The organism is Bacillus sp. AFS002410 (genome assembly GCF_002556365.1).
In the GTDB taxonomy this organism is placed as follows: domain Bacteria; phylum Bacillota; class Bacilli; order Bacillales; family Bacillaceae_G; genus Gottfriedia.
The window spans coordinates 115,344-157,489 of sequence record NZ_NUEU01000019.1; the positions used below are offsets into that span (position 1 = coordinate 115,344).

40 protein-coding genes and 2 riboswitches (1 of these 42 only partly in view) are annotated in these 42,146 nt (G+C 33.5%); of the genes, 22 read left to right on the forward strand and 18 right to left on the reverse strand.

The features are described from left to right. The 5 genes from CN692_RS12780 to CN692_RS12800 form a co-directional block, all read left to right on the forward strand. Positions 1-569: the 3' portion of a TIGR01212 family radical SAM protein gene (locus tag CN692_RS12780; RefSeq protein ID WP_098119547.1), read on the forward strand. It extends 394 nt beyond the left edge of the window; 569 of the gene's 963 nt are visible here — the last part of the coding sequence; its start codon lies beyond the left edge, outside the window; it ends in the stop codon at positions 567-569. Further along, entirely contained in the window at positions 566-1,141 is a 576-nt protein-coding gene (locus CN692_RS12785) for a class I SAM-dependent methyltransferase (protein ID WP_098119548.1), read from the forward strand. The genes CN692_RS12780 and CN692_RS12785 overlap by 4 nt, the downstream gene beginning before the upstream one ends. 673 nt (positions 1,142-1,814) lie before the next feature. Continuing rightward, a complete protein-coding gene (locus CN692_RS12790) occupies positions 1,815-2,294 on the forward strand; it encodes a hypothetical protein (RefSeq protein WP_098119549.1) in 480 nt (159 codons plus the stop codon). Between the two features lie 857 nt (positions 2,295-3,151). After that, entirely contained in the window at positions 3,152-4,297 is a 1,146-nt protein-coding gene (locus CN692_RS12795; RefSeq protein WP_098119550.1) for a cation:proton antiporter, read from the forward strand. Positions 4,298-4,489: 192 nt separating this feature from the next. Then, positions 4,490-6,055, forward strand: a complete 1,566-nt coding sequence (locus tag CN692_RS12800; protein ID WP_098119551.1) for an MDR family MFS transporter — start codon at positions 4,490-4,492, stop codon at positions 6,053-6,055. Positions 6,056-6,160: 105 nt separating this feature from the next. Here CN692_RS12800 and CN692_RS12805 read toward each other — a convergent pair whose 3' ends face one another. Continuing rightward, positions 6,161-7,255: a tetraprenyl-beta-curcumene synthase family protein gene (locus tag CN692_RS12805; RefSeq protein ID WP_098119552.1), complete on the reverse strand. Its 1,095-nt coding sequence runs from the start codon at positions 7,253-7,255 to the stop codon at positions 6,161-6,163. A gap of 144 nt (positions 7,256-7,399) precedes the next feature. On the opposite strand from CN692_RS12805, the gene CN692_RS12810 reads away from it, so the two are divergent. The 5 genes from CN692_RS12810 (at position 7,400) to speE (ending at position 13,220) form a co-directional block, all read left to right on the forward strand. Beyond that, positions 7,400-7,927, forward strand: coding sequence for a gamma carbonic anhydrase (locus CN692_RS12810; RefSeq protein ID WP_098119553.1), 528 nt, complete (start codon positions 7,400-7,402; stop codon positions 7,925-7,927). A 220-nt stretch (positions 7,928-8,147) separates the two neighbouring features. Then, positions 8,148-8,681 (forward strand): phosphatase PAP2 family protein, encoded by a 534-nt coding sequence (locus CN692_RS12815; RefSeq protein WP_098119554.1) that lies wholly within the window; start codon positions 8,148-8,150, stop codon positions 8,679-8,681. Positions 8,682-8,692: 11 nt separating this feature from the next. Continuing rightward, on the forward strand, positions 8,693-9,844 hold the full coding sequence (locus CN692_RS12820; RefSeq protein ID WP_098119555.1) for a glycosyltransferase family 4 protein: 1,152 nt from the start codon (positions 8,693-8,695) through the stop codon (positions 9,842-9,844). A 212-nt stretch (positions 9,845-10,056) separates the two neighbouring features. Continuing rightward, on the forward strand, positions 10,057-10,893 hold the full coding sequence (gene speD, locus CN692_RS12825; protein ID WP_098119556.1) for an adenosylmethionine decarboxylase: 837 nt from the start codon (positions 10,057-10,059) through the stop codon (positions 10,891-10,893). Further along, a complete protein-coding gene (gene speE, locus CN692_RS26470) occupies positions 10,893-13,220 on the forward strand; it encodes a polyamine aminopropyltransferase (RefSeq protein ID WP_218923549.1) in 2,328 nt (775 codons plus the stop codon). Before speD ends, speE begins: the two co-directional genes overlap by 1 nt. Before the next feature lie 604 nt (positions 13,221-13,824). On the opposite strand, the gene CN692_RS12840 is transcribed toward speE, so the two are convergent. The 4 genes from CN692_RS12840 to CN692_RS12855 all read right to left on the reverse strand — a co-directional run bounded on the left by CN692_RS12840 (position 13,825) and on the right by CN692_RS12855 (position 16,695). After that, positions 13,825-14,250, reverse strand: coding sequence for an OsmC family protein (locus CN692_RS12840; protein WP_098119557.1), 426 nt, complete (start codon positions 14,248-14,250; stop codon positions 13,825-13,827). Between the two features lie 41 nt (positions 14,251-14,291). Continuing rightward, entirely contained in the window at positions 14,292-14,987 is a 696-nt protein-coding gene (locus CN692_RS12845; RefSeq protein ID WP_098119558.1) for a pirin family protein, read from the reverse strand. Positions 14,988-15,213: 226 nt separating this feature from the next. After that, entirely contained in the window at positions 15,214-15,636 is a 423-nt protein-coding gene (fosM, locus tag CN692_RS12850; RefSeq protein ID WP_098119559.1) for a FosM family fosfomycin resistance protein, read from the reverse strand. Positions 15,637-15,660: 24 nt separating this feature from the next. Beyond that, complete coding sequence (locus CN692_RS12855) at positions 15,661-16,695, reverse strand: DUF2332 domain-containing protein (RefSeq protein ID WP_373605035.1); 1,035 nt, start codon at positions 16,693-16,695, stop codon at positions 15,661-15,663. 109 nt (positions 16,696-16,804) lie between these two features. On the opposite strand from CN692_RS12855, the gene CN692_RS12860 reads away from it, so the two are divergent. Further along, positions 16,805-17,314: a DinB family protein gene (locus CN692_RS12860; protein ID WP_257144025.1), complete on the forward strand. Its 510-nt coding sequence runs from the start codon at positions 16,805-16,807 to the stop codon at positions 17,312-17,314. 46 nt (positions 17,315-17,360) lie between these two features. On the opposite strand, the gene CN692_RS12865 is transcribed toward CN692_RS12860, so the two are convergent. From CN692_RS12865 to CN692_RS12875, 3 genes are all read right to left on the reverse strand, one after another. Beyond that, positions 17,361-18,686 carry an amidohydrolase family protein gene (locus CN692_RS12865; RefSeq protein ID WP_179874434.1) on the reverse strand — a complete coding sequence of 442 codons (1,326 nt, stop codon included), beginning with the start codon at positions 18,684-18,686 and terminating at the stop codon, positions 17,361-17,363. Positions 18,687-18,729: 43 nt separating this feature from the next. Next, positions 18,730-18,829: riboswitch (purine riboswitch) on the reverse strand. 87 nt (positions 18,830-18,916) lie between these two features. Further along, positions 18,917-20,119, reverse strand: a complete 1,203-nt coding sequence (locus CN692_RS12870) for a hypothetical protein (protein WP_098119563.1) — start codon at positions 20,117-20,119, stop codon at positions 18,917-18,919. A gap of 213 nt (positions 20,120-20,332) precedes the next feature. Then, a complete protein-coding gene (locus CN692_RS12875; protein ID WP_098119564.1) occupies positions 20,333-20,791 on the reverse strand; it encodes a MarR family winged helix-turn-helix transcriptional regulator in 459 nt (152 codons plus the stop codon). A gap of 158 nt (positions 20,792-20,949) precedes the next feature. Between CN692_RS12875 and CN692_RS12880 the strand changes: the two genes are divergently transcribed. Together CN692_RS12880 and CN692_RS26165 are read left to right on the forward strand one after the other, a co-directional pair. Further along, positions 20,950-21,924 carry a hypothetical protein gene (locus CN692_RS12880; protein ID WP_098119565.1) on the forward strand — a complete coding sequence of 325 codons (975 nt, stop codon included), beginning with the start codon at positions 20,950-20,952 and terminating at the stop codon, positions 21,922-21,924. Between the two features lie 99 nt (positions 21,925-22,023). Then, entirely contained in the window at positions 22,024-22,188 is a 165-nt protein-coding gene (locus CN692_RS26165; protein WP_179865669.1) for a hypothetical protein, read from the forward strand. 62 nt (positions 22,189-22,250) lie between these two features. On the opposite strand, the gene CN692_RS12885 is transcribed toward CN692_RS26165, so the two are convergent. Continuing rightward, on the reverse strand, positions 22,251-23,240 hold the full coding sequence (locus CN692_RS12885) for an NAD(P)-dependent alcohol dehydrogenase (protein ID WP_098119566.1): 990 nt from the start codon (positions 23,238-23,240) through the stop codon (positions 22,251-22,253). A gap of 157 nt (positions 23,241-23,397) precedes the next feature. Beyond that, on the reverse strand, positions 23,398-24,594 hold the full coding sequence (metK, locus tag CN692_RS12890; protein ID WP_098119567.1) for a methionine adenosyltransferase: 1,197 nt from the start codon (positions 24,592-24,594) through the stop codon (positions 23,398-23,400). Positions 24,595-24,803: 209 nt separating this feature from the next. Next, positions 24,804-24,918: riboswitch (SAM riboswitch) on the reverse strand. A gap of 300 nt (positions 24,919-25,218) precedes the next feature. Here metK and pckA point away from each other — a divergent pair. Next, the gene (gene pckA, locus CN692_RS12895) at positions 25,219-26,805 is read left to right on the forward strand and encodes a phosphoenolpyruvate carboxykinase (ATP) (RefSeq protein ID WP_098119568.1); all 1,587 of its coding nucleotides are present in this window, start codon (positions 25,219-25,221) and stop codon (positions 26,803-26,805) included. Positions 26,806-26,977: 172 nt separating this feature from the next. Here the strand turns inward: pckA and CN692_RS12900 are convergent, their stop codons facing one another. Further along, positions 26,978-27,421, reverse strand: coding sequence for a carboxymuconolactone decarboxylase family protein (locus CN692_RS12900; RefSeq protein ID WP_098119569.1), 444 nt, complete (start codon positions 27,419-27,421; stop codon positions 26,978-26,980). 224 nt (positions 27,422-27,645) lie between these two features. Between CN692_RS12900 and CN692_RS12905 the strand changes: the two genes are divergently transcribed. The 4 genes from CN692_RS12905 (at position 27,646) to CN692_RS12920 (ending at position 30,872) form a co-directional block, all read left to right on the forward strand. Continuing rightward, the gene (locus CN692_RS12905; protein ID WP_098119570.1) at positions 27,646-28,137 is read left to right on the forward strand and encodes an RrF2 family transcriptional regulator; all 492 of its coding nucleotides are present in this window, start codon (positions 27,646-27,648) and stop codon (positions 28,135-28,137) included. A 166-nt stretch (positions 28,138-28,303) separates the two neighbouring features. Then, positions 28,304-29,296, forward strand: coding sequence for an ABC transporter substrate-binding protein (locus CN692_RS12910; RefSeq protein ID WP_373605001.1), 993 nt, complete (start codon positions 28,304-28,306; stop codon positions 29,294-29,296). Between the two features lie 12 nt (positions 29,297-29,308). After that, positions 29,309-30,073, forward strand: coding sequence for an ABC transporter ATP-binding protein (locus tag CN692_RS12915; RefSeq protein ID WP_098119572.1), 765 nt, complete (start codon positions 29,309-29,311; stop codon positions 30,071-30,073). Then, positions 30,066-30,872: an ABC transporter permease gene (locus CN692_RS12920; RefSeq protein WP_172447118.1), complete on the forward strand. Its 807-nt coding sequence runs from the start codon at positions 30,066-30,068 to the stop codon at positions 30,870-30,872. Before CN692_RS12915 ends, CN692_RS12920 begins: the two co-directional genes overlap by 8 nt. Positions 30,873-31,393: 521 nt before the next feature. Here the strand turns inward: CN692_RS12920 and ytkD are convergent. Beyond that, positions 31,394-31,873, reverse strand: a complete 480-nt coding sequence (ytkD, locus tag CN692_RS12925; protein ID WP_098119574.1) for an RNA deprotection pyrophosphohydrolase — start codon at positions 31,871-31,873, stop codon at positions 31,394-31,396. A 167-nt stretch (positions 31,874-32,040) separates the two neighbouring features. Between ytkD and ytzI the strand changes: the two genes are divergently transcribed. Both ytzI and yidD read left to right on the forward strand, forming a co-directional pair. Beyond that, positions 32,041-32,187, forward strand: a complete 147-nt coding sequence (gene ytzI / locus CN692_RS12930; protein WP_098119575.1) for a YtzI protein — start codon at positions 32,041-32,043, stop codon at positions 32,185-32,187. Between the two features lie 24 nt (positions 32,188-32,211). Beyond that, on the forward strand, positions 32,212-32,466 hold the full coding sequence (gene yidD / locus CN692_RS12935) for a membrane protein insertion efficiency factor YidD (RefSeq protein ID WP_098119576.1): 255 nt from the start codon (positions 32,212-32,214) through the stop codon (positions 32,464-32,466). Positions 32,467-32,511: 45 nt separating this feature from the next. Here yidD and menC read toward each other — a convergent pair whose 3' ends face one another. The 6 genes from menC to CN692_RS12965 form a co-directional block, all read right to left on the reverse strand. Further along, positions 32,512-33,615, reverse strand: coding sequence for an o-succinylbenzoate synthase (gene menC / locus CN692_RS12940; RefSeq protein WP_098119577.1), 1,104 nt, complete (start codon positions 33,613-33,615; stop codon positions 32,512-32,514). Between the two features lie 12 nt (positions 33,616-33,627). Then, entirely contained in the window at positions 33,628-35,070 is a 1,443-nt protein-coding gene (locus tag CN692_RS12945; RefSeq protein ID WP_098119578.1) for an o-succinylbenzoate--CoA ligase, read from the reverse strand. A 270-nt stretch (positions 35,071-35,340) separates the two neighbouring features. After that, complete coding sequence (menB, locus tag CN692_RS12950; protein WP_098119579.1) at positions 35,341-36,159, reverse strand: 1,4-dihydroxy-2-naphthoyl-CoA synthase; 819 nt, start codon at positions 36,157-36,159, stop codon at positions 35,341-35,343. After that, the gene (gene menH / locus CN692_RS12955) at positions 36,156-36,983 is read right to left on the reverse strand and encodes a 2-succinyl-6-hydroxy-2,4-cyclohexadiene-1-carboxylate synthase (protein WP_098119580.1); all 828 of its coding nucleotides are present in this window, start codon (positions 36,981-36,983) and stop codon (positions 36,156-36,158) included. The genes menB and menH overlap by 4 nt, the downstream gene beginning before the upstream one ends. A gap of 18 nt (positions 36,984-37,001) precedes the next feature. Continuing rightward, positions 37,002-38,738: a 2-succinyl-5-enolpyruvyl-6-hydroxy-3-cyclohexene-1-carboxylic-acid synthase gene (gene menD, locus CN692_RS12960; RefSeq protein ID WP_098119581.1), complete on the reverse strand. Its 1,737-nt coding sequence runs from the start codon at positions 38,736-38,738 to the stop codon at positions 37,002-37,004. Next, positions 38,728-40,134 (reverse strand): isochorismate synthase, encoded by a 1,407-nt coding sequence (locus tag CN692_RS12965; RefSeq protein ID WP_098119582.1) that lies wholly within the window; start codon positions 40,132-40,134, stop codon positions 38,728-38,730. Before CN692_RS12965 ends, menD begins: the two co-directional genes overlap by 11 nt. 155 nt (positions 40,135-40,289) lie before the next feature. Between CN692_RS12965 and CN692_RS12970 the strand changes: the two genes are divergently transcribed. Next, entirely contained in the window at positions 40,290-41,213 is a 924-nt protein-coding gene (locus CN692_RS12970; RefSeq protein ID WP_142317432.1) for a 1,4-dihydroxy-2-naphthoate polyprenyltransferase, read from the forward strand. Between the two features lie 99 nt (positions 41,214-41,312). Beyond that, a complete protein-coding gene (locus tag CN692_RS12975; RefSeq protein WP_098119584.1) occupies positions 41,313-42,062 on the forward strand; it encodes a TraR/DksA C4-type zinc finger protein in 750 nt (249 codons plus the stop codon). Positions 42,063-42,146 lie beyond the last annotated feature (84 nt).

Below are 42,146 nucleotides of genomic sequence, written 5' to 3' on the forward strand. Positions count from 1 at the left end.
CAGATTGCTTACCGGATGATGTTGTAGAATATCTTGCGGATTTAAATAAACGAACTTACTTATGGGTTGAATTAGGATTACAGACTGTTCATGAGAAAACTGCAAATATTATTAATCGTGCACACGATTATAAAACATATGTAGAAGGCGTTGAAAAGCTAAGAAAGCACAATATTCGTATTTGTTCACATATAATTAACGGGTTACCTCTTGAAACACCGGAAATGATGATGGAAACTGCAATGGAAGTTGCTAAACTTGATATTCAAGGAATTAAAATTCATTTACTCCACCTTCTAAAAGGTACTGCTATGATGAAGCAGTATGAAAAAGGACTTGTTGAATTCATGGATTTTGATGCTTATATTAACTTAGTAGTCGATCAGCTTGAAATCATTCCAAATGATGTAATTGTTCATCGTATAACAGGTGACGGTCCACCAGACTTACTAATTGGACCTATGTGGAGCCTAAAAAAATGGGAAGTATTGAATGCAATTGATCGAGAGTTCGAACGTAGAAATAGCTGGCAAGGTAAATTTGCAAAAAATCGAGTACAATTAACATGATTCTAGAGCGTATTTTACCGTATGCTAGAAAACTCCTACAGTCAGCCGTAAAAGAAGGCGATATTACCGTTGATGCTACAGTTGGTAATGGACATGATACCGTTTTTTTAGCAAAAATAGTTGGCGAAAATGGACATGTATATGGATTCGATATTCAAGATGAAGCAATCCAAAAGACAACTGAAAGAATAGCCAATGAAAATGTAAGCAAACAAGTTACACTTGTACAAAGAAGTCACGCGGATATAAAAGATGTAATTCCAGTTTCATTACACGGCAAGTTAAAAGGTGCAATTTTTAATCTTGGCTACTTACCGGGCAGTGATAAACAGATCGTAACAGTACCCGCGTCAACAATTTCAGCAATTGAACAATTGATTGAAATAATGGCACCTGAAGGAATTGTTGTAGTTGTCATTTATCACGGTCATGAAGGTGGAGATATTGAAAAAGATGCATTGATGAATTTTGCTCAAAACATCCCACAAGACCTTGCACATGTATTAACTTATCGGTTTATAAACCAAGCAAATAATCCCCCTTTCATATTAGCAATCGAGAAAAGGGGTTAAAAAGCCTGTCTAACATTAGACAGGTTTTTTAGATTGTTGAAATATAAAATAATTAAAAGTTAAAATGCTTCTAAGCGATATATTTGTTGGTTTCTTATTAATATGTTATTTATTTGTTCTAATAGATAATTTGTTTATGAAATACCAACTAACTTTAGTAATGGCACTTTTTCAGAATATAAATTATCGAGATGCTAATTGTTTAGAAAGCACCAATTCACTTATTAGTTTATAAGTAGAGGAATTACGGATATTAGCAAAATAAAAGAAGATTTAATTTCTTTTTTAATAGGGAATTAGTAAGATTCTTTATTGCTTGCTTTTTTATTTAGAAGAAGTTGATTGGAACGGAAGGATTTTCGACTCCTATGGGATAAGCGGGAAGGCTGAGACCCCGCAGGCAAGCCGAGGAGGCTCAGGTCTCGCCCCATGGAAAGCGAGAATCCTGCAGTGGAAATCAACAACATACAGCTTCCTTTACATGAAAAAAAAATTATTGATTAATTTACAAGTTCTTTATTAACGCAAATTACTAACCACAGTAAAAACAGTTCATACTCCATGCAAGCAACATTAAAATTTGATTAAGATTTCAATAAATTTTCATTAATGGTAAATTTTTCTTGAATAATTGGTAACCATAAAAAAATCAAAAAGAAAAGGAGTTTTGAAAATGAAAAAAGCTATTTTTACAGGTGCAGTAGTTAGTGTTTTCGCACTTAGTACACTTTCTGTAAATGCCCAAAAAATTGAGGCAGCAAATTATTATGTTCATCCACAACATGACCATGATGCTACAACAAATGATGGTGAACACCATAGACACCACCATCACCACAATAAAAAAGCAAATAAAATGTTAGAAAACCACAAAAAAGAGGTTGTTAAATATGTTTCTAACTATATAAAACAACCTGAAGCTAATATTAATAAAGCAGTTGAGCAACATAAACTAGAAATGAAAAAATTAATTTTTATAGCAGTTGTAGCAAAACTTTCAAATAAACCATTGGAAAATATCATCGCTCAAAAAGATAAAACTAATTCGTTTAAGGATATATTAGATAATAATAATATTAAACGTGAGCAATTCTTTGAAGAAATGAAGAGAGTTCATCAAGATTTATTTTCTCAAATTAAACCAGCTAACTAATTAAAATTTATATCAGGGTGCCATTTAAGTCTATTTACTTATATGGCACCCTTTTAACTGCACTTTTATGCTCTATTCCCTCCTCGAAACCTTCTCTTTACTAAAAGATTCAATATTTGTTTCATCAAGTTTTTTATTCTAAAACATAAAATTTATGACGAATCTAAGCTTTATTAACAAAAAATTATTAATAATTATCTATTTACGGCTTATTAAAGACAACAACTGAATATTATGTAAAGAAAAAATGTGTTAAGCCAGACCACAAAGTAGTTGAAAGATATCATCCAACTCAGGGGCGTGAGGAGTTGACTACAAATCTAAACAATTTAAATAAAATATTTCGGAATACATTTCAATTCATTGTTCGAAATTCGAATTTGGTATTATTATTAATAGGATTAATCGCTATAATCAATTACTGGTCAGTTTTTTATCTAATTTCATTATTTAGAGGATTTCATACGGAATCTTCACAAGTAAATCAGATGACGTTATGGGTAATATATGGCTATTTTTATGGTTTTTTTGGGAGTATGATCTTAATTTTTCTACATAATTTCATTTTAAAATATATGTTATGCTTACGAAAAATTAAAAGTGCAATTTCATTTATACTCCTACACTTTGCTTATTTTTTCTCGCTTATTTTATTGATTCTATTAAACTAAGTTTCTACTTAAATTGTTACCATTTACTTACTTTAGCTTGTTTTCGTATTTAATTTCGGTTTATACTTATAGTAATTAAATGCATCGTTCGGAGGAGCCTGTCACTATAGGGATTAGTATGTACTTTATTTACATACCCTATAGTGGCAGGTTCTTTTTTTATGCGATCAGATAGGAGATGGAGATATGCTTTATGTGCAACTGGCGATAATTTTGATTGCCTCTAAAATTTTTGGGGATTTAAGTACTAAACTTGGTCAACCTGCAGTACTAGGTAAGCTGTTAATAGGGATCATCCTTGGTCCAGCTGTTCTTGGTATTATTACAGAAACGGAAACATTGCATGAAATGAGTGAAATTGGCGTTATTCTACTCATGTTCATTGCTGGTTTAGAAACTGATATTAATGAATTTAAAAGAACTGGTAAAGCCTCTTCTTTAGTAGGATTTTTAGGCATAATTTTCCCGTTATTTTCAGGTTATCTTTATGGAATTGCTATTAATTTAAGCCAATTTGAAGCTATTTTTTTAGGTCTGATTCTTTCTGCAACTAGTGTAAGTATTTCAGTTGCCACACTAAAAGAAATAGGAAAACTAAAGACTAAAGAAGGAGCAACAATTTTAGGTGCCGCCGTAATCGACGATATTGTTGTCATTATTGCATTAGCGTTTGTAATGAGTTTCAGCGGGAGTGCAGTTAGCCTACCAATTCTTCTATTTAAAAAGTTTATATTTTTTACATTTGCCATCTTAATTGGTTGGAAGATTGTACCATGGTTCCTAAAAAAATTTATTAAACTAAATGTTTCAGAAACATTAATCTCTGCTGCTTTAATCATTTGTTTTCTATTCTCAGCCTTCGCAGACAAAACTGGTATTGCTGCAATAATTGGTGCTTATATCGCGGGGATTTCGATTTCCGTTACTAAGTTTAAGCAAGAAGTTTTTGAAAAGGTCGAAACAATTGCATACTCTATATTTGTACCTGTCTTTTTCACATTAATTGGTGTATCAGTTCAATTTACAGGGTTAAGTCATTCAATTCCAACTATTATTATTCTAAGTATGATTGCCCTTTTAACTAAACTAATTGGTGGAGCATTGGGAGCAAAACTTGCTGGATTTCCAACTAAAAATTCATTAGGAATCGGTTCAGCTATGGTATCGCGAGGGGAAGTCGCACTTATCATGGCATCAACAGGTTTAGCAAATAATCTGTTAACTAAAGAAATGTTTGCGATTCTTGTTATAGTTGTGCTCATCACAACCATTGTAACCCCACCACTTATGAAGTTATTTTTTACAGAAAATAATAAAGTTTCAACATCCTGAGCCACAAGATCGTAAAGAAAAAAGAAAAAAGAAATGAAAGCAGTTTGTATAGTTCCGATACAATTGCTTTATTTTTTTTGGCGTGATTCATTAGAAAGAAGACTTTTAAAAATTTCCATTTCAAAATTCATATTTTGTTCATAATCAGTTTATATAATTCGCTTATCAAATGTTGAAAGGATTTAGATAGAGATGGAAAGCATTTCAAAATATAAAGAACCAGTTTTAGCTAATAAGAGCAGAAAAATACTGGTGATGATGGGTTTAATAATTGGACTGATTTTTTCCGAGCTGGATGAAACAGTTGTTAATACAGCAATGCCGACAATTATCCGTGATTTAGGCGGACTAGCCATGTATGGTTGGGTCGGTGGTGTGTATATGTTAACCATGTCTGCATTCATGCCAATATTGGGGAAATTAGCAGATTTAATGGGGCGCAAAAAAATATATTTAATAAGTATGGCCTTTTTCATAGGTGGCTCGATTGTCTGTGGGTTTTCACATTCAATGACACTTCTCCTTATTGGACGCGGAATTCAAGGCTTAGGTGCGGGAGGCTTAATGCCGCTTGCTATGACCATTTCAAGTGATTTATTTCCAGTTGAGCAGCGTGCCAAAGTCCAAGGATTTATGGGACCAATCATGTTTATTCCTATGTTATTAGGACCATTAATGGGCGGATATTTCGTAGATCAAGTAAATTGGCATTGGATTTTCTTTGTTAATATCCCTGTTGGTATTATAGCTGCACTTCTTCTTGCAAGTGGATTACGTGAAACAACAATGAAGAAACAAGTCGTTATTGATTGGGGCGGGGCATTTTTATTAGTTGCTACAATTGTCTCATTGTTAATCACACCAGTTCTTGTTGAAAATAATGGTTACACTTGGGGGTCCCCATTAATTGTTGGTCTTCTTTGTTTAGGAGCCGTTTTAATTGGCGTTTTTATTTGGGTCGAGTCGAAAGTAAAAGAACCAATTGTTCCACTGCATTTGTTTAAAAACCGTAACATACTTGTATTATCTTTAATTGTCTTTACAGTTGGAATCGGCTTAATGGGATCATTTTCTTCCTTCCCATATTTTGCACAAAACGTGCTAGGACTTACTCCAACGCAGGCCGGCTACTTGACATTACCAATGATGGTAGGAGCAGTTGGGTCAGCTATGATCAGTGGATTTCTACTAACAAAAGTGCGCTACCGTGAACTATTTGGTATTGCATTTATTATGCCGATCATCGGATTCTACCTGTTTTCTCATATGAGTATTCATACAACTATTATTCAAATAATTATCTTCTTTTTCATAACAGGTCTTGGGTTAGGAGTATTATTTGGTGGAGATAACCTCATTGTTCAAGAGTCTGTTGAAAAAGAAAATAAAGGAATTGCTCTTTCGACTGTTCCATTATTCCAAACGATCGGTGCTACAGTCGGAGTAAGTCTTTTTGGTAATTTACTATCATCGACACTTATAACCAAATTACAAAGCTTAGGAGATAAACTTCCTGAAAGCATGGCTTCAAATATGAAAGGTTTAGCTGGTGCTGGTGTTCCTCAAGGGTTACCAACTGAACTATTAACACAAATTAAAACATTATTCATTGAATCATTCCAGCATATTTACATGTTCTCATTTATCATCGCGATCATTGCCTTTGTCTTAACTTGGTTTTTGAAAAAAGAAGTTTTATCTACAAAATCAGATGAAGAAGAAATACTAGAAGAAAACATTGTTAAAGAACAGATATAAATAACAGGTAATAACATCAAAAAAAGCCTTTGCTCTCGAAAATGAAGCTAAGGCTTTTTTTGTATATTTAGCATTACTTTTTATTAACTAATGAAACATTATCATTTAAACTGATGCCTTTACTCTTTTGCTACCCGCTTTTAATTCTTTTAATTTAAAATATAACTTAGCATTTCCGTAGAAAAAGAATGACGTTAAACCACCGTTCTTAACAATCCCTCGTCTAATCCTTTTCATTTCATCTGGTCCTGCCATTTTTTTATCAGCCAAGTAAATTCCGAGTAATCCTTGACAAATCATTCTATGAAAACGATAGTCTTTTAAATCCTTTAATGCTTGATTACTTTTAGTTGAAAAATACTCAATTCGCTTTAACATAACCTCTTTAGATGGATAATAACTGCAAAAATTTAAGTCTCCGCCTTCTTCGTCTTCCTTTTGATCAATTACATAATCTAGTAATATATGAAGGCCCTGAACATATGGAAAATAGCTCTTATAAACTTGTTCAAATAAATTCTTGGAGATTGGTTCATTAAACGAATAGGACACTAAACAAAAGATGCCTAAAGTTGAACCTGCACAAGCAGAGAATTCATACCATTCTAAATCAGAAAGCTCTGGCTGGTATTTTTCAAACCAATTCGTTAATCTAGGAACTCGCTCTTCTAGTTTGACGTGCTTATGTATTTGTAATTTACAATAGTAATCAGCAAGTTGAACTAAATAATCTTTAATTCCATCGTAATGCTTAGATTGCTTTAAACTACTATGACATTTTGCAACTAGTGCTTTAAGATAGCCACCATCATCTTGCTCTTCTCTATAGCGATAATATAATTGATCAGATTTTTGACATTTCACAGCATCAATCATCGACTCATGCAATGCTTCAAAATCAACAGGATCCAGTGAAGTACTACGGTCACATAGATTGTCTAAGTAATCACTAATTGTTTGGTACGCAACGATAAACTCAATGACTGGTTTTAGATTTTTTTCAGAAAGTAATGCTAAAATTGCACCACCTTCACAATGAAATGTTTTTGTATCGATACTCATTAACGCTTGTTTTCTTAGTTCGGGATCTGGGATATTCGTTGCAAAATCTCTCCAGTAGTCTAATTCTTGGTGCACAAGAGGAAAGACTGATTTATAAACTTTTGGCATTAATTGAATCGGATTTTTAGGTAGTGACATTTTTTCACTCCTCCCTATTTTCTTTAATTACATATCGTTAAAATAAGTTATACTCATATTGAAGTATATATTATGGAGGTGAACTTCGTTGCTGAGGAAGTTTTATATACAAAATGATTTTTATATGCTTGGCAACGGTATAGTATGATATTACCATACAAAGGGATTCAACCCAAAATCGAACCATCAGCTTTTATCGCTTCAACTGCAACTGTTACCGGTTCTGTCACAATTGGAGCAAATAGTAGTGTATTTTTTGGAGCAGTAATTCGTGGCGACGTAAATGATACAATTATCGGGAATGATGTAAACGTTCAAGACTTATCTGTTCTTCACCAAAGTCCAAAATGCCCTCTAATACTTGAAGATGGCGTAACTATCGGACATAGTGTTATATTACATAGCTGTACAGTTAAAAAAAATGCATTGATTGGTATGGGCTCAATCGTTTTAGACGGTGCTGAAATTGGCGAAGGCGCAATGATTGGTGCAGGTAGCTTAGTTCCAGGTGGAAAAGTAATACCTCCTAATACTTTAGCTTTTGGTAGACCTGCAAAAGTAGTTCGTGAATTAACAGAAGAAGACATTGTCGACATGGATCGTATTCGCAGAGAATACATTGAAAAAGGTCAATACTATAAAAAAGTAGAAGAAGAAAATCTTTCAAAATAATCACGAAAAGGAGAAGAATCTTATTTCTTCTCTTTTTTCTATTTATTGGATATTTTCACCAATTCACCAGACTTAGGTCCATGCACGCCCCCCTCCCCTTACTCCAATCCATTTATTAAAAATTTACATATCTAAATTATTCATTTACAAAAGCTTCTAATTAAATCCATAAACACTTTTTATAATGAAGTTACAACAATCACTAAATGGAGGATGAAAAATGAACGCATTTCTTCAAATGATTCACACATATGAATGCCTTTTATTTTATCGCGTTAATTCATTGTTCCATAAGCGTTACTTGAACTTTTTCTTTAGTAATATTACACATCTAGGTGGAGCTATTTTTACGATCGCATCAGCATTTATTTTAATCCTTTATTCAAAAGGCGCATTACACGAAGCTGCCATTCTATGTTGTTGCACCCTTACTATTAGCCACATTCCTGTACATTTTCTTAAACGCTTTTACCCTCGTAAAAGACCATATTTAAAACTAGAAGGTACTTTTGTTCCAAAAAATCCTTTAAAGGATCATTCCTTTCCTTCTGGTCATACAACGGCAATCATTTCTATTGCGTTACCAATTATGATTTATTTACCGATTACAGCCATTATTTTAATCCCTTTAGTATTGTGTGTTGCTTTCTCTCGAATTTATCTTGGCTTACATTATCCTTCAGATGTGTTTTTCGGTATATTACTCGGAACAATTACTACATTTATTACACAATTTTTTATCTATCATATATGAGGAGGAACATTATGAGAGTAGCTATATTTTCAGACACCTATATCCCTCAAGTTAATGGTGTTGCAAAAACCTTAAATCGTTTTACTAATTATTTAAAAGAAAATGGGCATTCTTACCATGTATTTTCCCCTCAAGTTTTCGATTTACCGTCTACTGAGGATGTGACAAGACTAAAATCAGTACCGCTTAAAATTTATCCTGAATGCAAGATTTCATTTCCTAATCTTTCTAAAATAAAAAAAACGCTTAAGGAATTTAAACCTGATATTATTCATATAGCTACACCATTTACAATAGGATTAAGTGGCCTATATATTGCAAAAAAAATGAAACTTCCTTTAGTTGCTTCATATCATACAAATTTTGATCATTATCTCCAATATTATAATTTAACGTTTTTAGAGAATATTCTATGGAAGTATTTAGATTGGTTTCATAAACCATCACAAAAAATATTTGTTCCTTCAAAAGATACTCTAACCCATCTAGTTACAAAAGGGTTTAATAATCTCTCACTTTGGACTCATGGTGTGGATTGTTCCATATTTCGCCCGAATACTAATCAGAATGAAATTAAACAAAAATATAATATTACTTCAAAATATACGATTTGTTTTGTTGGAAGAATTGCACCTGAAAAAGATTTAGAAACTTTATCTAAAATCATTAGTTATACGAAACAACGATTTGGACATAATTTGACATGGTTAATCGTAGGAGACGGCCCAAAAAAAGAAGAAATGATAAAAAAAACGGGTACCGAGCACATCATTTACACTGGCTATCTTCAAAAAAGTGAATTAGTTGAAATATACGGCATGTGTGATTTAATGGTCTTTCCATCTGATACAGAAACCTTTGGAAATGTAGTGCTCGAAGCAATGGCATGCGGTACCCCAGTAATTGGAGCTAATGCAGGTGGAGTAAAAAATATAATTCGAGATTATTCAACTGGTATTCTTTGTGAACCTCAAAATTTATCGTCTTTTTGCAATGCAATTGAGGGTTGCTTACAAGGCACTGAACTGTTAAAGCATATGTCAAAAAAGGCAAGGGATTATGCGCTAACACAAGACTGGAATAGTATTTTCAATAAATTAGTAATGGAGTTTGAAATGATTATTTCACCACAGCCCCCAATTCTATTATCAAAGAAAGCCTGATAAATTTTTAGGCTTTCTTTTTTCTGAATATTTAAAATTAAACGAAAAGTGGTTTAATCTTCAAGTATATCTTTAATCAACAACTTTGAGTGAATAATGAATAATTCAAAAACAAACAATACATATTGACTAGTTACAAAAGCGATTACCTGCAAGGTCGTTTTTACTTTTCGTACGTATATTTTTACTTTGTAAAACTAGGAGGAAAATAGATGAATATTTCATCGTCAAATAATTTTCAACTATACGGTTTTAATAACTTAACGAAATCATTAAGTTTTAATATGTATGATATTTGCTTTACAAAAACTAAAGAAGAACGAGAAGCATATATTCAGTATATCGATGATCAATATAACGCTGACCGTTTAACAAAAATACTAACTGAAGTTACGCATATTATTGGCGCGCACATCTTAAATATTGCAAAACAAGATTATGACCCTCAAGGCGCAAGTGTTACGATTCTTGTTTCAGAAGGTCCAGTTGATAACCCATCCTCTGAAACGTTTTCCGAATCACCTGGTCCATTACCAGAATTAGTAGTTGCCGCTTTAGATAAAAGTCATATTACCGTTCATACTTATCCTGAATATCATCCAGATGATGGAATTAGTACGTTTAGAGCTGATATCGATGTCTCTACTTGTGGAGAAATCTCTCCTTTAAAAGCTTTAAACTATTTAATCCACCAATTTGATGCTGATATTATGACAATTGATTATCGAGTTCGAGGCTTTACTCGCGATGTGAGCGGTTATAAATTATTTATTGATCATGATATTAACTCAATTCAAAACTACTTTCCTCAAAAAATTAAGGATATGTATCAAATGATCGATGTGAATGTGTTTCAAGAAAATATTTTTCATACGAAATGTAAGTTGAAACAATTTAATTTAGATAACTATCTTTTTGGCTACACAAAAGATAAATTAGACGAAAATGAGATTAAAGAAATTGAAGAAAAAGTGAAATATGAAATGGATGAGATTTTTTACGGAAAAAACCTTTGGAATGGTCCTGATGTGGAGGATATAGATGGATGATGGATCACAGTAAAACACCGCTTTTAACGGAATTAGTCCGTTATGCAAAGGAGGACATTACAAGCTTCGATGTTCCCGGGCATAAAAGGGGAAATTCACTGGAGGAATTAAGAGAACTTTGGAGTGAAATGGCTCTTAAAATGGATGTTAACTCTTCAAAGCGTGTTGATAACTTATCGCATCCAACAGGTGTAATTCAAGAAGCGGAAACTTTACTAGCAGATGCTTTTCATTCCGATCATGCTTATATGTTGGTAAATGGTTCGACTTCTGGTGTTCAATATATGATTATGAGTGCCCTTGAACATGGAGATAAAATTCTCTTACCGAGGAATGTACATAAATCTGCAATAAATGCTTTAATTTTGGCAGGAGCCAAACCAGTATTTATTGAGCCAGAAATTGATTATGAATATGGAATTGTAAATGGTGTTTCAGTAAAATCTGTTCTCCATGCTTTAGATTTAAATTCAGATGTTAAAGCAATCCTGATCATTAATCCAACTTATTTTGGAGCAACGTCGGATTTAAAACAAATTATCGACATAGGTCATTCTCGAGGGATACCTGTTTTAGTAGACCAAGCCCACGGTGCTCACTTTTCGTTTCACCCTGATTTACCAAGTAATGCTGCCCTACTTGGTGCTGACCTAGTTACCCTTAGTTTGCATAAGACTGGCGGTGCTTTAACACAAGCGTCAGTTTTATTGCATAATGATGGGTTAATTACGAAAAATAGAGTCCGCTCTACAATTAATTTATTTCAAACAACATCTGCTTCATATCTACTCATGTGTTCAATTGATGTTGCAAGAAAGAAATTAGTTTTAGAAGGTCAGGAACGCTTTGAAAAATTACTGAATTTAACGAAGAAAGCTAAAGAAGAAATTAACACCATTAAAGGATTAAAATGTATAACTCAAGATTCATATCGGAATGGTGTTGGTGTTTTCGATTACGATGAGCTAAAGCTTGTTGTTAAAGTATCTGATCTTGGACTGTCTGGTTTTAAAGTATACGACATGCTTGCCGAAGAATATAAAATTCAAATCGAACTTGCAGAACCTAATGTCATCTTAGCAATTATTTCATTAGGTGATAATGAAGATACGATTCGGACATTAATTAATGCGTTAAGAGATATTAGTGACCGCCATTACGGAAAACTGCCAAAGCTTGAGACTGATATAAGTGTTGCACTAAAAAATCCTAAAATGGTTATGACACCAAGGGAAGCATACTATCATCCAAAGCGAATTATCTCAATTCACGATGCTAGCGGCTTAATTAGTGGTGAATCCATTATGATTTACCCTCCTGGTATCCCTCTTTGCATACCGGGCGAACTAATTTCAACCGAATTGATTCAGCATTATCTTTATTTAAAAGAAGAAGGAACAATCACAATTAATGATGATGATGATCCTTATGTAATCAAAGTCGTCGATCGAAGTTTGGAGGAAAATTTAATGGATTTATGGTACACAGAGAACCATCAAGAAGATACGAAATTCTCCATCAAAGTTCAGGAACATATCCATTCTGAAAAAAGTGAATTTCAACAAATCGATTTCTTTAGAAGTGAAACATTTGGAACATTCTTTACGCTCGATGGCTATATGATGGTTACTGAAAAAGATGAATTTATCTACCATGACATGATTACGCATGTATCAATGGCTGTTAACCCACAAATTAAAAAAGTATTAATTATCGGTGGCGGCGACGGCGGTACCGCTCGAGAAGTATTACGTTACAAAAATGTAGAAGTTGTAGATATGGTCGAAATTGATGAACGAGTTGTAAGACTGTGCCAACAATACCTACCATTAACAGCTTCAAAATTAGATCAAGATGACCGCTTAACCTTATATTTCGAAGACGGCCTAAAATTCGTCCAAGAAGCTGAAGAAGGATATTACGATCTAATTTTAGTAGACTCAACTGATCCAATTGGGCCAGGAGAAGGACTATTTACAGTAGCCTTCTACAACAACTGCAAACGTGTATTAAGTGAAGAAGGCATCCTAATTAATCAACATGAAAGTCCATACTACGCTAGTTACGCGCACGAAATGAAACGAGCTCATTCAAAAATAAAGGAAACATTCCCTATTTCAAAAGTATACCAATTCCATATGCCAACCTACCCATCCGGACACTGGCTCTTCGGGTTTGCATCAAAAAAATACGACCCTATTAAAGACGTTAAAGCCGATGAATGGAATAAGCTAGGTCTCGAAACAAAGTATTATAATACTGACTTACATGTTGGATGCTTTATGCTCCCTACTTATGTAAAGAAACAGTTGGATCATGATGAGTAATTGAAGAAGACCAGCAAAGTTGTTTTTGCTGGTTTTTTTGTTGTTTTATAAAAGTTTGCCTGTTTTATTAACGCTTCTATCTAAAAGGCGAGTCGTGGCGAAAATTAAGCCACCTATAAAAATTGAATAGTGGAGTTTAGCAATATATCAACGAAAATAGGGCATTTATCAACGGGAATAAGCAATATATCAAAGAGAATAGGCATTTATTAACGAGAATAGGCATTTATCAAAGGAAATAAGCAATTTATCAACGGGAATAAGGCATTTATCAACGAGAACAACCAATATATCAACGAGAATAAGGCATTTATCAACGAGAATACCCAATATATCAACGAAGTTCACAACTTTATCAACAAAGTTCATATAGTGTTCGTATTTTCAGTTTTAACTTTCGTTGTATTTTACTTGCAGAGCCTTCAATAAATGACAGAAAACAGCTTATGCACAAAATTCATTACCTTATGAACAAAAAACTACGCTTTATGCACAAAACCCTCTATTTTATGAACCGAGTTCAAAGCTTTATGAACAAAGTACACAAAATGTTCGCATTACCTAACAAAAAAAGCTGCCTCAAAGGAGACAGCTACGATCAATATTACAGAATTTCTTCATCCTTCGTTCCATTCATCGTAAAGCTGGCTGTTATATTAGCGTTCAATGAATGAGCAACCGAACAATATTTATCTTTTGATAATTTGATTGCTTTTCGAACTTTTTCTGTATCCAATTCTCCGCCTAATATATAGTGCAAATGGATGTCAGTAAATCGTTTAGGATGCTCTTCTGCTCGATCACCATTTACTTCAACTTCGAATGAAGTCAATTTTAATCTCATTTTTTCAAGGATTAATACAATATCAATCGCTGTACATCCTGCGACAGCATTAATTAATAATTCAACTGGAGTAGGTGCGCTATTCTCCCCACCTAAAGACTCAGCAGTATCCATTTTGATTTCGTGGCCAGACGGTGCAGTTCCTGAAAAGGCTAATTTTCCGTCCCATTTAATACTTGTTTTCATCAGATACTTCCCCTTTCAAAACTTAAATCACTACATCTATTTTATTTTTTCATTTCTACTACTAAATAATGTGAAAAATCTTTTGATTTAATTTTGATATTTTCTTCAATGATTTTCGCAGCATCACTAGCTTCTAGTAGTTCTCCATTTACAACTGCATTTCCTTCTAATAAGACTAAATACGCTTGACGACCATTATTTATCTCAAAAGAAATTTCTTCATTTTCATTTAATGCAAGTGAGTAAATATTTGCATCTTGGTGAATTTTAATTGGGGCATTTCCATCAACTGGAGATACCATATGATACCATTTTCCAACTCTATCTTCCCAATCTGAAACTAAGTCACCGTAATTTGGAGTATGACCTGCTTTGTCAGGAATAATCCATAATTGAATTAATCGTAGTGGATCCTTACCTAAATTGTGTTCACTGTGATACACACCTGTTCCTGCACTCATGTATTGAACATCACCACGTCCAATTTCATGTTTATTTCCCATACTGTCAGCGTGAGTTAATTTCCCGTTTATGACATAAGTTATAATTTCCATATCATTATGTGGATGAGTACCAAAGCCTCTGTGAGCTTTAATTAAATCATCATTTAATACTCTTAGTACACCAAAATTCATATTGTTAGGATCATAATAATTTGCAAATGAAAAATGATGAATTGTATTTAACCAACCGTGATCTGCGTGACCTAATTGTTTACTATTGATTTTTTCGAACATGTTTATCGCTCCTTTAATTTTAATAATAAATTCCACACTCAACATTATCTTTAATTCGAGATATTAAACCAAAAAAATCTATGTGCTTATTTGATTACCGTCTACAATTAACTTCGTTTTTACTATATATAATTTATTAAGTTAGTCTAACTCTTACTTATATTGTATCAAATTTTATCTTTAATTCAAGATATTTTTTTAAGAAAGTTTATCAAAACTTTCTCTTTCAAATATAAAAATCCATATGGGGTTTTGTTTGCTTATAATAATTAATTCGATCTTGCAAAGTCCCTGTATGAAATTCAAACTTATGTCCATCTGGATCTGTAAAATAAATTGATTGTTTATCTCTTTGATCTCTTTCGCGACCATTCAATATATTTACATTAAGTTCTAGCAATTTATCGTACATTTTTTCAAAGTCTTCTTCATCAATTGTAAAAGCCATATGTGTGTAAGATTGATGAATTTCATTTCTAGATATATTCTTTTCTTCATTTAAAGCAAGCCAAATACCATTTAAATCAAAATATGCAGTTGTTCTACCCTTCACTAATAAAGTTGCATTAAATACATTCTTATAGAAATCGATCGCTTTTTCTAGATTTGATACAGAAAATAACAAATGATTGATTCCTTTAATCTCCATCATACTCCCTCATTTCATAGCGTTTTAAATGCTCCATTCAAACCATTTCCCATGACCTTCAGTTTCCCCTACTACTTTCTCATACTTAATCCCATCAATGTAGTAGTCCATATGTAGTTTTCGATCCCAAATATTATTATATAGATGAAATACATCTCGTTTTTTACTAATATCTTCTACAGTTTGTAGTAAACTTTGTTTTCCTTCAACTGGTATTTGATTTGCCACATGTGTGTGAAAAATACATAGAATGGAATCATTTGATAGTTGTTTAACTACCTCTGGAATGATTTTAACTCCATCTGCTTCTATTAAATTGATTTCATTTTCCTTCATACAGTTAACGGCTTTTTCAAATAATTCTCTTCGTTCAATATGCTCTGGCCAAATTAAGGCTTTTAGCCATAAATAGTCTTCTTCGTTTGATAGATTATTAATATGTAGGTCTATTCCATATCGATCAACAACTGGAGGCGCCGTATCTAATAATGAGAGCATAGCTGGTGTTTTATCTTTTACTTCTGATTGAATTAGAACTTTGGATGTTAATTTCCCATAAAGTTCTTCACTTAAATTATAAGAATACTTGTATTGATCCCATAATAGCTGAAGTCCAGCACTTGTTCCTATTTCGATTAATGATATCGGTTTATTGACCTTTTTATAAATATAAGAGAAGCATGGATAAAGATAAGCACAACGTCTAACTTCATTCGTTTGGACCATTTTCGTTTGGATCAAATGAATAATTTCATTTCTAAACTTTTTACAAAAATCCTGGAAATATAGATAGGAGTCTTTAAATCCTTTTGGAGCATCTACTAAACTTGGATAGAATTCCTTTAACGGATGAGGTTTACCAGACATTAATAAATAATGAACCGAACCAAATAATAAATTAGGAACAGGCTGACCGTCTTGAGCATAAGAACACAGATCAAGTACTTCTTCGTCTTCTGCAATTTTTAATGATAAATATTCATATAAGCTACTAGAATTTTCACATTCATATTTTGCGAATTGTTTAAAACGTTGCTTCAGCTGATTATTCATCTCAATCATCCTTAATATTTTAATTTTTCAAACTTCTATATACATAATAAGGTATAATTTGCTTATTGTACTACGAGTGTTGATTTTAAATAAAAACTTTGAGGTGATTAATTTGATGTCCAGACCAGAATCAAACGAATATAACCCACACTTTAAAGGTTATATTGGCCTAGTTCCTGAAGGTCACTTACGGGATATTTTACGAAAGCAATTAGAGGAATCCATTAGCTTTTTTAAGGCAATCTCTAAAGAAAAATCTGAGTATCGTTACGCAGAAGATAAATGGAGTATTAAAGAAGTCCTTGGACATTTAGTAGATTGCGAACGAATCATGTGCTATCGTCTATTGGCAATTGCAAGAGGAGACCAATCTCCTTTACCATCTTTTGATGAAAATGCTTATAATGAAAATGCAAAATTTAATCGTCTCGAGTTAGAGCAAATTATTAATGAATATGAAACTGTACGTCTAGCTACTTTATCTTTGTTAGCAAATTTATCTGATGAAACATTAGAACTTGAGGGTACAGTATTAAATCACCCAACAACACCAAGAGCTATTGCTTATATTATTGCAGGTCATGAATTACATCACTTAAAAATCATCAACGAACGTTATCTTTAAATGAAAAGAAGAGCAGGAAACTTGTCCTGCTCTTTCCCTTTTAATTTTATGAAAAACGACTTTGTAAACGATTTGCTTCAGCGATTACTTTTTCCTCATCGATTGTTAAAGAAATTCGATCTTTTACGATTGCTTTTCCATCAATAAAAACATCACATACATCGCTTCCACGTGCAGCGTATAGTAAGTGTGAATACGCATTACTTAATGGTTGTAAATGTTCTTTATCAAATGGATAAATTGTAATAAAGTCTGCTTTCTTATTTGCTTCAAGGGAGCCAGTATGACCCATTCCAATCACTTCTGCGCCACCGCGAGTAGCCAAGGTTAATGCCGTTTGTGCCGAGAATTTCGTAGCATCTTTATACATCCCTTTTTGTAGCAATGCAGCAGTTCTTACTTCTTCAAACATATCAAGATTGTTATTTGATGCTGTGCTATCAGTTGCGATACCGACTTTTACTCCTGCTCCTAGTAGACTAATAACATCCGCTACGCCAGAACCTAATTTCAAATTACTAATTGGATTATGAGCAACACGTACATCGTATTCCTTTAAGATTGCTCTTTCTTCATCATTTAGTACTACACCGTGAGCCATGACTGTCGGTTGATTAAATACACCTAATTTTCGAAGATGTTCGACAGGACGATTCGAATAACGAGTTTGGATATCTTGAATTTCATAATCTGTTTCAGATACATGAATGTGCATCATTAAGTCATTTTCTTTTGCGATACGCGCACTCTCAATTAAAGCTTCAGGAGTACAAGCATATGGACTATGAGGTGCAACCATCGTTGTCAAACGGCCATTAGCAAAGTTTTTATAATCAATTGAAAACTGCTCAGCACCTTTTAGATTCATTCTTTGCTCTTCTTCTGTTCCAAAGCTAAATATTGAATATGAAAATGCCCCGCGAATTCCAGTTTCACCAATTGTCTCCATTACAACATTTGGATCGATACCATTAGGGTTAAACATATCAGAGAACGTAGTAGTTCCTGACTTTACCATTTCCAAAATACCTAGTTGTGCACTTACTGAAGCAATCTCAGTCGTATATTGTCTTTCAATCGGCCATATTTTTGTTTCTAGCCAAGGCTTTAATAACATGTCATCCCCAATCCCACGTAAAAGTGTCATGAGTATATGAGAATGCGTATTTACAAGACCTGGCATCACCCATTTCCCCTGAAGATTAACTACTTGATCAGCATCCTTCATTAACTCTTCAGAATGGTTTCCAACATAAGTAATTAATTGATCTTCTACAATCATCATACCGTTATCAAAAATTTGATTTTCCTTATCCATTGTAAAAATCGTTGCATTTATATAAACTGTTTTCATTATTTTTTCCCCCTTAATTATTAGAAAATAAAAAAAATCCTGATTACGAAGAAGGATGTAAATACATTACATTCTTTTTCGTAATCAGGATTTTACGGTTCCTGGTAGAGACCCTCATACCATATCAATGAGGTTATACAATTGGTTTATGTTTTTATATAAAATCATATTAAACGATTAATTAGTAAAGTTCAAGAATTTCTATAAATTGGTATTTTAAATGCGAGCTAATAAGATCAATTTGTCTTTTAAGCACCCTTTAACATCATAAAACTATATGCATAAATTGATTTACCTTTTTTAGTCACTTGAGTCATGATCTCGTTTATTCCTTTAATCTCTTGATGTGTTTCTAATTTTCCTGTTTTGAGATTGTAAACCTCAATTGAAAATTTATTATTTTTAGGATTATTTCTAAAATAATAGACGTAATTACCTTGAAAATAAACTTGTTCGTTATAATACAATACTGTTTTGTCTGCATCGATCAATGAAAATTTCTTTTGGACTTGTTCAGTTTCTGTATTAAATGTATAAACATCACCTAATCCATCAATATAAAAAAGCTCACCGTTAAAAAGATATGCAGACTGTTTAGTATTATAGACGATCGTGCTTCTAACATCTTCAATATTAGAATAGTGTACAAGTGGCAATGTGTCTAATCTAAATGTTTTCTTATCAATCCTTAACAGAATTTCGTCCTTGTTATGTTCATCACTTGATGCATTTGAAGCGATTATGTAATAAAAATGTTGATCCGCTAATACTTGTGAATCTGGGCTTACTTCATCTTTTGTTTCAAATTTACATAATTGTTTGATAGCTATTTTATTATTTAAAACTACTTCTTGTAAGTTGAATTCTTTTGGCATTTTTGGATTATTCGTTACGATATAAATATTCTCGCCGACTAGACCAGAAGCTACTATATAGCTAGGTATCGTGCCTGTCTGGAAACCATTTTTATTTCCAAAACGAACATCCGAGTTATATCCACCAGTTTTACTGAATCCACTGTTATAAATACTAAAGAATAGATCTTTTCCTTTTATATAACCAGATCGTTCCCCAGTATATTCGCTTTTCCTCATTTGAAAATCCTTGTATTCGTCACCAAGAATTTGAATATGATTTTTATCTTCTAGAAATACTTGATTCGGACTTTTTGTGACAGATCCAAGTTCTAAACCTTTCATTTTTGCACTTTTTGCTTGTCCATTTTCATCAACAAACACTGCGTAACTCAAGCCATCTCCATTTATATCTTGATCAGCAGTAGTTGAAAAGTAAATAACTGCACGTTTATCTTTTAAGAAACTAGTCCTTGTTAATTCATCTTCTTTTGCAATCACTTTCGCACTAGAATCCCAAGCATATACATAAAACCAATAACCTCCGCCTAAACAGAGCGCCACTATAAAGCTGATAATTAAAATCCTTGTTTTCATAATTCCTCCAACATTAACGATCTTCTAGTTCTTAATAATGAATACCGTTTACAATTATATTTACTAAACTACAACAAATCTACCATTTTTTACCAAAACAGTTATATTTAACTGTTATAAATTTTTAATAAATAAGGATTTTCTCTTAATCATTTCTTGAAAATGGCCAAAAAAAAGGAGCCGAAATTGACTCCATTCGCTCCAATATACTCTCTATTCTATTTTCCCAAGTATTCGTATAATCTTGTGCATTGAGTAGTCTAAATCTAGCAAGTCTTCTTCATCAAGCTGCCCAACCCGTTCGATAAAAATATGATAAAAATCTTCCCAACGTTTAGAGACAACCTTTTTCCCTTTTTCTGTCAGTACAATTTTTACGCTTCGTTTATCATTAGCATCTTGAATTTTGGATACATACTCTTTTTCTTCTAATTTCATAATTAACGGGGTCATTTGCTGCTTGGAAATACTTATATTTTGAGCTAGCTCTGTAAGTGAGATTCCATCAGGTGTTTGAAATAATTCCTCAAGTATATGACTTTGCAAATGGGTTAACTCAGACTGTTTATTCTTTAGTGAATTTTTTGAACCTGGCTTGTTAAACTTATTAAAAACTAGCGGGAGTAATTGGATAAATTTCTCTGCTATTTGGTGTGTTTTCGAATTCGTCATGCGACTTTCATACCTTCCTGTACAAAAATTTCCAAATTGACACATAGTAAATAAAGGTTTATTATTTATTCGACCTTAGTTTAGATTATACCACATTTTACAAATAAACCATATTTAAAATAGTAAACAATAATTTACTATAAAAAAGGAGAGGTATTATGAAATCAAACGGATTAACTTTCGGAATCTATCCCCTTAGCGTAGCCGGTACACCTATAGGATTAGCTACTGGACCAGAAGATAATTATGAAAAAATATCATCCGCACTCAAAGAGCTTAAAGGTAATGCTAAACAGCTTTTACCTAGAATGTATGCAGTCTATATGGGTCCAGAAACGGAAGAAAAAGTATTTAATTCTTTAAATCGCTATAAGAACGCTGGGTTATTAGGTGATTTAACAATTGGATGCCTTATGGAGCAAAGCCTGTCACTAGAATATTGGTTGAATTTCGTTCGTAAAGTAATTAAAGAATATGGTCCTTTTCTTGAATCAATTCAAATTACGAACGAACCTAATTTATCGTTTATGGATGGATCGAAACCATATGTATTTGAAGCACTTGTACAAGGAATACTCATTGCAAAAGAAGAAATAACAAAAAATAATTTAAAAGTTAAAATCGGGTTTGGTTCGGTTCCTGAAGGAGAAAAAACAATTCCACATTTTTGGGAGAACCTAATGAAAATTGGTGGGGATGAATTAATTCATTCAATTGATTATGTTGGTCATAATTTTTATGTGGATGTATTTGAGGAACCACTGGAAATTGAGGAAATTGCAGTCTCAGTAGAGAATATACTACGTAAGTTTCGAGAGACATTAAATCGCAATGGATTCCCTACAACACTTCCAATTCACATTACGGAAAATGGATGGCCAACCGGGAAAAATCCGTTTATTCAAATAGAAAGATCGTATGCAAAGCAATCAGACGTCCTTGAAAAAGTTGTTCGAACGGTCTACGCACTTCGCCAGGAACTAAATATTACTCATTATGAATTTTTCGGTTTAAGGGATGCTGATAGCTCAAAAGACGATCTATTTCATCAATTTGGCATTATGAAGGATGATTATTCACCTAAGCCAGCTTTTTACACCTATCAAAAATTAGTTCATGAATTAAGCAAGTAGATCGATTTTTCATCTTTTGAATGAAGTTAGTCAAATCGTTAAGACTAACTACTATGAAGAATTTCTTCAAGTTTCTACTATATATATGGAGGTAATAATTTGACTAAACAAAATAAACCCCTTATAAATGAAGAGCAAATGAAAATACAAGCGAACCTTAATAATCTCGACCCTGGTCATTCAGTGGATGAACTTCGCAAAATTGAAACAGCAAATATGATTTTAGCTGGTGAAGAAATAAGACAGCAAAATGAAAATCTATAAAAAAGATTGCAAATTTAGGAATCCCTCAAAATCAATTTTTGAGGGATTCCTAAATTATGATTTTAAAGTTGATTATTACCCCTAATATTAATTACTACATTCCCCTTCTTATGGCCTTGTTCTACATAATGATGTGCTTCAGCAATTTGATCAAGTGGGTAATGCCGATCAATCACAGATGTTAATTTACCCGCTTCAATAAGTGCTTTAATATAATTCAAATCTTCCTTGTTCATATTTGCTACTCCAAGGATGGCTTTTTCATTACTGGTCAAATTACTCCAAAATGCTTTAAAGTACACTGAGGGCTTCCATACTGCACTTAATAAATAGGTCCCATCTTTATTCAGTAATTTTTTACAGTCTGAAAAAGAAGTCTTGCCTACCGTATCAAAAATAATGTCATAAGTTTTCCTACTTTTCGTAACGTCTTCCTTTGTATAATCTACCACTTCTATTGCTCCAAGAGATCTGACCAACTCTAAGTTTGATGTACTACACACAGCAGTAACTTCTGTGCCGAAATATTTTGCGAGTTGTATCGCATAAGTTCCTACACTTCCCGAAGCACCATAAATAAGCACACTTTGCCCGTTTTGGATAATACTCCTTCTTAAAAAATGTAGTGCCGTAATTGCCCCGACAGGCACAGCTGCAGCTTGCTCGAATGACATATTAATTGGCTTTTTGGTAAGCACTCCTTGCTCAGGTAAAGAAATATATTCAGCATTAGCACCAAAAGAAAATCCGCTATACCCGAAAATATGATCACCTGTTTTAAAATTTTTCACTTTTTTCCCAACTGTGACGATTTCTCCTGCTAGCTCACAACCAGGTATTTTATTTCTCGGCTTTGTTAGGCCAAACATAAGTCGAGAAGGTAGCCAATACATAAAAGGGAATTCTGAGGCTCGTAGTTTTACATCTCCTGCTGTTACGGTTGTTGCGTGTATTTTTATCAACACTTCATCATCATTTATTGTAGGTTTTTCAACTTCTTTTAGCTGTAGAACTTCTGGTGGACCGTATTTTGTATAAATTATTGCCTTCATAGGTTCCTCCATTTAAAACTTTGATTTAGTCATTTAAACCTATGAAAAATCATTTTTAAGTATGCCTATCTATATTTGTCTTCTATTAGAATGTAACTCTGTATAAACAAAAAAAGACTGAATACAGCAAATGCCGTATTCAGCCTTAAACTTATTATTATAGACCTGCTTCAGTTTTTAAAACTTCTGCTTTGTCAGTACGCTCCCAAGGAAGATCGATATCTGTACGGCCGAAGTGACCATAAGCAGCAGTTTGTTTGTAAATCGGACGACGTAAGTCAAGCATTTTGATAATTCCAGCTGGACGTAGGTCGAAGTTGTTGCGAATTACTTCAACTAGTTTTTCTTCTGAAACTTTACCTGTACCAAAAGTATCAATAGCGATTGAAACTGGTTTAGCTACACCAATTGCATATGCTAATTGAACTTCAGCTTTATCAGCTAAGCCAGCAGCTACGATGTTTTTCGCAACGTAACGTGCAGCGTAAGCAGCAGAACGGTCAACTTTAGTTGCATCTTTACCAGAGAATGCGCCACCACCGTGACGAGCATATCCACCGTAAGTATCAACGATAATTTTACGACCTGTTAAACCTGCATCACCTTGAGGTCCACCAATTACGAAACGACCTGTTGGGTTGATAAAGAATTTTGTATTTTCATCAATTAACTCAGCTGGTACAACTGGTTTAATTACAAGTTCTTTAATATCATTTTCGATTTGAGCTTGAGTAGCTTCTGGACCATGTTGTGTTGATACAACGATTGCATCAATACGAACTGGTTTGTTGTTTTCATCATACTCAACAGTTACTTGAGTTTTACCGTCTGGACGTAAGTAAGAAACTGTTTCATTTTTTCTAACTTCCGTTAAACGGCGAGCAATTTTGTGTGATAATGAAATTGGAAGTGGCATTAATTCAGGTGTTTCATTTACAGCAAAACCGAACATTAAACCTTGGTCACCTGCTCCGATTGCTTCGATTTCTTCATCTGACATGCTACCTTCACGTGCTTCTAACGCTTGGTCTACACCTAAAGCGATATCTGCTGATTGCTCATCGATAGAAGTTAAAACTGCACATGTATCTGCATCAAATCCGTATTTTGCACGATCATAACCGATTTCACGGATTGTTTCGCGAACGATTTTTGGAATATCTACATAAGTAGAAGTTGTGATTTCACCTGCAACAAGTACTAGACCTGTTGTAACTGATGTTTCCGCTGCTACACGAGCATTCGGATCATTTGCTAAAATTGCATCAAGAATTGAATCTGAGATTTGGTCACAGATTTTATCTGGATGTCCTTCTGTAACTGATTCTGAAGTAAATAAACGACGTTGTGACATTGAGTCCCCTCCTAAATTGAATTGACGGATCTCTTTTTTCTCAACATAAGAATAAAAAGTTTGTTCCTATTCCTATGTTTCCCATTTAAGATAAAGATAACTCAGTGTAAATTACGAAATTGCCACTGTATTTAAGTTTTGAGCAAAAAAAAAGCCTTCCTCTTATCAAATATTACCTGAGGAAAGGGTTCTTGGTTATTTGCCTTTCGCTCTTATCGTTCAAGACATAAAAAAAAGTCTTGCATCAGGTTCAGCACCTTTCACTAAAAGTGAGGTTGCTGGGCTTCGTAGGGCCTGTATCCCTCCACCTACTCGGGATAAGAGAGTATCCGTATGAAAAGTATCATATTAAAATTTCACTTTCTTGTCAACAACTTTTATCATTACTTATGACATAATTCTACAATAACTTTTAATTTCTATTTAAATGGAAATTACTATTTATCATATTCTATTGACGAAATTACACCTATTAATTAAATCATTTTACTCAAATTTATTTTTTAATGAAATTCATAACACATTTTGCTAACTAATAGTATACACTATTAAAATAAATGTGTTATACTATTTATCGAGATACCTACATGGCAGACAAATATATTTAAAGGATGGTATTAGTATATGAAGACAGTTGATGTAAACTTTGAATTAAACGAATTACTTATTAGTAATCAAATGTATAACCAACTTAGCGTTTCTGAGTTAGTTGAAAAAGTCCTAACAAGACAAGAAGGAATTTTAACGTCAACAGGAGCAGTTAGCGTTTCAACAGGCAAATATACTGGACGTTCACCTAAGGATAAATTTATTGTTAAAGAGGCATCTGTTGAAAATTTAATCGATTGGGGTTCAGTAAACCAACCAATCTCTGCTGACGTATTCGAAAAATTATATAGCAAAGTACTTAACTACTTAAAAGATCGTAACGAACTATTCTTATTTAAAGGATTTGCTGGCGCAGATACTGAGTACCGTTTACCTATCCAAGTAATTAACGAATTTGCATGGCACAACCTATTTGCTCATCAATTATTTATTCGCCCAACTGAGCAAGAACTTCTAACTCATGAAGCTGAGTTTACAATTGTTTCTGCTCCGACATTTAAAGCAGACCCAGTAGTAGATGGAACAAATTCAGAGGCATTTGTTATTGTATCATTTGAAAAGAAAATAATCTTAATTGGTGGTACTGAATACGCTGGAGAAATGAAAAAATCAATTTTCTCTATCATGAATTTCCTATTACCACAAAATAATGTTTTACCAATGCACTGTTCTGCTAACGTTGGTAGCGAAGGCGATGTAGCATTATTCTTTGGTCTTTCAGGAACTGGTAAAACTACATTATCTGCTGATGCAGACCGCAAATTAATCGGTGATGACGAGCATGGCTGGTCAGATAATGGTGTATTCAATATTGAAGGCGGTTGCTACGCTAAATGTATCAACTTAACATTTGAAAAAGAGCCACAAATTTTCTCTGCAATTAAATTTGGTACTGTTTTAGAAAATGTAGTTGTTAAATCTGATAGCCGTTTAGCTGACTATGATGATACAACTTTAACAGAAAATACTCGTGCTGCATATCCAATGCAAGCAATTCAAAATATCATTGAGCCAAGCGTTGCTGGACATCCACATGCAATTATCTTTTTAACTGCTGATGCATTTGGAGTATTACCTCCAATCAGCAAATTAACAAAAGAGCAAGCAATGTACCACTTCTTAAGTGGATTTACTAGTAAATTAGCAGGTACTGAGCGTGGTGTTACATCTCCACAAGTAACATTCTCAACATGCTTTGGATCACCATTCTTACCGCTTCCAGCTGTAGAATATGCAAAAATGCTTGGTGAAAAAATTGAAAAACATAATGTAAATGTATTCTTAGTAAACACTGGCTGGACTGGTGGAGAATATGGCGTTGGTAAACGTATGAATCTTTCTTACACAAGAGCAATGGTTCACGCTGCACTTGAAGGAGATTTAAACAACATTGAAACTACACAAGATGAGTTTTTCGGATTAGCAATTCCAACTCATGTACCTGGTGTACCTGATAGCGTATTAGTTCCATCAACAACTTGGGAAGATAAATCAGCATATGATCAAAAAGCTCTTGAATTAGTAAAAAAATTCCAAGAAAACTTCAAAAAGTTTGAAGGCTTTGACGCTCAATTAGCTGAGCTTGGTGGACCTTTAAAATAATTTAATAAATAAAAATGTAAGGGCTGTCCTAAAGTCAGAATTAATGACATTTGGATAGCCCTTTTTAATCAGAGTTAAAATTTCGCTATTAATCTAATGCCATATTATAAATCCTAAAATGCAAAAGCATCCAAACTGTTCATTTGGATGCTTTTTTTATATAAAGACATAATTATCTTTCAGCTGGTGTATTCCCCATTGATATAGAGATTCTATTCCAGCTATTAATTTGATTGATTATAAGGACAAGATTTACATATTCCTTTTCGCTGAAGTGTTTACTAACACGATTATAGAGTTCTCCTGGCACACCTTTATTCGGGATCAATGTGATATGCTCTGTTAACTCTAATGCTGCTTTTTCTGCATCTGTATAAAAAGCACACTCTTTCCATGTAGTAAGACAATATATACGTTGTTCCGTTTCACCTATTTCTCTTGCTTCAGAGGTATGCATGTCGATGCAAAATGCACAACCATTAATTTGTGAAGCACGAATTTTAATAAGTTCACGAAGTTTATGGTCTATACCCGTTGATTTAGTATACTTTTCCATTTCCATCATTATTTTAAGTGCTTCTGGTGCTAACTTATAATAATTAATTTGTTGTTCCATTTTATTTCCCCCTAAAAAAGTTAATTCTAAAAATAAATGTTTAGATGTAGAATTATATTAAACAATCGGCGACTAACTTAATCGCCGATTGATATAATCCATAATAAATCGTTTTTTTTATTTTGTCAAACTCATTTATTTGCTCTAAAAGTAAATGTTTGACAAAGAAATAAAACATTTCTAAGATTAATTAACATAATCTCTTTTATGAAGAAGGTGTTTTAATGCAGTATAGCGTTGGAGTTGAGTATGCACTTCACTGCCTAGTTTATTTAATTGATACTCCTGAAGATTCTCCAATTGGAATAAAGGAACTTTCCTTCTTTCAAGGTGTTTCAGATACATATCTCTCAAAGATTTTTAGTAAATTATCTAAAGCTGGTATTGTAAGTTCAGTTCCAGGAGTTAAAGGTGGTTTTAAACTTGCTAAATCTCCAGAAGAAATTTCTTTTTGGGATGTAATTGAAGCAGTTGAAGGTTCTAAACCCATATTTCAATGTAAAAACATTAAAGATAATGGTTATCTATATAGAGAAAAAGGTTGTACTCCAAGTGCTACTTGCACGATCAATTTAGTCATGCTCTCTGCAGAAGAAAAAATGCATGAATATTTACGTAGTAAAACACTTTCGTGGTTAAACAAAGAATTAGCAACTGTTTTACCTAGCGAAATACGCGAAGATACTCGAAAATATTTTTCGAAGAGCAATAAATAAAAACCTCTCTAATTTCCTAAAAAAGGAATTTTGAGAGGTTTTTTCTTTTGTCCAAAAAATTTCTGCTGTTCTTCAGTCAAACTGCACGTCAGAACTCCGCATTCACCCATTTTCTCCTATTGCATAGGCTAATTGTATATTTTTGATTAGGAGGGATTAAATGAAAATCAAATGGTTCGTTATTTTATTTTTATTAGTTGCTTCTATTTTAGGTGCTTGCTCGAAAGATAAACCAAAAGATGGCAATACAAAAGTAAGAGTTGCAGAGGTGACTCATTCATTATTCTACGCACCTGAATATGTGGCCATAAGTGAAGGGATTTTTAAAAAGCATGGATTAGATGTTGAATTAACGACTACTGCTGGTGGAGATAAAACAATGACTGCTGTGCTATCAAACGGTGCAGATATTGGATTAGTTGGTCCTGAAACAACAATCTATGTATACGCTCAAGGAGCAAATGATCCAGTTAAAAGCTTTGCTCAACTGACTCAAACGGATGGAACTTTTTTAGTAGCGAGAAATCAAACTGGTACATTTAATTGGGATCAACTAAAAGGCACAACGTTTTTAGGGCAAAGAAAAGGTGGCATGCCACAAATGGTTGGCGAATACGTCCTAAGTAAACATGGGATTGATCCACATAAAGATTTGAATCTTATCCAAAACATCGACTTTGCTAATATCGCGAATGCATATGCATCAGGGACTGGACAATATGTACAATTATTTGAGCCTACAGCAAGTATTATGGAAAAAGAAGGAAGAGGCAAAATCGTCGCTTCATTCGGATTAGAATCAGGAAAAGTACCTTACACGGCTTTTATAGCAAAAGAAAGTTATTTGAAGAAGAATGCTAAAACAGCTCAACAATTTACTGATGCAATTTATGAAGCCGAGCAATGGGTTGATTCTCATTCCGCTGAAGAAATCGCAAAAAGTGTTGCACCATTCTTTAAAGATACACCTTTAGATATTTCAATAAAAGTTATTGATCGTTATAAGTCTCAAAACTCTTATTCAACAAATCCAATATTAGAAGAAGATGAGTGGAATAATCTTCAAACGATCATGAAACACTCTGGCGTATTACCAAAAGAGGTTCCACACTCAGTATTAGTTGATACAAAATTCGCTGAAAAATCTACGGAGAAGTAGAAGGTCATTAAAATGAGCTATCTTACAATTGATGATATTTCTCATGTATTTTTATCAAAGCAAAAAGCAATTAAAATATTGGATGGTTTAACGTTTAATGTTGAAAAGGGTGAATTTGTTTCAGTACTAGGTCCAAGTGGATGTGGAAAAAGCACACTTTTGTCTATTATTTCTTCCTTGCTTGTACCATATGAGGGTTCAGTAAAGTTTAAAGGCAAGCCATATAATATAAAATCAGGGGAAATTGGTTACATGCTTCAGCACGATTATTTGTTCCCTTGGAAAACAATTAAGGAAAATATATTTCTAGGTCTTCAAATTCTAGATAAGGACACAGAAGAAAACAAGAATCGAACTTTAGAATTGTTAAATGAAGTTGGATTAAAAGATTACGAAAATGCATACCCAAGAGAACTTTCTGGTGGAATGAGACAACGAGTTGCATTAGTAAGAACTCTCTCTACAAGCCCATCAATTGTATTATTGGATGAACCATTTTCAGCTTTAGATTATCAAAATAAAGTAAAACTAGAAGAATTAGTTTTCAACTTATTTAAAAAGTTAAATACAACCGCTATATTAGTAACTCACGATATCGAAGAAGCTGTAGCAATGTGTGATCGGGTCATTACGCTAACTAATGTTCCTACAAAAATATCAAAAGTTTTTCATTTACCAGATGAATTACGTACGCACTCCCCTTTTGAAGCACGACACCAATCACTTTTTTCATCTTACGTTTCTTCTATTTGGAAGGAGTTGGAGAAACGTGGATAAAGTATATGATGAGCTAAAATCCTATCATGACAAAATAGCAAAAAAAAATCGCCGCAAAAAACTTTTAGTATTTTTTATCCAAATATTAATTATTATTATATTTTTCATAGCTTGGGAGCTCTTAAGCCACCGAAGAATAATTGATCCATTATTATTTAGTGCACCAACTAAAATTTACGATTTATTTATCTCTAAAATCGCGGATGGCTCGATTTATCATGATGCTATGACTACGATTACTGAAACGTTAGTTGGCTTTATTTTAGGTACAATTCTTGGATTAGTTCTAGCCATTATACTTTGGTGGTATCCATTCACTTCAAAAGTACTAGACCCGTTTTTAGTAGTTTTTAATGCAATGCCAAAGGTTGCGCTTGGCCCAATCATTATCGTTATTTTTGGACCTTCGTATTCTTCAATAATTGCCATGGGGATCATTATAAGTTTTGTCATTACAGCACTAGTTATTTATCAAGCCTTTTTACAAGTAGACGAAAATTACGTAAAAGTCATTAAAAGTTTTGGAGCAACAAAAACTCAAATCTTTAAAAATGTCATCTTTCCTGCTAGTATACCTACCGTCATTTCAACATTAAAAGTAAATGTCGGCTTAGCTTGGGTAGGAGTGATTGTCGGAGAGTTCTTAGTTTCCAAAAGCGGACTCGGCTATTTAATCGTATATGGCTTCCAAGTATTTAACTTCACGCTCGTTTTAATGAGTGTATTAATCATCAGCGTTTGCGCTGGTGTAATGTATATAATTGTTGAATATATAGAGAGAAAAACATTAAAAAAATAAGTGAAAAGCTCACCGGAGGTGTGAGCTTTTTTAGCATGTTTGGAAAGTACGAACACTAAGTGAACTTTATTGATAAAGTTGTGAACTTTGTTGATAAAGTACTGATTTTTGTTGATATAACAATGATTTTTGTTGATATAACGGGAATCTTTGTTGATAAACATCATTTGAGCATTAATTGAGGGGAGCAATTTCGTGTTTATTATGATTTTTTACATGATTTTGTACTTACTCGAACTATTTTAATGATATTTTTTCTTTTTTTGATTCACACACTACACTTTGTTCTAATTTAATGCCTTTATTTGCAGTTTTGCTGATTTATATTGCAGTTTCTCCTTTTTATTTGCACCTCCCCAGATTTAATTGCAGTTTCTCCTTTTTTATTTGCACTTCCCTAGATTTAATTGCAGTTTCTCCTTTTTTATTTGCACTTCCTCGGATTTGTTCCCACCCTCACCTTTCTTTTTTTGCCCAACCCATGATTTATTTTCAAACCAAAAAAACGTAAAAAGGCTCACTTATAAAAGTGAGCCTTTTTTATTATTTAAATAACTTAAACTTTGTGAAAATACTTCGTCACGCATGATAAAACTAAATCTTCGATCCCTTTTTATGTTTGGTGGAAATTCATCTAATAGGACAGGGCCGTTTGTTTCAAAATAATGCTTTTGTGTTAACAGTTCACTTATTTCGGCAAAGTAAATATTTTTTATAATGATTTTGTCCTTACCTGTAACACGATACTGCCCTAGGTAATTAATTTTAGATACATTTCCACCGGTTTCTTCTAAAACTTCGCGTTTAGCGGCTTCTTCTGGCGTTTCGCCTTCTTCTACTTTTCCACCTGGAAATTCGTATCCTCTTCTTTGGTGGTCTGTTAGTAACCATTGGTCATTGTATTTACAAATAACCCAAACATGCTTTGGATTGAGTGCAAATGGATGCTTCTCAAATGATAATTCAACTGTATTATGGTAAAAATCTTTAAATATGTACATTTTAACCTTCCTACATTCATACTTGTTTATCCATTGTACTATGTCTATTAAAATGTTTCATCATTATTAAAATAATATTCCTTAATCTTTATGAAAATATTTGAATGCCTTGCATATTGGACAGTATACTATATCATAGTAGTATAACTATTTAGGAGGATTAGCGTATGACTGGAGTATTTGTTGTTAGTGGAATTATTATCGTTGTTGTGTTTGGTGCATTCGTACTTACTGTAAATAAAGGCTATGGAGTACAGCATAAAGTCGATAAGCTAGAAGACGTAAAAATGAATAATAACCATGATGAAAAATAATTCTAGCAGACGTAAGGTTTGTATATGAATAAAATATTAATTGGAATCATTCGATTTTATCAAAAATGGATATCACCTGCAACGCCACCTTCATGTAGATTTTATCCAACATGCTCTCATTATGGATTAGAGGCACTACAGACTCATGGTGCGCTAAAAGGCTCTTATTTAACGACTAAAAGAATACTTAAGTGCCATCCGTTTCATCCAGGTGGATTTGATCCAGTACCTGAGAAGAAAAATAAGGAAATAAAAAAAGATACGGTCAAAGAAACTTGAAATGAATGACAAGTTTAATTTGATCGTATTTTTTTGTCTATTTTTTTAAGCATGTCTATAAATCTTTTTAGAAAGACTTCTCACTCTTGCTTCATCCACTTCTACTCCTATACCAGGCCCATCTGGAACTCTAACTTTTCCATTTATTAATGCTACCTCTGGATAAATAATATCGCGCTCCCAATGTCTAGATGAGGCCGATATATCTCCAGGGATCGTAAATCCTGGAAGAGAGGCTAATGCAACGTTTTGAATTCTAGAGATTCCTGTTTCGATCATACCCCCAACCCAAATTGGAATATTCTTTTCAACGCAATAACGATGAATTTCGATTGAGTTGGTTAGTCCTCCGACTCTGCCAGGCTTTACAGTAATGATTTTACATGCTTTTAGTTCGTGGGCAATTTGAACATCCTCAATGGAACAAATACTTTCATCTAAACAAACAGGGGTCGAAATTTCCTTTTGAAGAATAGCATGTTCAATAAATTGGCGCTCACCGAAAGGCTGCTCAATCATCATTAGATTAAATTGATCTAATTTTCTTAGTTGAGGGATGTCGTCTATCGAATAATCCGAATTAGCATCAATCATTAAAGGAATTGTCGGATAGCTATTTCGAATAGTAGATACAATTTCGTAATCATTTTCTCTCGAAACCTTTATTTTAAATCGTTCATATCCTTGTGCTAAATAGTCACCAATTTGTTTTGTCATTTTTCCTGGCTCGTCTATACTAATAACGACCCCAACTGGTATCTCAGCTTTATTGCCCCCTAAGGCTTGCGCTAACGAAATTGAATTTTGTTTACTATACAAATCCCAATACGCACTTTCAAGCCCTGCTTTAGCCATTTGATTCCCTTTAAATTGATTTAACTGCAATGCTACTTCACTAGGATGATTAAATTGTTTATATAATAATTTTGGGATTAAGAAATCTTGTAAAACATGAAGTGCTGAATAAATCGTTTCTTCCGTATACCACGGTTCAGAAAAAGCAATAACTTCCCCAAAACCATGCACTCCATTTTCATCGATAATTTTAACAATAATACTTTCACGTTTTTCATATGTACCATAGCTTGTTTTAAATGGTATCTTTAAAGGCTGTTCAATTAAAAATAATTCAATTTGTTGAATTAACATCATTAATTCCCCTTATAAAAGCTTTAGCAGCTCTCTTCTTACTAGCTTGTTTGTTGCATTTCTTGGTAAGTTTTCTACATAAATTATTTCTTTTGGAATTTTATATCCCGCTATTTTATCTCGACAATACTCGATTAGTTCTTCTTGGGATGGAGGATTAGAGGATTTACTGATCACAAATCCAACAGGTACCTTTCCCCAAGCTGGATCTTCTTTGCCAGTTACACCAGCTTCAATAATGTCTGGGTGCGATAATAATACTGATTCGATCTCTGCAGGATAGACATTCTCTCCCCCAGAAATAATTAAGTCACTTCGACGATCAACTACGAATAAAAAGCCATCTTCATCTACATAACCTAAATCACCTGTGTAAAGGTAATCAGATGCATTCAAATCCCGATCAAGCTTATAATACCCTTTACTTACATTCGGTCCCTTGACGACAATTTCTCCTACTTCTCCAGGTAAGCAAGTTCGACCATCTTCTTTTATTTCAAGTGTACAACCGAATAAAGCTTTACCAGCAGAACCAAGTTTAGAAAGCATGTATTCAGGAGAAAGAGTTGCTATCTGTGAACATGTTTCAGTCATTCCATATGTTTGATAAACTGGTACATTTAAAGAACTTGCCTTTTGTAACAGTGGAAGTGGTGCAGGACCCCCTCCAAGTAAAGCTGCCCTTACACTTTTTAAATCATTTGTTCCTTCAACAAGTGTTAAGAGGTCATTTAAAACTTTTGTAACGACAGATAGAATGGTTACATTATGCTTTATGACGCAGTCTTTAATTGTTTGTGCATCAGCTTTATTTGTTATGACAATTTTCATTCCATAAATCGCACTTTTGTATACAGTTGATAAGCCACCTACATGGAACATTGGTAAACAAACTAGCCATACATCCTGCTGCTCTAATCCTAAATTTAAGACTGATGCAACGGCACTGTTAAAGTGGTTACGATAAGTTTGTAAAACTGCTTTTGGGAAGCCAGTTGTTCCGGATGTGTACATCATTGTAGCGATTTTATCCTCATCAAAATTATACCGGATCGGAAAATCCTTCATTTCGACATGTTCCAACCCATCTATATTTATCAATTTAATATTTTCAGGTACCTTGATTGCATTTGAATTTGTTACGATTAAAAATTCAGAATCACTATTTTCTAATTGGTATCTTATTTCATCATCACTTAATCTTATATTCAGTAAAATTGATGTAGCTCCGATATAATGAAGGGCATATACAACTTGTATAAACTCAACGGAATTATTCATTAAAACAGACACATGGGACTCGTCTTTTATACCTAATTGGTGAAATTTATATGCTAGATTTAAAACCCGGTTATGTAATTCCTTAAACGTAATTTCCTCTACATCGGTTGCAACGGCTACTCGATCAGGAGTTAATCTGACTCTTTCAAGTAAAAAATTCGGAATTTGACTCATTTAAATACACTTCCTTACTGTAATGAAAATTAATTCAAAAAAGCTTGATGATTGCTCATCAAGCTTTCAGACTGCCCGCCAAACGCTCGCTTTCTTCGTTACTTCGTCTGTCTGCGGTGCTCATTACCGGTAGGGTAACTCCGCTCCTCATCAGACTTCGTGCCTCGAAAGACAAACGTTTTCAGGCAGTCTGAAAATCAAATTTTTAGGACTTTGCCTATAAACTGAAAAGCTTGATGATTGCTCATCAAGCTTTTATCTTCTTTCAAATCAAGGAAAACGTGGGAATTTATCGAAATCAGGTGTACGTTTTTCTTTAAATGCATCGCGGCCTTCTTTTGCTTCATCAGTTGTGTAGTAAAGAAGTGTTGCATCTCCAGCTAGCTGTTGAATTCCAGCTAAACCATCTGTATCTGCATTCATTGCTGCTTTTAAGAAACGAAGTGCAGTTGGACTCTTTTCAAGCATTTCTTCAGCCCATTTAACTGTTTCAGTTTCTAATTCTTCTAAAGGTACTACTTTGTTTACTAAGCCCATATCTGATGCTTCTTGTGCATTATATTGACGGCATAAGTACCAAATTTCACGAGCTTTTTTATGACCTACAATACGAGCTAAATAGCCTGAGCCATAACCAGCGTCAAAGCTACCTACTTTTGGACCAGTTTGTCCAAATTTAGCGTTTTCTGCAGCGATTGTTAAGTCACAAACTACGTGAAGAACATGTCCTCCACCAATTGCGTATCCAGCTACCATCGCAATTACAGGCTTTGGAATAACACGAATTAAGCGTTGTAAATCTAATACATTAAGGCGAGGAATGTGGTCTTGTCCAACATAACCACCGTGTCCGCGAACACTTTGGTCTCCTCCAGAACAGAATGCTTTTCCACCTTCACCTGTTAAAATAATAACACCAATTTTTTGGTCATCTCTTGCATAAGCAAAAGCATCAATCAATTCTGATACTGTTAATGGTGTAAATGCGTTATGTACGTGCGGACGATTGATTGAAATTTTAGCGATTCCATTATATGTAGAATATAAAATTTCTTCATACTTTCTTTCTTGTACCCATTCAATAGTCATGAAATTTCCTCCTTTTCTCTTTCCAATAAAAACCCACTTACTATTGTAGCAAATTTTTCCGATTGTTCCACATGAATTGCATGGCCAGCGTGTGGAATTTTTATAATTTCGCTATTTTTTAGCTTCTCGTTCATTTTCCCCATTATTAGGCAAAACTTTTCATCATATTCACCACAAACTAATAATGTTGTTTTGTGAAATTGATTTAAATCATTCCATAAAGAAGGCTGGATGCCTGTCCCCATCCCTTTTAGACTATTACTTAGTCCAATTGGTGACTGATTTAATCTACCTTGTTTAATCTCTTCCTGTGATGATTTAGGTAGATTCTTTTGTGTAGAAAATAACGGTATGTTTTCCCAATAATTAACAAATGTTTCAATGCCATCATTCATGATCATCGAGGATAATTTAGTATCTTGTTCGATTCGAGCTAATCTTTCACGCTCAGTATTAAGACCAGCTGTACAACTTTCTAAAATAAGTGAGCTAATTTTAGCTGGGTAGGCCAAAGCAAAATAGAGGGCTAGTCTACCACCCATTGAATAGCCTAATAAATGCACAGAATCAATCTGCTTTTGTATTAAAAAGTCAGATAGATCTTTAGCAGCATACTCCATTTTATAACGTTCGTCATCAATTGGAGCATCAGTCTCACCATGCCCTAATAAATCAATTGCTATTACATGAAAATTTAGTTCTAGCTCTTTTATTAAATTTCCCCATGTTTCCTTTGAACCGGTGAAACCGTGCAATAAGAGAATTGTTTGCCCTTGACCAGATTCAGTATATGAATAGGTAACTTCATTAATCTTAATTTCCATTAGCAGGAACACCTAACTTTACTTTTCGTATTTAGATTTTACAATGCTCCAAACTTTTTGATGTAGATCATAATTTTCTTGACGATTTGTTCGAATTTCGATAACTTGTAAACCATCATTCTTTCTAGACAACACATCTTCAAAATCGAACCAATTATTAATTTTTGTATGAATTCCACCGAAAAGTGCTGTAGCATGTTCAAAATCCAATCCTAATGGAGTGCCAAACAATGCTTCGAAATGCTTTTCCTCTTTTGATTGAGGTAAAAATGAGAAGATGCCGCCTCCATCATTATTAACGAGAATAACTCGTAAAGGCAAATGATGTAGCTTAGAAAGTACTAGACTATTTAAATCATGGTAGAAAGATAAATCTCCAATCAATAATGTCACATTGTCTCCAGCTGCTGCCATTCCTAATGCGGTCGCAATTGTTCCATCAATACCATTTACGCCTCGATTACAAGCAATTTTTAACTTTTTAGATTGCGAAAGTAAAAATGTATCTACATCACGAATTGGCATACTGTTTGATACAAATAAAGTACTTTCTTCCTCTATAGACTTTGCTAAAACTTGAACAATTTTCCCCTCAAAAAGTTCATCAAACTGTTCAACTTGCTGAAGTCCGTTTTTCGTTTTTTCATTAATTGATTTCCATTCATTCAACCAATCAGGTTGAAATTCAGTTGTCTTCTCATATGATTCGAAAATTGCATTACAAAATTCAAGATCATCACATGAAATCATTTGTGTAGCTTTTAATGTTGGATCTCTCCATAGGTCACCTTCATCAATTACAATCAGCTCACAATCTTGTTGCCTTTGTGTATATTGAGTAAATGTCTTAGAGACAGGCATCGAGCCAAATCGAACAATTATTTCAGACTCAAGTGAATTAGCAATATCTTCAAAACGAAGGAACGTATCGTATGTATCGATTACATTTGAATCCTCATTATTATTTGCTCTACCATTTGAAAGCGGATCACAAAGAACTGGGTAGTCTAATAAACTTCCTAAAGCAATAATCCTTTTTAAAGCATCGCCTTCAACATACGGTCCACAAACTAATAAGCCTTTTCTTTTTGATTGAAAAAGCTCGGTGATTTCATTTCTTGTTTCCTCTGAAATTATCGCAAGAGTTTTAGTAAGTATCGTATGAGCAGAATTTTTACGTTTTCCTGACGAAAATAAATCATCAATTGCAAAATTTGGAACTAATGGTTCTCGTAGAGGCACATTCATATGTACAGGCCCCATGGGAGCAGTCACACATGAACGGTAAAGTCGATTAATACTTGAACGGGCATATTGGTACATTGCCTCAGAAGCTTCTGGTAAGGCCAGTTCAATGAATTTTTTTACAAAAGAACCATATAAGCCAATTTGATTCATGGCCTGCGGTGCACCAATATCTCGCAGCTCATGTGGTCGATCAGCTGTTAATACGATCAAAGGAATTCTAGATTCTCTCGCTTCAGATATTGCAGGTAAATAGTTAGAAGCCGCTGTTCCAGATGTACAAATTAAAACTGTTGGCTGTTTAGTACTTTTGGCAATTCCTAAAGCAAAAAAACCTGCTCCTCTTTCATCCACTGCAATATAAGACTTAAGTTTTGGATGCTCATTTACAAGCATCGAGATTGGTGTAGAACGCGACCCAGGGCTAATTACAACGTTTTGAATATTTAGTGCGCTTAATTCATCTACAAGAGCACCTATATATTTTGTTAATGCTTCATTATCTTTCATTTCGTAACCCTCCTAATGCGTTCAGCATTGGCAGAAACTTTACACCAGTTTCAAAAAATTCTTCCTCTGGTTTTGAATCTTGTACAACACCACAACCGGCATATAATTTTGCTTTTTCTCCCTTAATTAAGGCACTACGTATGCCTACAGCAAAATCGCCATTTCCATTTAAATCAATCCATCCAATTGGAGCACCATACCAACCGCGATCCACAGGTTCAAGTTCACGAATTAATTTGCATGCTTCTTCCTTAGGAAAACCACCAAGTGCTGGTGTCGGATGTAATGCTTGAATTAGTTCGAATAAAGTAACGTTGTTATATAATTTCCCTTCAACTGGCGTAAATAAATGCAATAAGCTTTTAGTCGCCATAATTCTTGGGGTCGACGGAATTAATAATTCGTTACAATATTTCTTTAGAGTTTCTCGGATATAGTTTACAACAAAAGCATGTTCTCCATTATTTTTTTTACTATTTAATAGCCAATTAGAAGCCTCTATATTTTCTTCCTTAGTTTTTCCTTTAGCAGCTGAACCCGCAAGGCACATTGAAGAAACCGTATTATTTTTTTTAGAAATCAATCGTTCAGGAGTAGCACTAATAAATACAGTATCTTTTATTTGATAAGAAATAATATAATTAACATTTCTTGTTGCTTCTAGTTCATATATTACTTTTGTTGAATTTACTTCTGCCGAAAATGTAGCATCTAAAGTGCGATTTAATACAACCTTTTCTAACTTTTCGTTTTTCATTTGTTGTATAGCTTCTTTTACACTTTGAATCCATTCATTTGGTTCATATTCATCCTTATTGATGCATTCCGATTGCGTAAAACTCGGTTGCTTCATTCCAAAGTTTTCTAAAAAGTCATCATATTCTTTATATTGAAGCAATAAATCCTCTACGGAAGTTTGTTCATTTATTTCATAATTAGAAGTAATAAATGTTCCTTCTTTTGTAACCGTCACCATTAATTTAGGTATATAGAAATGAGAGGTTCCAAAATTCTTCCAATCTTGATCATCTTTATAATCATCAAAAAAAGAGAAACCCCCAAGAGCTATAGGTCCTGTACCAAAGCAATGTTCTTGCTCGATATGCACTTGCTCTCCAAAGCGTTTCCATTCTTTTTCTATTGCAGAATACTGTTCTTCTGTACTATGATGAAAAGGAACTAAAGTACCAATTCCTGTGAGAATTAACGAGTTTTCTTGGTTTGACCAATAAAAGCGTTCAGTAAAACCCAATTCATGATAAAAATGGTAAACGCTTAGGGGATGAATATTCATTATTTTTTCCACTTTACAAATAAAGCGTTTTGAACAAGTTTTTGCATTCAAAAGAGAGTGCTCAAAGAATGCAATCGATTCTAGCTGACCTGTTCTAAGCATTATAGTTCCCCCTAGCTTAAATATACGTTAAATACATGATATAACTAAAGATACAACGATGAATGTAGACTGTCAATTTTATGAAGTTCGTCCATACTTTTTTAAAGTAAAATGGCCTACATTTTCAAATAATAATAAAAAGGAGGATGTTAAAAATGCAACCAACAATTCAATCACCAACTTCCTCAACAGGTTTTAGAACATGGTGGAATTTGTTAAGACCACATACATTAACCGCAGCGTTCATTCCTGTTGCGATCGGTGCAATGTTAGCACATATAGATCATTCATTTCATTTACTTTTATTTCTTTCGATGCTTATTGCAAGTTTATTAATCCAAGCAGCTGCAAATATGATCAATGAGTATTATGATTATAAAAGAGGTCTTGATCATGAAGGTTCTGTCGGAATCGGAGGAGCAATCGTAAGAGATGGCATTAAACCTTCAACTGTATTAACACTCGCTTTTTCTTTTTTTGGTATTGCACTACTTTTAGGTATTTATATTTGCATTCAAAGTAGCTGGTGGATAGCAGTTATTGGTCTAATATGTATGGCAGCAGCTTATTTTTACACTGGAGGACCACTTCCAATTGCATATACTCCATTTGGAGAATTAGTTGCGGGCTTCTTTATGGGTGTTGTCATTATTGGAATTACTTATTATATCCAAGCTGGAAATTTACCATCTAATGTAATTTTACTATCAATTCCTACTTCTATTACAATTGGAGCAATTTTAACAGCAAACAATATACGCGATTTAGATAACGATAAAGAAAATGGACGCAAAACACTCGTTATCTTATTAGGTAAAAAGAATTCAATTATCTTTATTGGTTCAATGTTTGCCGTTGCATATGCATTAGTTATTTTATTTGTCATAATGAATTTAATTACACCTTTTGCACTGATTTCTTTAGCAAGTATACCGGTAGCAATTAAAGCAACAAAAGGTTTTATTGGTAAAACTCAACCAATGGAAATGATGCCAGCTATGGCAGCAACAGCAAAAACAAATACTATAATGGGATTCCTTCTTGTTATAGGCTTAATAATTGGAAATATTTTTTCCTAATTAAGACAATTCAATTCCTCAAAAAACTTAACTCATGTTTTCTCCCTTTTTGAACAAAATATGGATAGCCATATTCATTTATTGAAAAGGGGGAGCATGATGCTTTCACAATCACAAATCCAAACATTTAAAACTGAATTACTAAAACAAAAACAACATATAGAAGAAAGATTAAATGATCCAGCTTTTACTCCATATTCACTCAGGGATTCAGTCGACGAACTTTCACTTATAGACAATCACCCTGGTGATTTAGGTACTGAATTGTTTGAACGCGAAAAGGACATTTCTCTTCATGAGCATTTAAGAAATGAATTAACCGATGTAAATACTGCGCTGCAAAAAATTGAAAATGGAACATATGGCATATGTGAAATTAGTGGCGAAGAAATTCCCTTTGAACGTTTACAAGCACTTCCTACAGCGAAAGCAACAATTGAGCATACCCATGATCAACATATTTCAAGTTCTTCTATAAGATACGATCGTCCAATTGAGGAAGAAGTTCTAAATCCTCCATTTAGTAGGGATCCTAAAGACCGCTCAATGATGTATGACGCTGAAGACGCTCTACAAGATGTAGAACGATATGGAAATTCACAAACACCTTCTGATTTTGAATTCAATAATATTGAGGAGTATGAAAACACTTATACTGAGAGCTATGAAAATGTAGGATATGTTGAAGAATTTGAAAACTTTATCGGCACTGATATATATGGTAAAGAACGAACCGTCTACCCTTCTAAAAAGCATGAACAGTATGAACAAGACCTTGATGACTATGAAGAACAAGCCTTAAACGGCGAACTATCCGAAATCGATGTAAAAGACATAGAAAAGTATTAAATTATAGCTTTCATTTAAAAACGATTACTTTTATGGTAGTCGTTTTTTTTATTATTGAAATATAAAGCTTACGAAATTTCGTTA

Coding starts and splice junctions, on each gene's coding strand:
- speD (WP_098119556.1), top strand. CDS start 10,057: ATGAATATTTCATCGTCAAATAATTTTCAACTATACGGTTTTAATAAC.
- CN692_RS12820 (WP_098119555.1), top strand. CDS start 8,693: ATGAGAGTAGCTATATTTTCAGACACCTATATCCCTCAAGTTAATGGT.
- yidD (WP_098119576.1), top strand. CDS start 32,212: ATGAATAAAATATTAATTGGAATCATTCGATTTTATCAAAAATGGATA.
- CN692_RS12845 (WP_098119558.1), bottom strand. CDS start 14,987: ATGTTCGAAAAAATCAATAGTAAACAATTAGGTCACGCAGATCACGGT.
- CN692_RS12810 (WP_098119553.1), top strand. CDS start 7,400: ATGATATTACCATACAAAGGGATTCAACCCAAAATCGAACCATCAGCT.
- CN692_RS12815 (WP_098119554.1), top strand. CDS start 8,148: ATGAACGCATTTCTTCAAATGATTCACACATATGAATGCCTTTTATTT.
- CN692_RS12790 (WP_098119549.1), top strand. CDS start 1,815: ATGAAAAAAGCTATTTTTACAGGTGCAGTAGTTAGTGTTTTCGCACTT.
- speE (WP_218923549.1), top strand. CDS start 10,893: ATGGATCACAGTAAAACACCGCTTTTAACGGAATTAGTCCGTTATGCA.
- fosM (WP_098119559.1), bottom strand. CDS start 15,636: ATGGAGATTAAAGGAATCAATCATTTGTTATTTTCTGTATCAAATCTA.
- CN692_RS12875 (WP_098119564.1), bottom strand. CDS start 20,791: ATGACGAATTCGAAAACACACCAAATAGCAGAGAAATTTATCCAATTA.
- CN692_RS12905 (WP_098119570.1), top strand. CDS start 27,646: ATGCAGTATAGCGTTGGAGTTGAGTATGCACTTCACTGCCTAGTTTAT.
- CN692_RS12965 (WP_098119582.1), bottom strand. CDS start 40,134: ATGCTTAGAACAGGTCAGCTAGAATCGATTGCATTCTTTGAGCACTCT.
- menD (WP_098119581.1), bottom strand. CDS start 38,738: ATGAAAGATAATGAAGCATTAACAAAATATATAGGTGCTCTTGTAGAT.
- CN692_RS12795 (WP_098119550.1), top strand. CDS start 3,152: ATGCTTTATGTGCAACTGGCGATAATTTTGATTGCCTCTAAAATTTTT.
- menC (WP_098119577.1), bottom strand. CDS start 33,615: ATGTTAATTCAACAAATTGAATTATTTTTAATTGAACAGCCTTTAAAG.
- ytzI (WP_098119575.1), top strand. CDS start 32,041: ATGACTGGAGTATTTGTTGTTAGTGGAATTATTATCGTTGTTGTGTTT.
- CN692_RS12885 (WP_098119566.1), bottom strand. CDS start 23,240: ATGAAGGCAATAATTTATACAAAATACGGTCCACCAGAAGTTCTACAG.
- menB (WP_098119579.1), bottom strand. CDS start 36,159: ATGACTATTGAATGGGTACAAGAAAGAAAGTATGAAGAAATTTTATAT.
- CN692_RS12805 (WP_098119552.1), bottom strand. CDS start 7,255: ATGTCACTACCTAAAAATCCGATTCAATTAATGCCAAAAGTTTATAAA.
- menH (WP_098119580.1), bottom strand. CDS start 36,983: ATGGAAATTAAGATTAATGAAGTTACCTATTCATATACTGAATCTGGT.
- CN692_RS12970 (WP_142317432.1), top strand. CDS start 40,290: ATGCAACCAACAATTCAATCACCAACTTCCTCAACAGGTTTTAGAACA.
- CN692_RS12800 (WP_098119551.1), top strand. CDS start 4,490: ATGGAAAGCATTTCAAAATATAAAGAACCAGTTTTAGCTAATAAGAGC.
- CN692_RS12840 (WP_098119557.1), bottom strand. CDS start 14,250: ATGAAAACAAGTATTAAATGGGACGGAAAATTAGCCTTTTCAGGAACT.
- CN692_RS12880 (WP_098119565.1), top strand. CDS start 20,950: ATGAAATCAAACGGATTAACTTTCGGAATCTATCCCCTTAGCGTAGCC.
- CN692_RS12945 (WP_098119578.1), bottom strand. CDS start 35,070: ATGAGTCAAATTCCGAATTTTTTACTTGAAAGAGTCAGATTAACTCCT.
- metK (WP_098119567.1), bottom strand. CDS start 24,594: ATGTCACAACGTCGTTTATTTACTTCAGAATCAGTTACAGAAGGACAT.
- CN692_RS12900 (WP_098119569.1), bottom strand. CDS start 27,421: ATGGAACAACAAATTAATTATTATAAGTTAGCACCAGAAGCACTTAAA.
- CN692_RS12975 (WP_098119584.1), top strand. CDS start 41,313: ATGCTTTCACAATCACAAATCCAAACATTTAAAACTGAATTACTAAAA.
- CN692_RS12870 (WP_098119563.1), bottom strand. CDS start 20,119: ATGAAAACAAGGATTTTAATTATCAGCTTTATAGTGGCGCTCTGTTTA.
- CN692_RS12915 (WP_098119572.1), top strand. CDS start 29,309: ATGAGCTATCTTACAATTGATGATATTTCTCATGTATTTTTATCAAAG.
- ytkD (WP_098119574.1), bottom strand. CDS start 31,873: ATGTACATATTTAAAGATTTTTACCATAATACAGTTGAATTATCATTT.
- CN692_RS12785 (WP_098119548.1), top strand. CDS start 566: ATGATTCTAGAGCGTATTTTACCGTATGCTAGAAAACTCCTACAGTCA.
- pckA (WP_098119568.1), top strand. CDS start 25,219: ATGAAGACAGTTGATGTAAACTTTGAATTAAACGAATTACTTATTAGT.
- CN692_RS12860 (WP_257144025.1), top strand. CDS start 16,805: ATGTCCAGACCAGAATCAAACGAATATAACCCACACTTTAAAGGTTAT.